Raw genomic sequence first — 57,671 nt, forward strand, 5'->3', positions numbered from 1 at the left:
CCCCTTTTAATGAAGGCTTTGAGTAGTTTCCCTCCCCTTTTAAGGAAGGCTTTGAGTAGTGTTACTGTGCTGCGAGCCATGCATCAAGCTGTGTCTGCTTCTCTGCAAGGATGTCATCGTAGCCTGCATCCTTAAGTGCCTGTCTGAACTCAGCAAGTGCTGACTCTGTATCCACAGAACCGCAGGCGATACCGGGCAGATACTGCTGTATCACGTTGCTGACAGCTGTGTACTGTGTCTGAACACCTGATGCATCAAAGGTAAATCCCATTGCAGGTGATGAAGGAGCGTTGTGGTTCTGCTCATCTTCCCACTTAAGTGATTCCTCTGAGCCGGAGCCTTCAAGAGGCCACTGAATAAAGAAGTTACCAAGGACACCACATGAGAGCTGTGCTGTGTAAGGAACTGTAGCAGCATCCTGTCCTTCGGGATAAGAAACTGTTCCGTCATCGTTCTTAACGTAATCTCTGCCCTCAATACCATAGAGCATTGTGTTGATAACATCAGCATCTGTATATGTAAGATTCAGGAACTTAAGTGCAGCATCAGGATTCTCGGAAGTTGAAGCTATAACCTGTGCTACTGCATTCATTGAAGATGTATCAAGATAAGCATCACCCAGAGCAATTGCACCAAGCTCATAACCTGAAGGAGCTGAAAGTGAAGCTGCTGTATCCTCAAGAGGATAGCTGTAAGATGCTGAGTAGCAGAAATAGTTACCCGAAGACATAAGCTCTGCTGCTGCAGAAGTTGTTGTAGCTGCATCCTTCATAATGTAATCACTGTTGTACCAGTCTCTCATGAGAGTTGCATACTTCGCAAAATCAGCAAGATCATAATAGCTTGTTACTGTCATATCATCGCCCTGAAGTACACCTGTAGGTGAAGCGAAGGAATCTCCGAGCCAGTCGATGTTTTTAATCCATCTTGTAAGACCGCTGTCACCCTGTGATACAGGAGCAAGAGGTGTCATCTCAGGATGGGCGCTCTTTACCTGTGCAAAGATATCTGTAAGGTCTTCAACAGATTTTACTGAATCCATATCAAGACCAAGTTCATCAGCGATATCCTTTCTGTAAAGGAGCATTGGCTGAAGTGCGAAGGGCTTAAGTGTGGGAATAGCATAAAGTCTTCCGTCTGACATTGTTGTCTTGAGCCACTCCTCTTCAAAAAGCTCTTTTGTTTCTTTTGCATCTGTATCCATCATGTCTGTGATGTCGTAGCACATATCACTTGCGATGTCGTTTCCAAGATCACCAAGTGTATGGAAAATATCAATCTCACCATTCTGTACTGCAAGACTTACCTGCTGTGTGTAATCAGCGATGGAAAGAGGCATCAGATGTACCTCAACACCAATCTTCTCTCTTGTTATCTCATTAAGCTTTTCTTCTACATCTGAAGTGTCATCCGGAACTGTATTGAAGGTTACGAACGCATATGTGATCTGTGCGTAATCTCCATCGGCTGCTACCTCTTTACCGGACTCTGTTGCAGTACCTGCATCGCCTGACTGAGTCTCTCCTGTAGAAGCGCCACCACATGCAACAAGTGAAACTGTCATTGCTGCGGCAAGAATTGTGCTAATTGCTTTCTTAAACATAATTACCTCCCTTTGTACATTGTGTTTAATGCTTCGTTTTGAAGTAAACTCATTATACAAAGGGAGGTAATATGGTTTCTTTTAAAAATAAGATATAAATTTTCAATTTTAAGATTTGTTAAGTTAATCAGTTCTGACCTGTGGTCTGAGTATGATATTCACCTGGAGTAAGACCCGTGGTCTTTTTAAATACAGTGGAAAAGTATGAAAAATTGTCAAAACCAACCTCTGCAGCCACATCACTAATCCTTACGTTAGGATTTGCAAGCTTCTCTTTTGCAATTGCAACTCTGTAATCACTTATGTACTGCTTAAGACTCACACCGGTCTCCTTTTTAAACATCTTAGCCATGTACTCCGGTGTGAGAAATACGCTCTCAGCTATCTCGTTTCGAGAGATGTCCTCTGCGTAGTGCTCATGAACATAGTTTTTTGCTCTCTGGACAATGGAATCCGACTGCTCAACCTCTGAAACATAATCTATTGTTCCTGAAATCAAGTGCACCTGAAAGCGCATCATATCCATGAGCGAATCTGTAGACTGACTCTCCAAAAGAACAAAAGCATCATTTGCAAAAAGCTGAGTAGCAAGAATTCCCTTACCATGAAGATATACAAAAACAATCTGAAGAAGATCCTGCTTTATAATTGTAAGCGTAGCCGCTGAAAGCTTTTTCTGATTGGCAAGGCTTTCCATACTGAATTTAAGGAGATTAAGAAGCTCTTTCTTCTTTTTTTCATTTAAAAGAAGTCTTATCTGCTCCTGATCAAGGATGTGCTCTTTTTCAGAGAGCATAACTATTTCATCATTTTCATGAAATACTCTGCCCTTCGATGCGACGTTGTTCCTGTCGAGTTCCTCAATATGAAGTCTGGTATCATACAGTTCTTCTATATTACAGGAATTGCCGATGTAAATCGTGATGACATTCCCAAGCCTCTCTCCCACCTCGTCAATAAACTGCTGATCCATTTCGGGCAGTTTATCCGAGTCTGTATCATCACAGATTATCGCAGTATAGAGAAGATTCTTTACGTGGTAATTCACTATTCTTCCCTGCTGAAGCTTTGAGCAAACCCTATCTGCTGCGAAATCTGCCAGTTCCTTTTCATATAGTCCTACGGATTCCTTTCCAAGCTTCTCAGCTCTCTGCTCCGGATTACCACTTGCTATTATGAAAAGTCTGTATGCTTTGTCTGCATCTATATCAAGCTTCCTGTTTGCTATTTCTTTTCTGATGATTTCCCTGTCCGCCACAATTCTCTGCTGAAGGACATCATCCCAAAAAGAACCCTCAACATACTCAATGCTTCCTGCGTATAACTCCTCGAATTTTGATGCCTTTTGAATTTCCTGCCTGTCATTTAATCTCTGAAGAGCTGTTGTAAGTTCTGCCTCCATTCTGTCCGCATTGAAGGGCTTAACAACATATCCTGAGGCATTATATTCAATGGCCTGCCTGGCATAATCAAACTTTTCATGGCTTGTAAGGAAAATAAATTCCGCATCAATTTTTTCTTCCCTCACCCACTTAATAAGATCAAGACCGCTTCCCATTGGCATTTCAATATCACAGACAGCTATGCTTATGTCATTTTCCTTGAAAATCTTTTTAGCACCGGTAATGTTATAAGCAGTGTGTACCTTATCTATATGAAATTTGTCCCAGTCCACATTTGCAACAATTACATCAACTGTGGAGATATCATCATCAATTACCACTACTTCCATAAGCTGCTCTGCCTCTTTACTCTCTTAGGAATCCACATATCCACACGGCTTCCGTGTGGATCTTTATTTGAAAAATCAATCAGATCATCCTGTCTGTACATAAGACTCAGGGTCTTTTTGAGGTTCCAGAGTCCGACACCGTGACCATTCTCCTTAACCTTAACATTTCCGTCTTTCACATCCTTAAGGAACTGCTCAGGATATCCCTCACCGTCATCCTCAACAATTATATGGCACATCTCCTCGCCATCGTGATCCTCATTTTTAGCTGAAATAAGAATTGAAGTAAGTCTGTCTACAGATACCGCATGCTTGTAGATATTTTCAAGGATTGTATGGACAAGAAGCTGCGGAACCGGATAATCATCAAGTCCTTCTCCAATATCAATAAAATCAAAAACGCATCCGGGATAGAGAATATCCTGCATTGCTATATAATCCCTTGCATGCTCTATCTCTTCAGAAAGCGGTACTGTATGAAGGCCTGACTTAAAAAGATATCTGACATTACGGGATAATCTCTCGATGTACTCTCGTATCTCCTCATTTTTATCCTGATAGGACATACTGTGGATGGTTGTCAGCGCATTTAAAAAGAAATGGGGCTTAATCTGCAGCTGCACATATTTTAAAGTAGCTTCATCAAACGCGATTCTCTCCTCGTAAGACTTCATTCGGAGATTCACGATTGTATCCATCATCTGGTTAAAACTGGTATTGATCTGTTGGAACTCCTCAGTATCAGCATTTTCGGAAAGCCTTATTGACTGATCTCCGTTCTCGATTCTTTTCATGGAAGTAAGTAAATTAAGAAGTGGCATGTACACCGCTTTTCTTGTATAGACGCTTACAAGCACCAACATAACAATAGCCGTAACTATAAGGAAAATTATTATAATTTGAAGAAGCTGAAAATCTCCATAAACCTTACTTTTTGTCATACTAAGATACAGAGAGAAGTCGCCCCTTTCAAAATCCGTGCCTGTCACAAAAAAATCCCCATTGTCAGACCAACCGCTTGTACCTATAAATCTGCCGCTTATATAGTCTCTCGGAAGAGCTTCTTCATTACCGTATTCCTGAATTATCTGCCCTACATCGGAGACAAGGGTATACTCAATCATTCCCTCAGGAGCGTAGACATCGGAAATATATGATACCTTAACAAGTACTCCCAACATCCTCTTTTTATTCTTATACATTCTAAGAAGATAGCTATCCTCACCTATCTTTTGGTAAAACCAAGAGGAAGGCATATTGCCAGGAGTATCCTCCACCAGCTGTCTTATAGTTTTCTCAATATTCTCGGTTTCTGTATATGAGATATTTGGCTCAGTCCTTGCTATGTATGTATCTCCGATAAGGTCATAAAAAACCAGTGTCTGCACATCCGTACTTGTCATGGCAGCCTTTTGCAGTATCTGCACCATGTTCTGAGCTGCTATGGCTTTCTGGTTTTCATTGCCATACTCAAAAACCTGTATATTATCATTATTCTGAAGTACTGATGCCAAAGCCTGTTCATTAGCCTTAAGGACTTCATCAATCTCAAAGGATGCTATCTCCCTTGCCTGAGAAAGAGCCGCAGAAGCGCTGTCCTCAAGCGTCCTTCTGGTATTCCACCAAACTGCTGAGAGAATAACAATCATAAGGCCTAAATATCCTACTGCTGCTATCGCTATGGTCCTTATAAAGGAATCTTTTTTTGATTTATCTGTTTTCATATAATCATATTATAGCAAAGTGTTAAAACTCTTGCTCAGAAGAAAGTTATACCAATTGGATCAAGTCAGTATAATAGTGTTAATCAATTAAATTCCGCATGAATCAATCTTTGCTGGCTTATATGCTTTTACTGCTCGCATAAAAGTATTGATCTGTTTTGTAATAGCTTCCTCTTCAGTGGATTCAGCACATACACTAATAGACATAAATGTCAGCATCACCAGTGATTTTATCAGACATAAAAAACGCTTCATCATTCCCCTCCTGAACTCATTTCTGATTGGTAATATATTTATCTTCTATTACATCAAGCTGAAGGAGGACTTAAAGTATAATAAAAAATTCTATGACATCTTCTAGTTTAAAGTTCTTTTAAAAATCATTGTTCTTATCCTTTAGTTTCTTAAGATTCATATTTTCACCCTTTTGTCACAGATTAAGATATTCTTAAGTTGTCATCTAACTTTTATCATGTTATTATAACTCTCGCATGATAAATGCATCTTGTTTATCTTTCGCAGATACTTCTTCTGCAGGATTTCAAAGCAAAAATTTTATTAAATAAAGTCGAAATCCGTGGTTTTATGCACTCTTTTCGGCTACAATGAAAGGAGAAAAACTTATTGAACAATGAACAACAAAATTATGAGGAGCTGACTATTACCAATAACTTTATTTTTTGTAAAGTTATGCAAAGTAATCCAAATCTATGCAAGCAGCTCGTAGAGCTTATCATCAATAGAAAAATAAGCCATATGGTGGCGGTAAACAGTGAACAAACTATAGAAATCACACCCGATGGTAAAGGCATCCGTCTAGATGTATATTTTGAAGATGACGGCTCTACAATGTATGATATTGAAATGCAGGTAGAATCTAATAAGAATCTTGCACGTAGATCTCGCTTCTATCAAAATATTATGGATTCTCAAGCACTTGGAAAGAACTCTGATTACATCGAGCTTATGGATAGTTATGTAATTTTCATATGCCCATTCAACATTCTGCCTGAATATGGATACCATCTGTATCACTTCAGACCAAGGGCTGACGAAGACTCTTCCATCATCCTGGATGATGGCACTTCAAGGATATTTGTCTGTGCTAAAGGAAATAGAGATGATGTTTCTGTTGAAATGAAGGATTTTTTAGATTACCTTAGTGGTAAGCTTGCAGGTAGTCAGTTAACCAGCCAGCTTGACGATGCAGTCAAACTCGCTCGTCTCAATCAGAAATGGAGGACTGAATATATGTTATCCAAAATTGATATTGATGTTATGAAAGGTGAATATGAACGCGAGCTTGCAAAGAAAGATGCTGCTTTGGCTGAAAAAGATAATGCTCTGGCAGAAATGGATAATGCCCTTGCTGAAAAAGATAATTCTTTGATTGAAAAAGATGCCAGAATAGCAGAACTCGAAGCACTATTGGCTAATCTGACTAATAAAGATAGTTAAAAATGAATTAAGTAACTTTAAAGGAGCTGTGCCTGATCAATGCACAGCTCCTAATAAATTAGTTACCACATTCAACACTTATCTCGTTAAACAGATGCATTATCTGTTCCGGATTCATATTCTTCTTCTCTTCTCCTGCCTTATCAAGGATCACTGAACCCTCATGCATCATGAGAAGTCTGTCACCATATTCCGTAGCGTAGCGGAGATTATGCGTAACCATTATGGTTGTAACCTTCTTCTCTCTGACTATTTTCTCGGTGAGTTCCATTATGATATCAGCAGTCTTGGGATCAAGTGCTGCGGTGTGCTCATCAAGAATCAGGAATTCAAGAGGCGTCATGGTGCTCATAAGAAGAGCAACTGCCTGACGCTGACCACCTGAAAGTGAACCTACCTTGGTATAAAGCTTATCCTCAAGTCCAAGCCCTAGCCCCTTAAGAAGTTCTCTGTAATAATCCTTCCTCTTGTGGTTAACTCCTGACTGAAGGCCGTATCTCTTGCCCTTATTATCAGCAATAGACATATTCTCAAGAATATTCATGGAAGGGCAGGTTCCCTTCGAAGGATCCTGATAAACTCTTCCGATGGTTCTGTGCCTTTGATAATCACGCTCATTGGAGATATTAACGCCATTAACAAGAACCTCTCCTCTGTCGGCCTGAATTGAACCACAGATTATGTTTAACATTGAAGTCTTACCCGAACCATTGCTTCCAACTACAGCCACAAACTGTCCGTCAGGAACTGTCAGATTGAAATCATCGAAGAGGCACATCTCATTGACACTGCCCGGATTGTAATTTTTATAAATTGATTTTAGTTCCAGCATATCAGGCCTCCACTTTCCGCTTTCTGTCTCTTGTAATAATGAGAATTACAAGGAACAATACCGCTGTTATAAGCTTAAGGTCTGTTGACTGAAGTCCGCATTTGATCGCAATCGCAACGCAGGCCTTATAAACAATAGCACCTATAACAACACTTGTTGTAACTTTGAAAAATGAAAGCTTTTTAAGAAGTGCAGTTCCGATTATAACGCTTGCAAGTCCTATTACCGCAGTTCCTGTACCCATGGATACATCAAAGTATCTCTGCTGCTGAGCATATATAGCACCCGAAAGTGCAACCAGGCCGTTAGCAATGGCAAGACCTGTAATGCGAACTTTTCCTCTGTCTACGCCCATGGAAGTAACAAGAACATCGTTATCACCTACAGCCTGAAGCATGAGTCCTGATCTGGTCTTAAGATACCAGTCAAGAATAAGCTTAACTACAGCTGTAATAACAACAAGTATTATTACTGACTGGAATTTCGCAAGTACCGGAATGGAACCAAAAATGCCGTTCATAAGCCTGTTATCAAATATTGTGTAGTAATCATACATGGGCAGATTAGCTCTGCCGGCAATTCGGAGGTTCACAGAGTACAGACCGGTCATCATGATAATTCCAGCAAGAAGATCTCTGACCTTGAAAACCACATGAATAATACCCGTACATACTCCTATAAGGCACCCTGCCGTAAAACATATCGGTAAAGTAAGTATAGGCTGGACTCCGGCTCTTATCATAACCACGGCAAGACAGATTCCGAAAGGAAAACCTCCATCCACTGTCATGTCAGGGAAGTCCAGTATTTTATATGTGATATACATTCCGAGAGCCATGATTGCGTAGCACAATCCCTGCTCCAGGACACTTACTATTAGTGCCATTTTTTCACCCTCATCCGTCAGCTTCGCTGACACCTTCCCCCTAAGAGGGGGAAGGCTTATTTTATTCTTTCATTTTTTATTGCATTATAATATTCTTTCATTTTTTTTACTGTATTATAATGCTTTTCTTATAAATATTAGTTTGCAGCGATGCTGTCGTAAACTTCAGCTGCGCCGGATACAAAGTCATCATCAAGAGTCAGGCCGATTTCCTCAGCTGCCTTTGTATTTACATAAAGGCTGGGCTCGTTGATTACTTCAAAAGGCATCTCGGAAGCTTCCTTCTCACCCTTAAGAACCTTTGCAGCCATCTCGCCTGTCTGGATACCAAGCTGAATATAATCAAGTCCCATTGCTGCAACGCATCCAACCTTAACCTGCTCAACCTCAGATCCGAATACAGGAATCTTCTGCTCCTTAGCATAGCTGAGAACTGTCTGAAGTCCTGAAACTACTGTGTTATCAGTTAAGTTGTTGATGCAGTCTACCTTAGTCACAAGGTCTGCTGCAGCCATATCGAGATCAGCAAGTGTATTGATACCGCTGTCTACAATCTCAAAGCCATACTCTGCTGCATGCTCTTTGTACTGAGCGATTGTGCTCTCTGAGTTTGTCTCACTTGTAGTATATAGAATACCGATTTTCTTAGCCTCGGGAAGCACTTTTCTGATCATCTCAAGCTGCTCTGTAACAGCAAGTGCATCAGATGTTCCCGTGATATTACCAACAGGAGTTCCATCTTCCTTAGCAAGCTCAGCTGCTACCGGATCAGAAACTGCTGAATAAATAACAGGTACTGTTGTTCCAAGTGCTGAATTATATGCGCTCATAGCACTGGGTGTTGCGATACCGCAGATAAGATCCACTCCATCAGCTACAAAAGCATCTGAAATCTGGCTGGCAGTACCTGTATCAGCCTGTGCATTCTGGAAGTGAACTGTGAGATTCTCTCCCTCTACGATGCCCTCGTTAGCAAGTCCCTGAAGGAATCCCTCACGGCAGTTATCAAGTGAGCCGTGCTCTGCGAACTGTGAAATACCAATAATGTATTCTTTCTCTTCTGTTTCTACTTCTGTAGCATCCTCTGAAGTTTCTTCAGAAGCTTCCTCAGCAGAATCTGCTGACTCTTCTGTTTCTGCCTCAGCAGCATCTTCTGTTGTCTCTTCAGAGCTCTCAGCCTCTGCCTCAGAGCTTTCTGTATCAGCACTGTCAGCTGTTTCTGCGCTCTGCGCTTCGTTTGCATCATCTGCTACCTTACGATTGTCTCCACATCCGGTTACAGTCATAACCATCATGGATGCAGCCAGTATAGCTGCCATCATCTTTCTTTTCATAATAATCCTCCTTTTTATGCGTCGAAAAGTCTGTCAGAAATACTTTTCAATACACTTCACTACTGTAAATTATTACAGCAAGTAACTTTTTTATAATACAACAAAATAGCGGTAAGTGCAATTCAAAGCCCCAGACTCGGAGATGCAAGCAAAGATACTAATCCAAAGCCCCAGACTCGGAAATGCAAGCAAAGATACTAATTCAAAGCCCCAGACTCGGAAATGCAAGCAAAGATACTAATTCAAAGCCCAGACTCGGAAATGCAAGCATTTCCTCGTTGGCGCTTCGCGCCAAATGAATAAATTAAAAGAGGCAGATTATCGAGCGAGCTCGAAATCTGCCTCTTGTTAATTTATTCGCTTGGCTTTGAATTAGTATCCAAACTCTTGTGCCCAATACCAGTTGCCGTTTTCTGCCTGATATACGGCGATGCCGACTGTATTGAAGCCTGCCTCCATAATGTTTGCTGCGTGAGTAGGTGAAGCCATCCAGGCATTTACTACAGAATCGCCTGAGTTGTAAAGCTTCGCAAGGTTCTCACCGAACATGATGTTACTGTTTACAGTATACCATGCAGTTCCATTGGGTCTGTTATGTGAGAATGTTCCAACAATCTCCTGTGCTCTTACAAGTGCAGCCTGTGTAAGTGCATCACTCCATGAGAGCTGTCCAAGACCTGCTGCAGCACGCTTCTGGTTAACAAGCGCGAATGCTGCCTGAGCTGCTGCCAAAGCAGCCTCACTTGATGCAGCCTCACCGGCAAGAGCAATTGCTTCATCATCAATGTAGATGTTCTCAGTATCTTCATTTATTCCTCTGAGAGCAGCTACGTCATCAATTTTTGCTACCTTCTCAGCACCACAAGCCATTACATTAAGAGATATAACGACTGCAACCATAGTAGCTATTACACGTCTAAACTTCTTCATGTGCGTTCCTCCAGTCACAGAAACAAAATCGTTTTTTGTAAATTACCTATAACAATGATATCATGTATATCATAATTGTCAATGAATTTTTCAAACAAAATTACATTTATGATTACATTTTTCATTATTTTCTTTCAATAGCGCTTATACTCTGTTTTTCTGAAAACTACACAAAAAAAGTTTCCTATTTTTGTGTATTATTCTTCATGAATCACTATCACGTATATTTTATCCCGAGTTCCTTTTTATACTTGTAATGTGCTTTCTTTGCTCCAGCCTTAGTTACCTTTGCAATCAGCTTTTTATAGGTCTTCCTGTTTTTTGAAAAAATAGTGATCCTGACATTTTTATTCAGCTTGTTAAAGGCTTTAGCGCCTATCTTCTTTATATGCTCTCCGTTCAGCTTTATCTTCTTTAGTTTTTTACAACCATTAAATGCCTTCTTGCCAATCTCATGTATGTCTGAATCAGATAAATCCACACTATTAAGATTTTTACAATTGCTGAAGGCTTCCCTGCCAATAGATGTAAGATTTACACCTCCATGAAGCTCCTGAAGGTTGTTGTTATCCTTAAAGGCACCGGGTTCAATCGAAGTAACTGAGTATTCCTTCCCTTCGATCAGTACTGTAGCAGGAATAGTTACCACAGACTCGGCTTTGTCTTTAACACCACTTACAGCTGCTGTCTGACTGCCACTGATAACACAGGTAACTGCCTGTGCTGACTCCGCATTTCCATTAGCATCAGGCGCATCATTTACTACAACATTTTCTGTGCTGCTTTCCTCGGTTGAATTGTTATCAGTAGGATCATTTGATGTATTACCTGTCTGAGCACTTTCCTGGTTACCTGACTGCGAATTATTCTGGTTGTTTCCTGTATTATCATTTGCCGTATTACTGTTTCCGCTATTACTATTATCGGTATTATTGTTACCGGAACCATCATTTCCGGAATCTGTATTACCTGTAGTTTGCCCACCTGTCAGTTCAAGCGATGCTTCGTAGGTATATTTTGTCCCATATGCTTTATCAGTAACTCTTCCAAGAAAAGGCGCTTCTCTCAGATGTTTATTATCTCCTATTCCTGCATAGTATTGCGCTGTTGTCTTATTGTAGTAAGCATGATTTATACTGTTGGCATCACCTGTCACTTTAGTATCTGCCCAGGTAGTATCTTCTTCATACCAATCGCCATCTATATTAACAATATTCCAGGCGTGTCCACCTCTATTGCCCGATTTAAGCTGCGCGACACCTGTTATCACTTTTGAATCTATTCCGAGCTCTTTCAAAATAAGTGCATAACCCTGAGAATAGCCATCGCAAACTGCATGCCCCTGACACAGCGAACCATATGCCGTATGTGAAAGATTGAAATAGGTACTGCCTGTTTTCTGCGATGAACCATACTCAACCTGCTTTGTATACCAGTCATGCACATTAAGAACCGTAGCTGCAACATCAGTAGAGCTTACAAGGCCAAGGGACTTTACTTTATTTGCATATTCTTTTGCCTTTGAAACTACCTTCTTATCAAGCTCGTCATAATTATCATCGGTATACTCCTGCATGATAATGTAGTCCTTATAGACATCATCTGTCTTGAATTCATATATGTTCCAGTTACACATATAGAATTCGACATTTGTCATGTGGTCATAACAAAGCGCCTCTATGGTTTCATTAACAACCGTATTACATTCAAGAGTATCTGCGTTGTAGTATCTTTCCCTGCTGGTACTTCCCGAATAAAAAAGGTAGCCACCTTTATTTACAACATCAGCTTCCGATTTACTATCCGGAAGCGCTGCACTCTTTTTCAGGCGCCTTGCGTTGTTACATGCAATGTAAATTGCATCATAAAGATCTTTCCTCTCAGCAGTGGAAAGTTTTCCATAATAATATCCATGTTCAATATTATTGGCTGTATTTGAACCTTTTTTTACAGCGTATCCGGATGAATTGTAATCAGAGTTTACTGTCTTGAAGACTTCTTTTGAAGGTACGCCTTCATGATCTCCGATTGGCAGATCATAGCCTGAAGCACTAACCTGGATAGACGCCTCAGGACTGATTGCAGATAAGGAAAAAGCAACTAATAATGACAATGCAAAAATCGCCATTAAAGATTCCTTCCCTTTAATGGATGTTCGTTTGTTCATAGACTCTCCCCCTCATTCAAGTCAATGACACAAAACTAATCTTTGAGTCAGTATTTATATACTAGATATTGTATACCCAAGTACTAGGTTTTTCTATTATATTTCCATAAATTTTGCATAAACGATATATTCGTTTGATTTTATTTAATTTATGATTGTCATTTTTTTGATAATAATTAACAAAAAAAGCCATGTAGTCACTTTTTTCATAAAAGTGCAACCACATGGCTTGATTTTTTTAGTTTTCGTAAGTCTCAACTTTCACAGTATGAACAACAAAGCGTCTTCCGCTCCCTGTCTTACCGGAGCAGGTGGAAAGTGTAAGCAGTGATGGATACTCGTCAAATTTGATATCCGAAGGAATGTCTATCATAGAATTTCTGCTTATATACTGAAGATACTCATCATACTTATCATGATCCTTTACCTCCATATAGCTATCGGAGCCTTTAACAGTTGTATAATATGCGAAAACTCTGTACTTATATGTCTTGTCTTTAGTGTAAACATAGACATATGGATCATCCTTCAAAATGTCTTCATCCGATTTATAAAGCGTCTTTAGTGATCCGAACATGGAGCCGTTTTTCATATTATGACCGAAAACCATATCACTGAGTCCGCAGAAGTTCTTATCACTTAGCACATCCATGAAAATGCAGCCTGCTTTGTTGGAGGTTCCGTCAAAGGTCTTGTAAAGATACTGGTCAACCTTCTGCTCCTTAACAACCGGGTAATTTATTTCGGAAAACGCCGGAAAATAAAGCCATCCAATGAAATCCGGGTTTTTCTCCTTTAAGGCTGCAAAGTCTATATCAAGCTTGGGATATGTGTTATCATCTGTCGTATTTTTTTGAGATTCATCAGCATCTTCCTCAATTTTCACATATGTCTGAGATAGCTCATCATATTCGTTAACAGCAACCGCATATTCCGTCTGATCACGATAGATCATCACTCCTTCATATGCTATTACTATGACCAACGCTAAAATAATTATTGCCCTGATTATCGTCCAGGGCGTTATCTTGTTCTTTTTGTTGTTCTCGTTCTTTTCCATACCTTGTATTATCTTGTCCCCATATCATAATAAAAGGAGCAAAAGTAACTATTGCCCCTTTCTTATCCTTCATTTTACTTTTCAATAATACAGAGTTCAAGACTTTATAATTTCACAGTATCTTTTCTCAGTTATTTTTTACTTAGCTTTTCATCAACAAGCCTTTCATACTCGTCAACCAGCTTCTTATAGTATTGGAGGGCATAATCATAAGTCTCTTTTGAAAGAGGATCAATTCCTGCTTCCTTGAGAAGCTCCACGGGAGATGCGCTTTCTCCGAGTTTCAGGAAAGCTTTATATTCTTCTGCTGCACCTTCTTCACCGGAGGTGATTCTTTCAGCTATTGAAGCTCCATAAGCAATAGCTGCCGCATACTGATACATATAATAGACAGCATATAAATGTTCCATACTTGCCCATTGGTATCTATTATCAGGAAAATTTGTTACACCATCGCCCCTATATTCGTCAAGAAGTTCAATCCATTTGTCCCCAAGTTTCTGGGCATCAAGTGCAAATCCCCCTTCGACCTGCTTGTAAAGGTAGTCCTCAAACTCAGACTGCATCATCTGACTAAAGAATGTTCCTGAAAATTTGGATAAAGTATTTTCAAGATAGTAAAGTTTTTCATCATCATCCCCGGCATTATTCATCTTATATGTATAATAAAGCAGTTCATTTGTAGTTGATGCCACTTCCTGTGTAAATATCGTAGGGCATGAATATTGAACAGGCTGATTTCGGGTTGCAAGCTCTGAATAAACTGCATGTCCCATCTCATGTGCAATCGTGCTCACATCGTTTGAATAACCGGTGTAGTTAAAAAGCACCCATGGCAGATATCCATTACTAAACTTCGTCTGAAAAGCACCTGTACTCTTAGTATCATTGGGATACACGTCAACCTGTCCGCTGGAAATAATCTCAGTAAACAAATCTGTATAGTCATCTCCCAATATTGAAAGAGCATCTATAACTTCGTCTACCCCTGCATCATACTCAATTTTCCCGGGATTAAAATCCGATACATAAGTTGCCAAATTAAATGGGAATTGCTTATCTAATCCCAGCCCCTTCTTATGGATATTAAGATATCTTTGGTAATCTTCTGTTCCATCGTGGGCAGCATCAATAAGCATATCAAATACTGCGGTGTCCAAATCGTACTGGGCCATTGCAGATTCCAATGTCGTATCATAGCCGTAAATCTGTGCCCCCGCATATGCCTGTTGACAATTTTCTTCAAGCAGGGCAGTCAAAGTATTTGTTAATCCTTTATACTTTGTAATAATTATCTTGTTGGCCTCTGCCTTAAAATCCTCGTCGTAATCACTGCTATAAATAATATCATTATATAATTCCGATGTAAGCTCTGTCTCCGTGCCATCAGGCATGATTATCTTAGGATCAGGCAGTTCAACGTAATTTAATATATTATAGATATTCGCTGCATACCCCTGACCTTTTGCCATTGTAGCAATGAGGTTATTCTCTTCTTCACTCAGAGGCTTATAATCAGGATCAATGTAATCCCTTATGAAGTATTGCATATCCTTGAAAATCGGATCTGAAAAAATCTTTTTTCTTTCCTCTAAGGATAATGAATAAATTTCCGGATTGGCAAATGCAGAAAGTTTCTTCTCCTCTGTAAACATGACATTAAGCTTTGAATTTAATTCATTAAAAACCGAGGACGTAGGATCTAAGCTTTCTCCAAGAAATACATAACCATTCAGCTTTTCCTGAAGCCTGGTAAGCTCAGATAAGTTGGAGAACACAATATAATCATATATGTTTTCCGCATTATTGAGCTTACCCCTGTAATCATTGTATTTAGTAAGAAGCTCCATGACCTTATCATAGTCAGCGTACCACTCATCTGTACCTGCATAGATAGTATCAAGCTCCCACTTTATAGGATATTTTCCTGCAGTATGCTGCTCCGTTGGAACCTCGGTGATATCAGATTCTTCAGGCGCTGTAGTAGTACTTGATTCTTCAGGAGCCCCGGTAGTATCTGATTCGTCCGAAGCTCCTGTAATATCTGTTTTTTCTGTAGTCTCGATAGTATCTGATTTTTCAGTAGTTTCGTTAGTTTCTGATTCTTCGGAAGCTTCCTGTGAGGTCTTGACTTCAGCAGGCTCACTCACATCTGGATTCGGTACATCGCTGCCGCTGTTGAAGGAATTTGCGCAGCCAGAAAAAAGCATACACGATACCAATCCAATCGCTACAATCTTAGAGTATCTTCTCTTCATGTACTTCCTCCTCACTTCCTCCGCATCTGTCTATCACATACAGAAACTATCTACTACTTCTTGCGCTTAAAGTTTGCATTCTTTGCGCCGGCCTTCTTTAATTTCTTTACAATCTTCTTATACTTTGACTTGCTTGAAGACTTAATGGTAATTTTGGCATCCTTAGCAATTCCGGACAAAGCACCGCTTTCTACTTTTTCAAGTGTATCTCCTTCAAATACTATTTTCTTGAGTTTGCCGCAATCCTTCATGGCTTTCTTTCTGATTACTGTAACCGTTGCAGGAATAGTAAGCTTTTTAAGCTTCTTACGTCCCTTGAGTGCGCCCTTACCTAATTCCTTAACTGTGTACTTAACACCGTTCTCATCAGTTATCTCAGAAGGAATAGTCAATGACTTTACTTTCTTATCTGCACAGCCTTCATAAGAAACATTGTTTCCTGCACCCTCTAAAACCCTGTAGGTATTGGCTGATTTGCCTGATCCTATGACAATGTCTGTTCCCTGTTTTTTGGAAACCGTAACCTTACAGGTTGCTGTAATTGTTCCATTTTCTGCAGAAGTGGCAGTTATCGTCGTTGTTCCGGAATTAAGAGCACTTACGATACCATTTTCTACACTTGCTACTCCAGGATTAGCTGAAGTCCATATGATGTCTTTATTATCAGCATCAGCAGGGGTAATAATCGGCGTAAGCGTAGAGCTATCGCCTACCTTCATTGAAAGGTCATTCTTATCAAGAGCTAATCCCGTTACCGGTACATGTACTGTAACCTTTATTGTAGCCTTTACATTCGTATTGGATCCCGCTACGGCAGTTATAGTCGCGGTTCCTGATGAGTTACCTGTTATAACTCCGCCGTCAACATCAGCAACTGATGCATCGGAAGTAAGCCATTTTACATATTTATTTGTAGCATTTGCAGGTACAATAGTTGCTGTTGCAGTAACTGTTTCACCCTTCTTTATATTTGCTGAGGACATATTTGTTGTAATAGAAGTCGCATGTGTATTTATTGTTGAATCATGATGATGCTGCTTCATATAGTCATATGTGTAGGTCGTTTTTGTTGCAGCAGGTTGATCCATGTATCTTCCCAAATAAGGGTCTACTCTTAGATGTTTCCATTGCGCTGTGATTGTATCAGTGGTTATATTAAATAATTCATGCCTTTTTTCTTCATTCTGAGGATCATCGTCATCATCCCAGGTAGTATCTACTTCATACCAATCTGACCTTATTTTCACCCTGTTCCAGGCATGACCGTTATTTTTCGCCGTTGCTTCACTATCACCAATACCACCGGTAACCACAATGGCATCAATATTCTTTGCCTGAAGCAAATATGCAAATGCCTGGGCATAACCATCACATACTGCGCTTCCATCCACCAATGCACCATAAGCTGTAAAACAAGTATGTTGCTGAGGCACGCTTAGGTATGGTTCAAAATATGTAACATTATCAATCAGCGCATCATGAATAATAAGCTCTATTTCTTCATCTGTCTTTCCATCAAGCGGCAAACTGCTAAGAAGCCTTGTTCTTGCATTTACCAGTTTCTGGTTCATAGCAGAATAATTATCAGCAGTCCCTGCTATCGCTGCCATTTTTGCATAATACTTTGCTCCACGATAATAAAGGCTAATAGTGGTCATCTTACACATCATAAACTGAACTTTATCTATATGATCATAAACAGTTGCCTCAGTCATATGATTATATAAAGTTGTAAAGTCAGCTGTATTTTGTATTAGACTAAAAGTAGATGCACTTATTTCCATCAAATAGCCATATTTATCAAAAGCTGTCTGTAGATCAGTACCATAAGGAGCATAATTCTCAATCGCACCTAAATACAGCTTATATATTTCCTTTTCATTATCCGATAAAAGATTAGCATATTCACCGAGCTTATATGCTGGACTTAGTAAAGCTGCACGATTAAACTCTCCGGCAGTCTCTTCATCAAGTTCTACAGGCTCAAGTACCTTTGGTACTTCTACAACTCTGTGTCCGCAGGCAGGATGCCTCGAAGCAGCCCTGGCGGTTACAGGACCGGTTCCTTCCACAAAAGGAATGCCCGATGCTACAAGTACGAAGACTATAAGCATACAAACAGCACTACGTATTCTGTTTTTTAAACTTCTCTTCATGAAAAACCCCCTTCAAAAGATTTTCTTATATTAACGACTTTTCGTTGATATAAGTCCGTGACAATAATAATTTTAACCTTACAATAAATAGCTGTATATGTGTGTAGCCAATTGTTTCTTAGTTTTTCATAAAGTTTAGAAAATGTTTATAAATATATTTTCAATGAAATAAACGGCCAAGAAAACTCTCAGCCGTCACTTAATCCTTTCTTTATTGCACCATCACCAAACTTCCATTTTATAAGGCGCTCCATCTCCCCCAGTTTTTCACGCTTCTCTTCCTTGAGTTTTTCCTCTTTAACCTCAGCCTGACCTGTGGTCATCCAGTCAAAAAGATTCCCCTGCCGGTACTCGCCGTTATCCAGATTATCAACTCCGACGCCCACAAGTCTGACACCAATACCTTCTTCGAAAATTCCGTTCTCACCTGTAAGGAGATTTCCTAAAAGAAGCATTGCATTTTCATATATCACATCAGCATCATCGGTTGATTCCGACAGCTTTAGCTGTCTTGAAAAACGCTTGAAATCAGAAGTCTTAACCTGCGCAGTGATTGTTCCGCCAAAGACACCATCTCTCTTTAGTCTTCCGGAAACCTTATCAGCAAGATATCGCACAACAGGTGGCATATCCGAATCATAATTATCGGAAGTGATATCATTCGACATTGTGGTCTCGTTGGAGTAGCTTTTTGCATCCTCGCGCTCAGGATGCACTGTAACGGAGCCTATTCCGTTGGCGCTTCTGTAAATATATTCACCACCCTTTTCCCCTAGCTGTGATTTCAAAAGGTCGAGGTCCATAACTGCAGCATCTCCGATTGTTCTTACCCCCACGCCTCTTAGCTTCTCAGCACTTTTCTTACCACATCCGTACAGATCTCCTATATCAAGCGGCCACATCTTGGCCTGAACCTCATCAGGAAAAAGTGAATGTGTCCTGTCAGGCTTAGTAAAATCACTTGCCATTTTTGCAAGGAGTTTATTGGTTGAAATTCCAACATTAACTGTAAATCCAAGCTTTGTCCTAATTTCATATCTTATGGCGGCAGCAATATTAAGAGGATAACTTTGGTCAAATTCAGGGTTAGCAATGATTTCATTCCGAATCCTGCTTTCAGAAGATTCGTTTCTGTCAGCATAGTTCGTTTCGATAACTCCAAATATATCCCCAACACTCTCAAGAAGATGCTTTCTCACATTCATTCCTGAAAGCTCTGTGACATCAAGATACGCTTCATCTATCGACACCTGCTCTAATATCTCGGAATAGCTTCGAAGTATTTCAATAAACGCATGGGAATATTCTTTATAAGTATGAAAATCAGAAGAAACCACCACCAGCTTAGGGCACTTCTGAAGTGCGCTTGCAATGGGTTCGGCAGTCTGGATACCATATTTCTTGGCAGGAATGGATTTTGCCGTAACTATTCCGTGCCTTGTCTTTATATCACCGCCGACTACTGAAGGAACTGTCCTAAGGTCCAGTGCGTTTGGGTTTTCTTTTAATCTTTTTACCGCGGACCATGAGAGGAAGGCGGAATTGACATCTATATGAAAAATAATTTGGGTCATGCATTCTCTGCTTTCTTAAACATCTTACTCCGAATATAAAAGTATGCGGAAAGTGTTACTACTCCGGTGAGTATCCAAGAATAAGGGTAAACTCTGAAAAGTGCATCAAAGGTATGCACCCTTGAAATGTATACAAAAACGTAAAAGAGTCTGAATACACAGGTTCCGAAAATCGATATCATGGCAGGCAATAGTGAATGATTCATACCTCTAAGGCAACCACCGCTTACTTCATAAGAACCAATAAGGAAATGCAGTATGAATGCTGTCATTATTCGTATCATGGCAAATTCTATAACCTTTGGCTCTGTGGTAAAAAGCTGTATCAGCTGATATCTGAAGGTCACAAATAAAAATACCACTACCGCTGAGGAAGCAATTCCACCTGTCAGGCATATTCTGAACACTTTTTTGCATCTGTCAAATTTTCCCGCACCGTAGTTCTGACTGGTGAAGGTTACTGCAGACTGGGCAAAAGCGCTCATAACACAGTAGGATACAAAATCAAAATTTGCCGCAGCGGTTGAGCCCGCAATGGCATCCGAGCCAAAGCTGTTGACTGATGACTGTATTACAACGTTTGACAGTGAAAAAACTGCTCCCTGAAGTCCTGCCGGCAGTCCTATCTGCATCATTTTTATAAGATATTCTTTTTTAATAGCAAGCTTTCGAAAGGATAATCTGAAGGTTTCCTCCTCAGTCATAAGAAACCAGAGAACCAGTCCGGCTCCAAACATATTGGAAAATACTGTGGCAAGCGCAACACCAATAACATGAAGATGAAAAAACACAACGAACAGGAGATTCAGTAATATGTTGATTATTCCCGCAAGAAACATTGCATACAAAGGTCTTTTGCTGTCACCCTTACTCCTTAATATAGCTGAGCCATAGTTATAGATCATAATGGCCGGCATTGCAAAAAAATAAATCCTCAGGTACAAAATTGCGAGGTCCATAACCTCCGACGGGGCGCCCATAAGCACGAGTATCGGCTTTGATATAACAACGCCTATAAAAATAAGAAGTACTCCAACAACCAAAGAAAGGGCTATAACTGTATGAACCGTTTCATTAATCTGATCCTTGCGGTTTTTACCAATCTGCATAGCGATGACCGCATTCGCACCAACGGAAAGTCCTACAAACAGACTGATTATAAGATTGATTACAGAAGAATTGCTTCCGACTGCCGCCATCGCTAAAGGAGAGGCAAAGCGCCCCACAACCGCAAGATCAGCAGCATTAAAAAGCTGCTGAAGTACACTGCTTATTGCAAGCGGAAGCGCAAAGAGGATTATCTTGTCAACAAGACTCCCCTCAAGCATATTTAAATTGTTTTTGGGATACTTATTTTTCGAAACGTTCATAAAACTCACTTTTTCTAAATCAAATTTATAATATAAAAATTTATTCTTACCTGTATATATTAGTCCTATCTCTTTTCATAGTCAAAAAAACCGACAGGATAAGACTCCTGCCGGTTAAAAAGGTTTATATGTGTAGTTCTAAAAAAATACTAGATTATTTATCAATCAAGCTTGTACTCAAGTACCATTGCTTTCTGGTTTCTGTGGATAATAAATCCGATTACACCGGCAAAGCATGCTATTGCAATAAGTCCAGGTACAAAGCCAAGTCCCAGGGAACCGGTTGTAACAAGGGTTCCAATCTGATATACAAGGAAGCCAACAGTGAAACCTGTAGCAAGCTGCAGACCGATTGCTCCCCAGAGCCACTTAGCTGACTTCATCTCAGAATTCATAGCACCAAGTGCTGCAAAGCACGGAGGTGTATAGAGGTTGAACATAAGGTAAGCGAGGGCTGCTACCTTTGTAATTCCGATAACAGCTGCAACCGCACTGCCTTCACCAACAAGCTCAAGCTCTTCTGTATCAATAAGATTAGAAAGAGCAAATACTGTTGCGATTGTTCCTACTACATTCTCCTTAGCGATGAAGCCTGTGATAGCTGCTGCTGCAAGCTGCCAGCTGACAACACCGACTACAGGAAGGAGCAGGTAAGCAAAAGGTCCTGCTATTCCTGCAAGAATTGATGTACTCTCCATACCCTCTTCTACAGGCTTGAAGCTGAAATCAAAGGTACTCATGATCTGTACTACTGTATTACATACAAGGATTACTGTTCCTGCTTTTACAATGTAAGCCTTACCTCTCTCAAGCATGGACTTAACTGCAAACATAAGGCTGGGCACCTTGTACTCAGGAAGCTCAATTATAAAGAAGCTCTTTCTGTACTTCATGCCTGTAACGGCCTTGATAAGAAGTGCACCGAGAAGAATAAGCAAAATACCAACCACATAGCAGGCAAAGCCAACCCATTTAGAATCAGGGAAGAATGCACCTGCAAAAAGTGCGATAACAGGAAGCTTGGCACCGCAGGGCATAAAGGTTGCAAGCATTGCTGTTGAACGTCTTTCTCTCTCATTTCTGATTGTACGGCAAGCCATAATTGCAGGTATTCCGCAACCTGTACCGATGATCATGGGGATAACGGATTTTCCTGAAAGACCAACTCTCTTGAAAATCGGATCAAGCACTACTGTTGCTCTGGACATATAACCGCAATCCTCAAGAAGTGCGATGAGGAAATACATAACCATTACAAGAGGAAGGAAACCAACAACCGCTCCGACACCGCCGATGATACCATCAACAAGCAGTGCATAGAGAAGCGGATTGGCATCAGCCATCTTATCTCCTACAAATCCCTGGAAGCTCTCGATCCAGCCGGCAAGAATGTCAGCCAGCCATGTTCCGACAGTAGTCTGTGAGATGTAGAAAACAAGCCACATAATTGCTGCAAATATTGCAATTCCGATAACCGGATGAGTAACAATATTATCGATTGTATCGCCGAAGTTCTTATCTTTGGTAAGAACCTTACGATTCTCGACATCCTTTACAATACTGTTTACAAAATCAAAACGCTTTCTGTCTGCCTCTTCTACAGCAGCCTTATTATGGACATCAACATTACCCTGAACGTAAGGCTCCTTCTGTCCTTTTCCTTCAAGCTCTGCAGCTGCCTTAACTACTTCCTTAAGACCTGTTTCAGATGTAGCCACTGTCTTAATTACAGGACAGCCAAGCTTTGCAGAAAGACGCTTTTCATCTATACTGTTTCCCTTCTTGTCATTGGCATCTGTCTTATTAAGTGCAACAACTACCGGAACTCCAAGTTCAAGAAGCTGAGTTGTAAAGAACAGGCTTCTGCTTAAGTTTGTGGCATCAACGATATTGATGATTGCATCCGGATGTTCATTCTTAACATATCCGCTTGTGATACTCTCCTCAGAAGTAAATGGAGACATTGAATATGCACCGGGAAGATCCACCGCGATAAGCTCCTTACCCCCGTCATAAAAGCTTTTCTTGATTGGACTTTCCTTCTTATCTACAGTAACTCCGGCCCAGTTACCAATCTTCTCACTTCTTCCTGTGAGAGCATTGTACATGGTCGTCTTACCGCTGTTCGGATTACCCGCCATTGCAATTCTCATTTTTTATTCCTCCTAAAAAACTTTACATGTTTATATATTGTATGGATTAAAAATCCTATACATCAGATTTTGATAGCATCAGCTAACTCAGGATCAATGTTATATCTTGCATCCTTGATTGCGACTACCAGATTGCGTTTCTTATCTACAACAGTTATGGTCTCACCGCTGTAGCATCCAAGCGAAAAAAGAAAACTCTTCATCTCTTCATCGCCCTCAGTCTCTATATCTGTGACAATATATTCTTTTCCAATCTCGGCTTCGTTTAAAGTCATATCCATCAACATCTCCTTAGTTTGTCATGAAATTATATTACATTTTCTAGCGTATAATTCGCATGTTTTACGCATATTCATGTTATCACATGCTAACTTTTGCAAACTAATTATGGACTTATTGATAATGATTGTCAAGTTCGTTTTCAATTTTTATAAAAATTTCTTTATTTAATAGGTAAAATGCACTTTTTTTAATTTGTCGCAATATAATTGCTATAGTATAATTAAGATGTAAACGAAATTTCATTTTCTTATGAGGAGGAATAAAACTATGGACACTTCTATTTCAGGAACACTTAACGATCAGGAGGCCGGTGCTCTTTTGGCGGTTATGGGGAGCTTCTTCCTGGTAATACTAATTATCGGATTCATTTTTTATCTGGTTGATGCAATTGCAAGATTTAAATATCTAAGAATTCGTAACTACAGCAAAGCATGGCTGGCATTTATCCCGATATTTGGTATTTATGCCACCGTCGAAGCTACCTATGGTAAGGTTGATAAAATCAGAGTTTTCGGTGTTGACTGCCCTGCCAATGTTATTAAGCTCTATCCTATTGCTATTAGTGCAATTACAGGTATTGCCAGCAGGATTCAATCAATAAGCGCCCCTGTTAGCACTATTTGCGGTATTATTTCAATTGCACTTGGAGTTGTTGTTTTAAGAGATACTCTTGCCAGATTAGATAAGAATGTTTCGGTTGGCTTTTGTGTTTTAGCCAATATCATCGGAATCATTGGCTCAATTACACTGCTTGGGGCCTGCAAGCCATTTGCACCGGGACAGCTTGACTACATGACAGACACAAGAGTTCTTCCATCCCAGGAAGGAACTGATAGTCAGGTACCGCCACAGTAAATAATATTTTTAAGAATAGAAATCCCGCCGGCAGTGATATGCACCGGCGGGATTTTTCACCCTCATCCGTCAGCTTCGCTGACACCTTCCCCCTTGAAGGGGGAAGGCTTATTTTTTCCATCATTTTCCCAAAAGGAACGCTTATGTTTACATGATTACTTTGTCTCGCATTCTTCCGATGGCATCCATGGCGAGCTTACTTCTCTCGCACTCCTCTGCTACAAGTGATATCTGCCAGCAGAGTTCTGAGCCTTTCATGTGCTCGGAGGCATAAGAGAGTCCGTTGGTTCTCTCATCCAGGAAGGGACGGTCAATCTGGTTGGGATCACCAAGAAGAATTATTTTGGTGTCCTTACCTGCTCTGGTAATGATTCCCTTAGCCTGAGCAGGGGTCATATTCTGTGCTTCATCGATTATCAGATAGGTCTTCAGAATGGAACGGCCTCTGATAAAGTTCAGCGCTTCAGCCTGGACAATTCCTCTCTCGAAAATTTCATCAGTCTTATCCTGAAGCTCCTTTTCATCTGCGTATCGCTCTTCCTCACTGGAATCAATGAGCTGCTCTAAGTTATCAATTATAGGTCTCATAAGAGGTCCTATCTTTTCCTGCTCATCTCCGGGGAGGAATCCTATATCATCGTCAAACTGGGAATTAGGCCTGCAGACAAGTATTCGTCTGTACTCACCGGTCGGGCGATTTATCATTTTCTCAAGTCCTACTGCAAGTGAATAAAAGGTTTTTGCAGTTCCGGCCATTCCCTTAACTATTACAAGCGGGGCCTTATCAGCAGGCTGCATCAGAGCTTCCTGAAGGAAATACTGTCCTGCATTTCTGGGAGTCACCCCATAAGGCTGAGCCTTTTCAAATTCAAGCTTCTTAATTATTCCGTGGTCAACCCTGCCCATCTGTGTCTTGTTCATGGACTGATCTCCCTGAAGTATTACAAACTGGTTCTCATAAAGCTCCGGCTTAATCTTCTCTCCGTTCTCATCGCAGATATACACTGCGTCTACCGGAACTCCCTTTCTTCTAAACTCCTTAAAAATCTCCTCCGGTGCATATACTCTGATACGTCCGGAATACTGTTCACCATGTGATACTACCTGTTCAGTTGTAAAATCCTGAGCCTTTATTCCAAGGAGCTGAGCCTTAATTCGCATCAGAATATCCTTTGTTACAAGGATTACCTGCTCCTTACTGGTATCTGCAAGCCCTTTACATACTCTCAGGATACGGTTGTCAGATTTATATTCCAACATATCCTGCGGCAGTTCGACGTCCTTAAAATTCTTCTCAACTCTTAAGGTAGCGCCGTCCTGTAATTCTACTCCCTTGGTCAGATCTCCCTTCTCCCGCAGCTCTTCAAGCAGGCGGATAACTTCTCGGACCTTGGCACCGCGTTCACCTTCGTCGCGCTTGTGCGAATCCAATTCTTCAAGTACCACCAGAGGCAGAACGACATCATTATCGTCGAAACACCTGAGCGCGTGTGGCGCCTGAATGAGGACATTAGTGTCTAGTACGTAGATTTTTTTCATGCACATCCCCCCGTGTATGTAGTTTAGACGAGTGCTGTATTGCCTTTTTGTCTATGTGTCAATTATACCATATTTTGTGTTTTTGAAACATCAAAATTACAAGTAATTGTGGTATGTACCCTTTGAAAAAATCATTATTTTTATGGTATAATTTTTATATCTATGAAGACATCTTTTCTTTATGGATTTACAAAATTCTTTTTGGGGGAGGCGCAAATATCTTGGCACTTTTTGGCAGGAATAATGAAGATGAATATCAGAATAATTACTTGCCATTGGAAGAGTTTGCACCTACCATCAGCAGGCAGGAGGTCGTTAAGCGCAAAAAGCTTTCCGAACTCATATCCCCCATTCGCGACATTCCCACAGCTTTAAAAGGGCGAAGAGATCAGATTGAAGGTGATCTTAATTCATTTTCTTCCGAACAGGACGAAAGCTTTTCAGAGCTCTCATCGGATATTACCGATATAACGAGCGCTTTTGAAGGGCATATTGATGATGTAAAAACCTTAAATGAGACCATGGAGAAAATTCGCGAAGCTCTCTCTTCCATTAAAGATACAACAGATAACCTCCCGGAGCTTCCGGACAAATCAGGCCTTGAGGATGGTCCTGAGATTCCTCAGATTAATCTGCCCAAACTCTCTGAAGAATATATGCCTGATCCGGGACTGGTTTCACAGATAAGAAGCTACTCTTCTTTTTCACATATTTTAAAAAAATCAGTTGAATACACACTTTCATCTCTTGAGCAATATCACAAACAGGTGCAGAGTCTTTCCGAAAAGAAGGATAAACTTGAAGCCCTGGCTTCAGAAGCTGATCTTCTGGCTATACATACTACTATAGAAGCCACACATATGAATGAAGAGAGCCGGGAGTTTTCCACTAAGGTAGCTGCTCAGGTCGGTGATCTTTCCCGTAAGATACATGATATATCTGCCGCACTGGATGCAGAACTTATTGCACTTGAGAATGGCTTTAAGACTGTGCGCTCTTCAGTGCATACCATTCAATCAGCCCACAGAGATACGACAAGATATGCTGATATGTACTCCGCAGCAAGTAATGAATATTACAGGCAGAGCACCAATTACGTAAACATTCTTATTCAGAGTCTGTCTACATTAAATCAGGATTTCAGGAAAACCATGGAAAAACGGAATGCCATACAGGAAGACTATCTGAAGGCTCTCGAGGTTTTTCGTTCAGATATTATGTCCTCTGCCCGTGAGATTATGTATAAGGGCCAAAGAATAGGAAGCGTATTGGACGGCTGCATACGCGGCTCTGCTTCTCTTTCCGAAGAAATGACCGAAACTCTCGAATGTATCAGTCAGCTTCAGGATTCTCTTGCTGCTGTACAAAAAACAGATGCCATAAGAAAATCGAAGTATTCTTCTGCTCTTCTTAAGGCATTTGATCAGGATATCGTATGGCTTAGAAAAAAAATTGAAGGCGTTATCGAGGCCGCTGAAGAAGAGGGGTAAAAATAGAAGAGCCGATGCTATGCTAAGCATTGCACCGGTCTCTTTCTCCCTCATAGAATATAAACCGCAGAACGATTTATAAAGTGTATACTCTTTTCGCCGAACTTTTATTATATATAGATTTTATCACACTTTCTGAGAAACTCAATAATAAAAGTGTGATTTTTCGTATTTTTTATATCTTTTTTATAATTAGAACCTTATATATCTTGGTCTTCCTGAGCTGACTACATAATCCTCAGCAAAAATATAGGCCACAAGTTTTCCCTTATAATAAAACTCACATCTGTTGCCCTTAAATTCATCCATTACAAGAGTAATGGAATCAATTCTGATGCACTCTTCCGTCTCTGCATACCAGAGGCCTTGTACATTCTGTGCATAAGTGATTACAAAATCCTTAAGTTCACAGTAGTGGAATCTGTCATAAGTAATCAGCATTCTTGACTGCCGGCATTCATCCTTTCCTGCCTTGGGAATCCTGGCTCCTACTATCTTTATCCTTCCGCTTTTCATATGTCTGAAGGAAATCATAAGGTCATGTCCCTCTTCAAGTGCCTGATAAAGCACAAAGGGATGCGTACTGCAATAGAGCTTCTCGCTGCCATAGCCGAGTTTTCTCCGTAGCTGTGTCAGGACAAGCCTTATTTTCGCAAGGAAAGCCTCGTCATCATTATTCCTCTTCACCTGGAGCCTTAACATGACTGCATATTCAGCCTGAAGATAATAAAAATAAGCCTGCGAAATATCAACAGGTCCGCCAATTCCCTTGCGGTACATATCACCCATATCATAGGCAAGCTCTGCAAACTTACATCTATAATGACCTTTTCCTTCACTTATGAATTTCTTAAGTTCATATCGGTACTGACTGCGCAGGGCGCGTCTCATACCGACTCTGCTTTCATCTCTTTCTTTCATATTCCATATAATACCATAGTTGTCTTTCCTTTACACGCACGACTTTATTTCGTATACTTCTATAATGGACAGTAAATTTTTCCATATATTTAGTGATTTCTATCTTTTTTCATAAAGGAGTAATTATTTAATGTCAATAAAAAAGAAATATTCACATCTTGGTCTTTCTATTGTTTTTTATCTTGTAGTTTCAAATATTCTTGCAGCTATAGCAATCGGAATTGCTTCATCAGTCTACACTTTTAAATATTTATTTGCACTTATGCAGTCAGGTGAGATTGCTGACGCGTCTACAATGGATCCCAGACTTGTATCCGAAATTGCCAGCAAGTTTAGCACGGAGAATGCAGCACTTGTCAATCTTCTCTCCATGGGAATCAGTTATTTCATTGTAATTCCGCTTACAATACTTATTCTGAATTCCAAAAAATATAAGGACATTCCTATAAAAGGAGCTTTCAAGTTCTCAACTCCTTATGAGGACTCCATGAAAAAAACACTTTCTCCCGGGGAATTTTTCAATTTCCTGATGTTCATGTTCCCCATGGGTATTATAGGATCTGCCATCGGTAGCACACTTGCTTATATCATTACTGCAATCACCGGAAACAACATGAGTGATCTGCTGACTTCAATGCTCTCCAATATGTCACTTCCTGCAGTACTTTTACTAAGCGTTATTCTGGCACCTATATTCGAGGAAATATTGTTCAGATATGCTGTTATAGGATATGCAAGAAGGTTTGGTGAATGGAATGCTATTATCATTTCAGCTCTAATATTTGGTCTCATTCACACAAATATATTCCAGTTCTTCTACGCTTTCCTGCTTGGAATAATTCTTGGCTATGTTTACGTATATACAAGGCGCCTTATTTATACGATTATCATGCATGTAACCTTCAACTTCTTTGGCGCATTTGTACCGATGCTTATTGATCCTACACTTTCAGGAAAAGCAACGCCTGTAATGATCGCCTATACAGCATTCCAGTATCTTTTAGCTGTTGTCGGACTGATTCTTCTTATTCTGTTTGTTAAAAAGGGAAATCTTCTTGAGACTACGCCAAATGCTCCTATTCCGGGAAAATTCAGCAAGGATTCGATTCTGAATTTTGGTATGATAGCACTTATTATTGTGTGCATCGGACTTACCGTATTTATCGCGATGTCTATGTAATTCAAAAGCCCGCCGGAATAATCCCGGCGGGCGTATTTTATGCATAACCTTACAGCATCTCTACAGGTTCTTGCGAAAAATCTGCAAAACCATTTTTATATAAGTCCTGAACAAATTCTACTGCTCTCTGTCCGGAGTCCTCGATCGAAACGTTCTGGCTGTAAATGTACTCTACCTTATTTCCATTTGCCATAATGAAGTTGACCTGCGTTCCGATAATCTGTCCGTCACCGACATCCATTCCTACAACCTCAACATCGGTAACCTCACGAACACGTCCAGCTGCAAATAATACTCTCATATTATAAACCTCCTTTTTTCACTCCATATTATAATCAGTCATCGGAATCATCCGAATCAAAATTGATTTCCTTAAGCCTCTGTGCCTGCTTGTAGATTCCATCAAGAGACGCTTTAAAACGTTCAAATTTATCAACGGCATCCTGAGCATTCTTAAGTCCGTCATTTGACAATGCTGCAACCTCTTCACTCGTAGCTGACAAATTGGAGATATTGTCGTTAATCTCATTAGTGGAGTTATTGATCATTTCCATACTGTTTCCAATCTCGTCAATTTTCTCCATGAGGTTCTCAACATTGCTGTTTATCGTCTCAAACGCAGTAGCTGTATCGCGAATAACCTGATTCTGGAGCTCAACGGATTCAACAGTATTATCGATACTCTCCATAGCCTTGTTGGCATCCTCTGTGAGTTCGCCGATAATCTTGGTAATCTCATTTGAAGCGTTGTTGGTCTGTTCAGACAGTTGTCTGATATCCTCAGCAACTACCGCAAAGCCTTTTCCTGCCTCACCGGCTCTTGCTGCCTCAATTGAAGCATTCAGAGCAAGAAGGTTTGTCTGCTTTGAAATCGCCATAATGGATCCCAAAATCTTCTGTACTTCTTCAACCTTGTTCAGAACTGCCTTGGTTGATTCAGCGGTTATCTGGCTGGCTGAACGTACACCTCTGGCTTTGTCTCTAAGAACCTCTATTGTCTTTGAAACCTCCTGAACGGTTTCCTTTGTACTCTCGGAAGCTTCTATCATGTGTTGACGCTGAGTATCCGCAACCTGTGTCTGCTCCTTGATTTCGGCAACCTTCTGTGCTTCATCGGTTACCGCATTGGCAGTACTTTCTGTTGATCCCGCTATATCCTTCATCCCGTTGCTTGTGTTTTCAATTATGCTTTCAAGTTCATCTATGCTGCCCTGTGCCTGATCGAAATGCTTGGAGATACTGCGGGCAATTTTACCCATATCATGACTTGCAGCCTCCTGCACCTGATTATGTTCCTCAATTGTAGCAAAATGCTCCTGATTAAAGGTATCCAGAAGGTTTTGTGCAAAATATGATGCCATAATAAGAAGTATTGTAGCGATTCCGGAAAGAATTATTTCAGTCGTGCTTCTTTCACCATTAGCCATTACACGTATAGCACATATTATATACATCAAGAGGATAACTGTACTTCCACCGAATATAATGCGCTTATTCATATAAATAATGGAACAAACAAGAATCGGAAGTCCGAACATAACATAGAATAACTGTTTTTCAACCAGCATTACGATTATGAATGTAACCGTCGCTCCAACCATTATCAGGACCGATCCGAGCTTTTCCTCCTTGAATCTTGTCACACCCGCGCTCATTACGGCCACACTGATAAGCACCGCTACAAGCTCAAGGATTCTGCCACCGGAAAAGCCGAGGGTAACTCCCTCAATAAGAAAGGCGAGCGCACAGGTTGCCACAATAATAAGGCATACTGCATACGCTCGCTGGTTAGCACGAGAGAATTGATATTTATCCATAATGTCCTCCTGAATAAGAAACGTGACAATAGTTTCAATACATTTTCACATATTCTATTTTATCAGAATGGACGAAATTCAGTTCTTAATTTTTACTAAATAAAGATTTCTGCTCTTTAGAATTAGTTAATAATTTATCGTTGTTTTTATAATTATTCAGTTCAATCATTGTCTGTCAAAATAATTCCTGCCACTGCATATAAAATAGGTTCGGATGTAGCCATCGGTTGAGACAAATGCTATTTCATTAGTTTTCTCAAGGTAGTAGACGTCATCACCGTCTTCTGCTTCATTTTTATGAAGTGCCTCAGGGTTATTTATCAATGCATTTGCAGCGTCAAGGTAATCCTGCTCCGAGGCAAAACCCATCTCATGGCCATGCTTCTCGAAGTGACTGCTAAGCTTTTGTTTGTTTCTAAAGCTATAAGTTTTAAGTGCTACAGTTTCCTCATTTTCAAGGGCGTCAGCATTTTCTTTTGTTTCCTCTTCAATGGAGTTAACATTTTCTTTTGTTTCCTCTTCCTGCGCAGCCTTCTCCTTTTCCTCAATTGCAGAAATGGCTGCTTCAGCAGCGGCAGTGGTATCATCATCAGAGTTTTTGATGATCTGAGCTGCATTCTGAACTGTTTCGTGGGATATCGCGCTGTCTGAAGATGAACTATTGTCCGAAGAGCTCGTCTCAAAGGCTCGGAACTGGGGATATGCTATAAGATATAGTGCACATAGGAAAATGAGTGTAAGCATTCCCATGTAGTAGGATTTGTTTTTCTTATGTCTTCTCATGTTAGCCCTCATCCGTCAGCTTCGCTGACACCTTCTCCGCTCCGCTTCGGTCCGCGCATAGCCATCGTCCCCCGGACGATGTGCGCCCCCAGAGGGGGAAGGCATATATCATTTTTCTCTACACAAATAAAAATCATTTGTAAACAAATTCTCTCTGAATCCAGAAGCTAAGCAGGAATAAAACGCAGTCAACGGGTATTTTTACAAAGAGCTCGGGTGAACTGCTGAAATAGCCATGAATATAGGTAACACCATAGCCACTAAGGAGCATAATAATCACAGCCAAAACAGCATATTTTACTGCGGAAAAAAGCCTGCTGCCACTTCCATTAAATACCACTTTATAGTTAATTGTAAAGTTGTAGGCAGCAGATATCACTCTCGCCAATATGGTTGAGAGCATAATATAGCCTACAGGAAGCCCCTGTGCATATTTGAAAATCCTGCAAAACAAAGCAAACATCAACATATCTACCAGACTTGATGAGAGCGATGATATTATAAATTTCCCAAACATTGCATAGATTCTGATAGAATCCTTTATTGGATGAAAATGGCTGGATTTATTCTCTTCAATATAGATTGTCTGAATATCAACCTCTCTTATGGAGATTCCCTGTGTCTTAGTGGCAAGAAGCATATTGGTTTCAAATTCAAACCTCTCGCCCTTTTCATTCAGAAGATATTTCATGAATTCCGCAGGTATTGCTCTTAATCCTGTCTGAGTATCTGTTACACTGACACCTGCCAGTGACCCCATTACTCTGCTGGTTGTCTTATTTCCAAAAACAGACCTGGCGGGTATTCCGCTCTCGTCAAAATTCCTGCACCCCATGATAAGTGAATCAGGATATTCCAGGAGATCCGCCTTTACGCGTTTTATATCGGTAGCGGTATGCTGTCCGTCTGAGTCGGCGGTTATGACGCCAACAAGCTCCGGATATTCTACCAGGCAGTAGTTAAAGGCATTCTTAAGTGCACGCCCTTTTCCCATATTCACGGCATGTCTTAAGACCACTGCGCCATAGTTCTCCCTGGCTGCCCTGAAAATGTCTCCAAAAGTATTCTCGTCCGAACCGTCGTCAACGATTATCACCGGGGACAGCTCAGCATTCTGAAGGTCATCAAGAAGATTTATTAATTTTTCGTCCGGCTCGTAGGCCGGGATTATTATAGGTACTTTATTTAGCATGTTAGTATAAATAAACCGGAGTGAGGGTTATTTTCTCTCCTGTATCATTGATTTTATATAATTTCCAAAATTCAAATTCTTCACCGTTTTCCATAAATCCGGAGAAGGCATTCTTATCCAAAAGCTCTGCTGATTCCGCAAAGAAATATTCAGCATGGCTTTTTCTTATCTTATCAGTGATGGATAGCGCATCATCAGCCTCAGTAAGTGTATCATAAACAGCAGGGATAGGGGATACTTCTTTACTTATGTAGGTATCGTGCACCCAATGTCCTATATTGCCGCTTCTTAAGTTCAACACCCTATGCCCCCAGAGCACTCTGTGGCCATATAGAGCCTCAACAAAACGCTGTCCGCCATCATCTACCATCTCTTCATTGTAGGCCGCTTTTTCATCCAGATTATCGTGATAGCCGATAAGAGCCTTATGGATGCCAACATAATCACTATTTGCCAGAACAAATAGGGTTATTCCAAGATAAACGATGTTCCTTTTATTCTTCCAGTAATTATCATTATCAGGGTCTCCTGCCTCCTCTATCGCTCTGTTGCTGCATGCATAGGCAAGGGCAATACCAATCAGCAGATACATTCCCCCCATGGTAAAGGGTGCACCGTATCTTGCAATTGAATTAGTCATTGCAAAGGCATCGAGGTACTGGTCCTCAGCCTGAAAAAGCGAGATGTGTGCTACAAAAATTATTCCATAAGAAACGATTCCCGAAATAATGAAAAACCAAAGAATGCTCCTACTTTCCTTATAATGAATAATATCCGTTTTTATCATCACAGCTATCGCCGCAAATATCAGGATTATCATGACTCCTATAGGAATATCAAGAGTAACATTGTGATCAGCATGCATGGGCATTGTCCACAGTCCAAGGAAAAAATACCAGGCCTTATCCCCTGCATTTGCGGGCACTACGTAGGAACCTGTTGCCATTTTTATACCAAGTCCCGTAGCCTTGGCTACTCTCCTGTTAACAAAGCAGAAAACAAGCCAGCTTCCATAGGCTGCCGCAGCAAATAGTACTGATAAGATGATTCCCTTATATGAAGCAATTTTACTCCGTCTACCTAAATTCAACATAAAATAAAAGATAAGAGCGAAAATTGCCCACTCGAATCCAACAGACTTTGTAAGCAGAAGAACCGCTGTATAAAGTGCAATCCTTCCATAGTAGAATAATTCGCGATGTCCGTCCCTGTCCCAGATTGCATACAAAAGAGCACCATAGACAATTCCCATTGTTATGTCAGCAGGTGTTCCATAGAATATTATTCCGTTTATTATCCCTGGAAGCATGAATGCCAAAACTGTGGCAGGAGCAGAAAACTTACTGCCAACATGCTTAATAAGCGGCATAAGAAAAACGCCGTTTAGCGCATAGTATCCGGCAAACTGTAGTCCCTCTATGTATTTTGAAGGGCTGAATATCAGAAATATCCATTTAAAAATTGACGTTCCCGGAGGATAATCTCCAAACTCAGGAGATACATTCCCATATTTCCCTGGGAAGCCATTCATATAATAGAGCTGTTTAGCATCAGATGACCAGAAATTTATATCATCCCACCAGGTAGCTATCTGATCCTTAGTTAGGAAGGTTACCATGGCAAGAATAAATATAAACGCGAAAACTTCGGGCTGTATAAATGCCCGAAGACTTCTTTTTAAAATATGTCTGTTGTGATTTATTCTTATTATCTTCTGCCTGCCGCTGATGGTTTTCTTTGCAATGACATCAGCAATCAGAAGTCCTGCAAAGGCACAGATTACCAGGATAGATCCGAGGTAAACAAGCTTCATACCTCTGAAAAATGCCAGTACATACAGAGCAAGAATCTGAATCGCGCCTGTTACGGCTATTGTGTCGCATATGCTTTCCCTGAATTTAACTGACAGCAGGGTTGCTGTTATAAAAAATGATATTGGTATTAAAAACCACATGTTGTTAGTGTTCTCCGGTAATTCTAATTGTCTTGTTCCCCTCATCCGGCGCTTCGCGCCACCTTCCCCCCAAGGGGAAGGCTTTTATTTTGACTTCAGCAGGGTTTTCACAGTTTAAATAGCGTCCCGATAAGGCCGCGACCGAGGCTGGCGCCAATGTTTCCGCCAAGTGTTTTTCCAAACTTGCCAAAGCCCTTGCCTGCTGCCTTGCCGACTTCTCGGCCAACTGTTCCGCTGACTGTGGACGCTACTGACTTGGCTGCACGTTTCTTGGCAGCTTCTTCCTGCTGTTTCTTACGTTCCTCAGCCCTTATCTTAGCGGCAGCTTCTCTCTCCTCTGCCTTTTTGGCAGCTGCTTCTTCCTTTATTCTGGCTTTCTCAGCTTCAGCTTCTGCCTTTGCCTTTGCAGCTTCCTCAGCATCAAGGACTCCCTTCCGCTGAAGCATCTCATAGGCAGAATCAGAATCCACTGAGTTAGCGTATTTACTGTAAAGGATACTACCCTTAATGGCATTATCTCTTGCTGCATCATCTACTCCGCCAATCTTACTCATAGGAGGAAGGATAAAAGCCCTGCGCACGATGCCGGGAGTTCCGTTTTCATCAAGGAAGGAAACAACAGCTTCTCCTGTTCCAAGCTCCATAATCGCATCATATGTCTTAAATTCCGGATTCTCCCTAAAGGAATCAGATGCTGCCTTAACTGCCTTCTGATCAGCAGGTGTGTAGGCATGAAGAGCATGCTGAATCTTATTTCCAAGCTGCGCAAGCACTCCGTCCGGAATGTCCCTTGGATTCTGAGTCACAAAGTAAACGCCCACGCCCTTGGAGCGAATAAGCTTAACCACCTGTTCAATTTTATCAAGAAGTGCCTTGGAAGTATCCTTGAAAAGAAGATGCGCCTCATCAAAGAAAAATACCATCTTAGGCTTTTCCATATCTCCCACTTCCGGTAATGTCTCGAATAGCTCCGAGAGCATCCACAACAGAAAGGTTGAGTACAAAACACCATTATTGATAAGGCTCTCAGAATCAAGAATATTGATCATGCCGCGCCCGTTTGTATCAGTAGTAAACCAGTCCGTGAGATTAAGCGCAGGCTCGCCAAAGAAAACCTCGCCTCCCTGTGTTTCAAGAGAAACCACACTTCTTAAAATAGCACTGATAGACTGGGGACTCATTTTGCCGTAATCAGCTGCATAGTCCTTGTTATTTTCAGAAAGCTCGTTCAAAAGGGCCTTTAAGTCCTTAGTATCGAACAGAAACCATCCATTGTCATCAGCTATCTTAAATGCAATTGTAAGGATATCACTTTGAAGATCGTTAAGTCCCAGAATGCGCGAAAGAAGAATGGGCCCCATCTCGGAGATAGTTGTTCTGAGCTGAATTCCCTTTTCTCCAAATAAATCCCAAAAAGTTACAGGATATTTTTTATATTCATAGCCTGTCCCGGATAATGAAAAGCGTTCTATCCTCTCCTCCATTCCTGAGCCTTCCTGTATCATGCCAGCAAGGTCACCCTTTACATCAGCAAGAAAAACCGGAACGCCCATATCTGAGAAGGATTCCGCAAGAACTTTTAATGTAACTGTTTTTCCTGAACCGGTAGCTCCGGCAATAAGTCCGTGTCTGTTTGCCATTTTAGGCAAAAGGCTTAGGGCCTCCCCATTATCAGCCGTAGCAACCCACACTTTTCCCTCTTTAACCATTTTTCATACCCTCCTAATTATATTTTCAGAATTCGTCTACAACACCTTCCATGAAAAAATCCTTGTAATAGGTCTTATAATCAGCATCTATCTTCCTGCACTCATCAATATATGCCTGTTTAACCTCATCTGCACTAAGCTCATAGCCATGGTTGGCCGCAAACTCAACCATTCCTTCAAGAATCAGAGCATTCCTCTTATCATTAAGCTCTTCGGTAAGACTTGCTACCTCTGTATCAATAGAATGAAGCTTCGCACCAAAATCTGCACGTAGATCAGGATCCTGTTTTAATTTCTTAAAAAAATTATCCATGAAAAAACCTCCGAAAAAATGATTTACGAAAACAGCATCTTCAAAGCACTCTCATACTCTCCAACCTGGCTTTTATGAACAGAATCACATATTTCTCTGCATTTCTTTCTGGATTCTTCGGAGTCAGATATCTCTATCCCATGTTCCTTTGCAAAGTCATTTATCGCCCCAATAACAAGCTTGTCACGACTATGGTTGTACTCATTTATAATTTCATTCATCTCATCAGTTTTACCGGCAAGATAATCTCTTAACTCGCTTCTGAACTCTGTATCGTCTTTCAGCTTTTCAAAGAATTTGTTCATTCAAATGCCCCTCCTGACACATGAAAATACAAAATAGAAAATCTACATCTATTTTAACTACAATTACAGCTCAAAACAACAAACATAAAAAGATATAATATTCTTTTTATATTTGAAATATCTGAGTCTTTTCAGAAGAGTCAAAGTTATTCCTCTGCACCGCCACCGGCAAGCGTAAGCTTACCATCCATGAAAACGCTGAGTGTATCCTGCTTCACATCATGTGCTTCATTATCCTCATCAACAAGCACTCGTATGCCATCCGTTCCTGTGGGGATGTAATAAGGAGCGTTATCTTCATCATCCGCAGCCTCATCCCAGGAATATTCCAACGCAGCAGGAGCCGTATCACCCTTTTTTATCTTGCCATTTTCAAGCAGGTAAGTATTCATTACTGCATTTTCATACTCATAATGTGCATCAAGGATTAGATTCTTATGATCCTTATGGATAAGGAAAAAGTAATAGTCACTTGCTTCATTCTCCTTGTACCTCTGATAGTCATCTTCATAACTGATCATAAATCCATCAAGATAATAGTTTTCAATTTCCGGATTATAATCATATATGGTCGCTGCTTTTATGGTATTCTCTTCTCCGTCATCGTCTTCGTCAAAGTAAGTATTATCTCCTTCCGGCATCTGCATTATCCATTCATCCGGAACGTCCTTTGCAAACTCCTCCTTAAAAATCTTACCTTCCGTATCCTCTGAAAAGAATACAGTATTTGAAATAACAAATGGAGAAAATACAGATGAATCAAGCCAGAAGGTTATTCCCTGGGGATCAAGTGTCCATGAGCATTCAACACATTCCATACAGGTTTTGATAATGTCTTTTACCTTTTCCTTATCAATATCTGAGGTCTCTCCCATATAGTCAGTCATCACTTCATCAACATTCTTCTTAACCTTTTCTGATAGAAGGTCATAAAAAGCATCCTCATCAGCAACAATATCGGTCAGCTTAATTTCTTTTCCGCTATCCACATAATATGAATGTGCTATATAAGACACTCCATTAAAATCAAAGGAACCTTCATTGGTACATTCGTTGACAAAACTGAGGTACTTGCTGTCAGCTCTTCTAAGGTAAGTATACCAACTGCTATCAAAGGTATACTCATCATTCTCCTGTGCCTCTTCTTTGGAAATTGTGTAAGAATCATATTCATGTGCCGCAATATCATCTCTTGCCTCATTCAGACTTTCTGCAAGAGCACTATGAGATGCTGCATACTCTTTTTCAAGGGAAAGATAGCTGTAATAATGTTTTATGTATGGTATGTTTTTCGCATTCCATTCATTTTTATTTACCCTGTGGAGAAGTAATATTGGTGCTCCAGCATCAGCCTCTGATAGTGCTGTACTATCCTCGACAATTTCTAAAGAACCCTCAGCGTTTTCAGACACTTCCTCTGCCACTTCTGAACTTTCGGATGAAGATTCAGATATTTTATAATCATCCGCCTCATCCTCAGAAAGATTTTCAGAAGAATTAGCGGCACTATTTTTCTCAGTATCAGCTGTGCTGTTTTCCACAGATTCAGTCCCAGTACTTTTCGCCGGTTCTTCCGATGCTTCTTCCGCTACTTCGTCAAGCGTGCTACTTTGCACAGATACTTCCTTTTCTTTACCTTCCGCAACCTGACCACAGCCGGAAAGTGAACAGCCTATCATTGCAGATACAAGAATTAAAGACAATGTTTTAGATTTCATTTGATTCCCCTCTTTAACCTAAATGATTTCATCATTTTCCATATAATTATAATCGTTTTCACGATTGATTTTAACCCTGTCTTCGGTACCCTAATATAAAATAATTATTAAATTGTCATGGTTGCATGCTTGCTCGCAGCCATCCTTTCTCTATTCTTATAATTATCTTCTAATCTCAATCAATATTGCATATTTCTTTTGCAGTGACGTACTCAATATTTATGGGTTAGACCAACAAATCCTTTATTGAGCTTTTAGACTGATACACTTTAGCTTGCTGAAATTATGCCTCTGCATGAGTTCAGTCATCTCGCGAACAATTCTTTATTTTGACGTAAGCAAAAATTTTGCTGTTATTCCAGCATATAAATTTTGCTAATTATTGACGTAAATGTGCAGTGTTGAAAAAAAACTATTCTATGCATTTTACGTCTATTCCCCATGATATTATCTCATTGGTATAATCCTCTAATTTGATGGTATTCCATTATTCATTATTCCTCATCCATTGACCGAATTATCTTGGATTGCACGAACACATCACCTGAATAAGTTACGTCTATTTGCGAACAAATCAGCCTCCTGGCATAACAGACATTTTTGCGTTAGCCCAATTCTCTCTCAAAAACTTTTGCTGACGTACCCACCTTCAAAAAAGCAGGCTTCTTGCACAGACCTCTTGCGCAAAAATGCATAAATACCCACAAAAAAGTCATAATATTCAAGAAAAAGCAAAGCTCCTCAGAATAAACCGAGGAGCTTTGCTTTTTCTCTACTTTGCAGTGCAATATTTTCTTTCAAAAACCTATGATCAATTTACATTTGTGCCATGAAGCATCTTACAGTGAGCTGATTATATAGTTCCATATAGCAGTAGTGGGCTTGGGATTATAATGGATTCCATCAGGTGATATCTCTATATTGTTCTGAACAAAGGAATACAGATCTATTACCCTGACACCATGAGCGCCTGCCCATGCAGTAATGTTCCGGTTAAAAGCTATCATCTTCTCATTGGGGTAGTTTGCGGTGTCAAAATCGCCACTTAGGAATTCATCCCTTGTGGGACCAACAGTGCAGACAATTACTGTCTTCCCCTGGCTGATAAGATTCTCATAAACCTGCTCATATAATGCAGCATCATTGTTATCATTGCAGCCAAGCCATGAAACCAGCGTATCAAATTCGTCCATACTATGGCTTCCAAGTACATCCGTCAGGTATGCACAATGACAGCCATCTCTTGCAAAAACTCTTATTCCGCCGGCATTATAATCATATATTTCCGAAGTATTTCCATCAAACATATCAACGGTTCGTGAATCACCTACAAAGAAGATTTTTCCCAAACCTGCGTTGCCTGACTGATTTTCATCCTGCTGATTGTTTGTCTGGTCATCATTTGTCTGTTGATCGTTTGTCTGGCTATCATTCGACTGCTGCTCATTTGCTTGCTGATCATTCGTCTGCTGGTCATTTGCTTGCTGATCATTCGTCTGCTGCTCATTTGCCTGTTGATTGTCGGATTCGGTTGAAGTGCTATCTTTTGTATCTGCCGTATCGGACTCAGAATCCTGTACATCAGTATCTGAATCAGAACCATCAGCATTATCTGTATCAGTTAAACCATCCTCTGATGAACTATCCGGCTGCGAGTCACCTGCAGTATTCGAAATTGAAGGGCTGCTGTCGAAGTCAAAATCAGATGAATCATCATTTGATGTATCATGCGAATAACTCGGCGTAGAAGGCATTCCCGGGTCAGGATCATAATCATAAGCATCACTTGAACTATCTCCCGATGGTCCATCATAGCTTAAGCCTGAATCATCCGCCATGCTGTCATTATCATAAGGCTCTGCACCGGAGCCGGTATCTACTGATTCATTTGCCGACTCCCCCGGAGCAGCATCCATAGTCTCATATGAAGCCGGTGTAGTATTGGTAGTAGCAGTGTTATTACCATCACTGCATCCCGCCATTATGAGACAAGCTACAGTGATAGCCGTAAGTAGTCTTTTTTTCATAGTATTTTTTCTCCCAAATGTTTTTTTCATACATTCATATATAATAACACTACTATCCATCTAAAAATGTGAATTTTTATTGTCCCCTTACCTTCTGATCACATTAAGCAGAATCCTTTTCTGTGAAAGTTTAAACTGAGTACGCTTTTCCACCACATCTCTGCAGTAATCGAGTTTTTCCTGCATATCGGTTACCATCTTCTCAAGCTCAGTTATAATCGATTCATCCTTTTCTTCTGCAAGAAGGAGGAAGGTGTCCTCTGTCATCTTCATGGATTTAACAGCAAATAGCTTTTTGTTTTCTTCAATCTCAATTTCATCGGTAAGAATACTGATATCATAAAGTATCATCGGATTGCGGCTTGCAACTACGTCTATCTCATCAGCTATACGAATTACAGCTGCAAGGTAGGGAAGACACACAGTATTTCCGTTAGGAAGTTTATAATCGGCCGGATATTCCCTCTCATCAAAGAGATCTGTCTTCCTGTGGCCTCGCGCTATCTGCTTAATGGCATGCACATGTTCAGGAGATGGAATATCATACAAATCAGCATATTTTTCTATATAAAGCGCACTAAATTCATGATGATACTTTCTCACAAAATCAGCCTTCGTATCATTTGGATGCTCCTCAAAATAATAATCTGCACCCATTTTTTTACTGAATTCTTCATAGTCCTTATCACTTATTCCCATTCCAACATCATGAAGATAGCATGCTGCCAAAAGAATATAGATTTCATCAGCATTAAGCTTCTCTATCTGCTTTTCACCAATAATGCGGTTGCAGGCATCTATCACCGTAAGACTATGCAGCTCAGTATGATCTGTGTACTCCGGAAAAATGGCTTTGTACCTTGACAGAACATTTTGCATAACTAATACCAAATCCTTAAATCTGCTATGCAAATCCTTATCCATCTTTAGCAATGTCTTTTCAAGAAGAAAATCGTTTGACTCCAGAGAAGCAAGATTGTCTTCTTTAATCTCGATAGTAAGGACATTTAACCCCAATAGATTCTGATAGTTGACATCGCTTGCAATTTTCTGAACCATCCTGATTCCGATATTATTAGTCTCTTCATTTGCCGTTAAAAGCTCTGCCATCTCTACGGGGTCAAAAGGCATACAATCATCCTTAATCCTAAGAAGAATATCTCCCCTCTTGTAAATAGTCTTGATATTCAAGGCATGCTTTTTATTATCGGCAGAAAAGCCATGCCTTACAACATTTCCTGCCATCTCCTCAAGACTAAGCGCAGAGTACATCGCTGCCTTTTTTCCTATGCCATGTTTCTCGCAGAACTGCTGAACCTTCTCTGAAGAATCAGCAACGTCGTTCATATCACGTATCGGAAGATCAAGTGAATCCTCAGGAGCCGCACCAAAGTCAGGCTTTATGAACAGCACCTCATCCATGTTTCGCGGTAAGCGCTTCCAATATATTATGGAATATAGAGGAACTGTAAGAAGCGTCAATATAATTCCTATGGGATTGGCAAGCCACACACCTAAAGCTCCCATAACCGGGGCAAGAATAACTGCAGGAATAAGCATGGAGAAAAATCCGTCAAATACCGACTGGATATTCACGAAAAGGAAATGCCCTGTTGCCTGCAGGTAATTGGTCGCAACCTGACACATAAGAATAAGAGGTATACAAAAAGCATAAATGACAAATAGCTGATAGGTAAGATGATATACATTTGAATTCTTATCACTGAAAAAAATACTTGTAATAAATGGCGAAGCAAGAACGATAATAGCTGCAACAATGACCGAAAGACCCAGTCCCTTTGTCATAGCAATTTTAATTATCTTCTTCATTGAGTCCTTGTCCTCTTCACCTACGAAGACACTTACAAGCATTCGAACAATGGAACCGTTCCCCAGACAAAAGGCAAGAAAAATACCCGATACCATACTAAATGAAGCCTGTGCAGAAAGTCCGTCATTTCCTGCATATGTAAGCAAAATTCTGTTCAAAATAACATTACGTACAGAAAGGCAGAAAACAAGAAGTGCCCCGGGAACACCAATACCAATCAGCTTTATCAGATCGCTCCATAAGACATTTTTAATGTTGTAAGTTAGCTGTGCCTTGGAAGTAAAATAATACGGCACAAGAATAATGAAATAGACAAAGTTACTTATGGTTGTAGCAAGGGCAAGTCCCCAGACTCCAAGCTTAAAAACTGCAACTAGAAGAACATCCAGCACTACATTAGAGATTATCATTCCGGCTATACCTACATATCCCCTGCTATTTTGCCTCTCCATCTGCAGAAATGATGCCAACTGCTGTGAAAGAAGCATGGGAATTATTCCAAAGGAATAACCGACTATATATGTAGAGAGGCTTTGTTTAAGTGAATCATTGGCACCGAGGAAAGTCGCTAACTGCGAAGGAATTAAAAGACATAACCCGGAAAAAGCAACACCAATTATAATGCAAACGGTAATATTAAGTGAAAAGATTCCTTTGGTATCTTCCAGATTACCCTTGCCCATATATATGCCGCAAAGCACTGTAGAACCACCTAAAATGACAGAGGATAACGCCAGAATTATCTGAATTACAGGAAAGAATAATCCTATAACTCCAACCGTCGATGCATCTATGAATCTTCCTGCCATAGCACCATCAACTATGGAATTTATAGATCCCATGGCGAAAATAAGAATTTGAACCGGAAGCATACTGAAGAACAGTCTTGATAAAAGATCACCCGGTGTTTTAGATTTGCCACTCATAGAATCCCCCTCATCCGGCGCCTCGCTCAACCTTCCACAAAAAAGGGAAGGCTTTATTTCAACACACTAAAAAGAGCCTAATACTCATAAAAATCCATTTACAATTTATCATATTAGAAATGATGGATTTTCTAAATTTCGTATAAAAAAACTATGAGCAACTATTTTATAATTAATTGAAAAACCGGTAGCCATATGACTACCGGTCTCTTATTTCGTGAAAAATTATTTCTTATTAACAAGATCCTTAAGTGCCTTACCAGCCTTGAACTTAGGAGCTACAGAAGCGGGAATCTTGATGCTCTCGCCTGTCTGAGGGTTCTTACCTGTTCTTGCTGCTCTCTTTGTGGTCTCGAATGTACCAAAGCCAACAAGCTGAACCTTATCCTTTTTCTTAAGCTGCTTTGAAACAACATCAACAAAAGCCTTTACAGCCTTCTCAGAATCCTTCTTGGAAAGACCTGTCTCCTTTGCGATTGCTTCTACTAATTCTGTCTTGTTCATATTATTTTTCCTCCAATAATAAGAAAATTTAACTACATTGACTATACTAGCACCCGAAATGCCGAAAAACAAGCCTTTTTTGTCAAATAATGTCGAAATTTTCCGTATTTAAGCCTTTTTTGGTGATATGTATCAAAAAAATCTGATTATTCTTGTGAAAATCAGATATTGAAAGTTACAAATCAAGGTGATAGGCGGTTATTCACGACCACTCCAGCAATAAGTACAGAGTTTGCAAGGTTCCATAGGAATCGCCTCAACCATATCGTCCAGTCTGTGGTAATGAAGCGAAGTAAAGTTAAGCTCCTTCCTTATTTCTTCAAGCATAGCTTCATACTGCGGTGAGTCAGGATCTGTGTATTTTTTTACAGTCTCCTCTCCCGGCTTCGGATAGCCCTCAAGCTTTTCTATTACACGTCTTGTAATAAGCTCCATCTCCGAATTGGATCTGGAGAAATTGAGGTATTTACATCCATAGATAAGCGGCGGACATGCAGGTCTTATATGTACCTCTTTTGCTCCGCTCTTATATAAAAATTCTGTGGTCTCACGAAGCTGTGTTCCGCGTACGATTGAGTCATCAATAAGAAGAAGGCTCTGATTATTGATAAGCTGATTAACCGGAATAAGCTTCATCTTGGCTATCAGATCACGCCTTGACTGAACTGTTGGCATAAATGATCTGGGCCAGGTTGGTGTATATTTTACAAAGGGTCTTGAATATGGAATTCCCGATGCGTTGGAATAGCCGATGGCATGAGCAACACCGGAATCCGGAACTCCCGCTACAAGATCGGGATGGAGGCCTCTTTGCATGTCACGCTGGGCAAGCTTCCTGCCACAGCCATATCTCATATTTTCAACATTAAGTCCTTCGTAACAGGATGCTGGGAATCCATAATAAATCCACAGGAATGTACAGATTCGCATGTCATCAAAGGCAGGAGCAACTATCTCAACGCTCTCAGGCGTTATGAATGCTATCTCCCCCGGTCCCAGTTCCTTGTAGGGATCATAGCCAAGGTTCAGATAAGAAAAGCTCTCAAAGCATACGCAGTATCCCTCATCCTTATGGCCTATCTGAACAGGAGTCCTTCCGTATCGGTCTCTTGCTGCATAAATCCCCTCAGGTGTCATGAGAAGCAGGGTCATGGAACCCTTTATTATTTCCTGAGCGTAGCGTATTCCTTCCACAATAGTAACCTTCTGGTTAATAATGGAAGCCACCAGCTCTGTAGGGTTAATATCTCCTCCGCTCATCTCAAGGAAATGAGATCTGTTGTCAGCAAAGAGCTTATTTGTAATCTCTTCAATATTGTTGATCTTACCTACTGTTGTAATAGCGTAGGTGCCGTGATGAGAACGAACGATTAGCGGCTGTGGCTCAAAATCAGAAATACAGCCAATACCAAGATGTCCTTCCATCCTTAGCATGTCCTCTTCAAATTTAGGTCTGAAATATGACCTCTCTATGTTGTGTATGGAACGATCAAAGCCTTTTTTTCTGTCATAGACTGCAAGGCCCGCACGGCGAGTGCCGAGATGAGAATGGTAGTCTGTTCCGTAAAACAGATCGAAAACTGCGCTGTCACGCGATGCTACGCCAAAAAAACCACCCATGGAAACCTCCCTGAAAAATGATTATCATATGAACTATACGTTCTACATGATAACATATTGGAGGCACCATGTGTGGTAATTTTTTGGGAAGGCATCATTAAAGTATATCGTTACGCTTTACATAAGCAGGTGTGACGGAATCAGATACAATTTTCTTCACATGTCTGATATCAGCCCACTTATCGATTACCGCATTCTCGATATAAACGCCATCTCCGATGTTGTTGTAGGCAAGGACAATGGAGTTTTTAACCACTGCGCCTTTTCCTATGTGAACATTTCGTCCGATGATGGAATTTTCTACTGTACCCTCGATGAGGCCTGCGTTACATATCATTGAGTTAGTGACCTTGGAGCCACGGAAATACTGTGTCGGGCAGGCATCGGTAGTCTTGGTGTAAATAGGCCACTCAGGTCTGAAGAACTCCATAGCTGTGGCATAATTAAGAAGTTCCATATTTGCTCTGTAATAATCATCAAGACTTGTTATCGCTGCAAAGAAGCCTTTGTGCTGAAATCCTCTTACATCAAGATCCTTACAGGATATTGCAATCATATCAGCAAGTGAATATGCTGAGGATTCTTTTCTGGACTTCTTGATGAGATCAATAAATATCTCCTTCTTCATAACATAGGTATCCATGCTTATATTCTTTTCTTTGGCAGTACCCATGTTTCTCTCAAGAGATTCAACGCCCTTCTGTTTGTTAAGCGTTACCACATTACATGCTCTGTAGTATTCCTTTGCCTGATCAACCTTGTGATAAAGCAGTGTTATATCTGTTCCGGATTCTACATGAGCATCAAGAAGTGCCTGATAGTCCTGTTTGTAAATCATATAGCTCGGTGCGATCACAACATATTCCTGTGACATACGCTCAATCTGCTCAATATTTTCAATATAAGCATTGATATCAGTATTGTAAATTGAGCTGGCACCATTGTTCTGTGTAAAGAACATCTGAATAGCGCCGCGTTTGGAGTTGATGTTGTAATGGCGTCCGGATCCGATATGCTCCACTATAGATCTGGGTCTGCTGTTTAAGCATACCTGAATCTTGTCAAAACCACTGTTGCTCATATTGGAGATAGGGAAATCAATAACCCTGAATCTTCCAAGAAATGAAAAAGCTCCGATAGGTCTGTAATCATGAAGACCTTCAACACGAATATAATTTGCGGCGGAATTGATCACGCCAAATGCTTTATTTGCCATTATTTATCATCCCCCTTTACATTTTTTGCAACAAGGAGGATTTCTTCACTGTCCTGGCTTCCGACAACAGCATTTTTACCTATGCGTACCCCCTCTGCCACAAGGGCTCTGGTAACTTTGGCGCCTTCAAGTACCGCTACTCCGGGCATAAGAACAGAGTCAACAACCTTCGCTCCGGGACCAACCTTGGCACCTGCAAAGATAACCGAGTTTTTAACCTCTCCTCCGATAGCTGAACCCTGATTAATATAGGCTCTGTCAATCTTTGCACAATCTGCAATATACGCAGGTGTCATACCGACATCCTCTGTATAAATCTTCCAGGAGGTATCGTTAAGATTAAGCTCATTCTCACTATCAAGAAGATCCATATTGGCTTCCCAAAGAGAATCGATTGTTCCCACATCCTTCCAGTAGCCGGAGAATTCATAGGCATAAAGTCCCTTCCCCTCATTAAGCATTACCGGAATAAAATCCTTACCAAAATCATGGCTGGAATCAGGATTCTTCATATCCTCTATGAGCATCTTGCGCATAGTCTTCCAGTTAAATATATAGATACCCATTGAAGCAAGATTACTCTTAGGCTTTGCAGGTTTTTCCTCAAATTCTATAATACGTCCGCTCTTATCTGTATTCATAATACCAAAGCGGCTTGCTTCCTTCTTAGGAACACCTCTTACAGCTATAGTAGCATCTGCCTTATGCTCTTTATGGAATCTGAGCATCTTATCATAATTCATTTTGTAAATGTGATCTCCGGAAAGAACAAGCAAATACTCCGGATCGTAAGCATCGATAAAATCGATGTTCTGAGAAATGGCATCAGCTGTTCCACGATAAACATCAAGACCGGAATCAGCTTTTTCTCTGGGCGTTAATACGAAGACACCACTGTCCTTTGTATCAAGTCCCCAGCGTCCGCCGGCAGCCACATAGCTGTTCAGAAGAACAGATTCATATTGTGTAAGTACTCCTACGATATCTATTCCACTGTTTGCACAGTTACTCAGCGGAAAATCTATAATTCTATACTTACCGCCATAAGCGACAGCCGGTTTAGCAACCTTATTTGTAAGCTCGTGTAATCTACTGCCTCTACCGCCGGCAAGAATCATAGCTAGCATGTTTGTTTGAGCCATATTTAACCCCCTCTTTTTTCATATTTTATAGATATTATAATATTAAGCGTTATGCACAATATTTTCAAGAAAAAATACAGCATTTAGGGGAATTTTCACCGAAAGCCATCTGCTTTTTTTGTAAAAAACCCGTTATTATTTATAGAGTGCATCTATCTGCTCTTGAATTGCCGCCGTAACATCATCAATACCCTCCAGCGCCAGCTCTTTCTGCATCTCCTCAATAACGCTCTCTGCTGTTCCGTTATATTTTCCAAACGAAATCTGTTTCATATAGTTTCCGTATATGTCATTGCACTTCTGAATCTTTGTTTCCAGTTCAGTCTCATCAGGTACAAATTGCCCGTACGGATAATCATACTTTTTCTTTTCATAGAGTGTGTATAGTTCATCGACAGTATCCCAATTGGTTTCTGCATCGCGTATCTCAAGGTCATCATTTCTGCCCCACCAGAAATTAGTCATATCATATATGCTATCTGTTTCAGGGTTAAAGCCTTCAGGTTTTACTCTTAAACCTTCCTCATTGATGATGTATGAGATTCCCTCTATTCCATAACAAATAAGTCTGTAGCATTCCTCATCATTTCTCAGCATGTCATAAACCATAAGTGCTCTTTCAGGATTTTTTGACCCTGCTGATATTGCCATTGCACCATGAGTAATCGTTGCTGAAACAATATTCCCGTTTTCCTGTCCAAAATAGAAGAAACCGGACTCAGCATCAGGGTTGTCCTTATATATCAGATTTTCCTCATTATCTGAGCAAAGATTTGCAAAAGTCTGAGAGTGATGCTGTTCTACTGCCACAAGACCCTTGCGGTATTCCTGTCTGTTATCGGTATCAGTATTTGTCATGACATTCGAAGGCCATACCCCCATGCTGTCCCATTTTTTCATTAAAGTGGCATATTCTACGAACATGTCAGTATCTTCCATAACGGGAACACGTATTGTATATGGGTCATCCATAGTGCCACACCAGAGCTTTTCACTGCCCAGTCCATCAATTGCAACATAGTCAGAATGCGAGGTTATCCACCCCTGGGTAAGATCATTATAGCGTGAGCCATCAGCATCCCAGATGTATTTTAATTCAGGATGATTAGCCTTTACATATGAAAAGTATTCAGTCAGATCCTCCCAACTGGTCACACCCTCATCGAGTCCTGCTTCCCTTGCAAAGTCAAGGCGATAAATAAAGCCATGGTTAGTCCACTGGGTATAGTTATCTTCAGGGATAAAATAAATCTTGTCATTATACTTACACATATCCCAGTGTTCCTGAGGAACCGTTTCATAGGTTTTGGGAGCATATTTTTTCAGCATACCTTCCGAAAGCGGAAGAAATGCACCTTTTTTAACACAGCTCCAGCCATCAAGCCAGTCAGTGGAAGCGCCTACAAGATCAACACTGCCATCCGCAAGTAAAACCTTCTCATTATAGTTCACGAGGAAATTATCCCACGGAACAAAGTCAATGCTTAGCTCCGCATTCAGTTTATCTCCCAATATCTCATTTAGGGATGTAATAGTTTCACGAAGTCTCTCTGCAGCTTTTCCCTCAGGTCTGTCCCCAATTGTAAGATAGGTAATGACAACATGCTCTGAAATATCTGCCTGTGAAGTATCAAATTTTTCCTCTTCTTCAGGCGCTATTGCAATCTCGGAAGCATTAAGAACTTCCTCCGAAGCAACGAAGCCTTCCTCACCCCGGGGATTTTGATTCGCTTCATTTGAATGGGCAGGTCCGCCACAGCCTGCTCCTTGCGCTATCATAATAAAAGTTAGTATTGTTGCCAGTACCTTTTTTCTCATAGGCACGCCCCTTGACCTTTTATCAGCCAATCCTGTAAACCTTAACTCCATGTGGAGGTATCATCGCCTTCAGCGTCTTGTTATCTTCGAAAGAAAAATCAGAGGTGCTTGCTTCCCATACATCTGTAATACTTGTTGATTTTCGAAGAATTCTGATTTCAGAAATATCTTCAACAGCTATGCTGATTTCTCTTTCTTCTTCACCGGTATTGAACATGGCAATATAGCATTCCGTCTTTTTCTCATCACTGTTTTTCCATATTGCCTCATCATCTGTTCTACGAAGCTGCTCACCGTAATGCTGACCATCCATAAGACGCAGCAGCTCTTTATTTATAAGGAATTGCAAATCCTCTGAAGTCATTTTGGTAAGCTCTCCGCCTATCATAAGCGGTGATCCAAACATACACCAAAGGCTCATCATTGTGCGAAGTTCATCGGGTGTAAAGTTTGATCTTCTCTCATTTCCAAAGCCATAGCCTACCCATCCTATGGGAAGCATATCGCAATCAGGATAATTGCCTTTAGAGGTTCTCTTATTCCAGGATTCACATCTGTAGAACATCTCCTTAAGGAGTCTCCAATCATCCCAGAAATCATCGGTAATACGCCACATATTTGCATTTTCCTCATAGAAAAATGCTCTGTCCACGTGAGCAGGTCCGGGAGAAAGTGAAAGCACAATACTTCTTCCGCATTTCTCTATAGCCCTGTGGATCATCTGCGTTTCCTCGTAACCGCTAAATCTGATTCTTCCTCCATCCGGATATAGGAAGCTATCACAGATATCATCACATTTAATAAAGTCAACGCCCCAATCCGCATACATCTGAATGAGATCATCGTAATATGCCTGTCCTGCTTCGTTATTGCGAACACCGTACATATCAGGGTTCCATCCGCAAATTGACCATGCATCTGCCGCCATGTCAGCAGTATACTCGCTTCCATGTATCTTGCACCTGTCATGTGCAGCCTGTCTGGGAATCCCCCTCATAATATGTATTCCGAATTTCAGTCCTTTCGAGTGTACATAATCGGCAAGTTTCTTAAAACCGCTGCCATTAGCTGATGAAGGAAATCTGCCGGGCGAAGGCTGAAGTCTTCCGAATTCATCCATCTCATCATCCCCGAATGGAATGTACTGATAATCCTGTCGGCGGCTTCCTGCATCATTTGAATACCACTCAATATCCACTACTATGTATTCGTAGCCGAATTCCTTAAGGTAATTGGACATAAAATCAGTGTTGGACTTAATCTGAGCCTCCGTAACCTTAGTATCATAGTAGTCATAACTGTTCCACCCCATTGGGGCTCTTTTCACAAAATCGTTCTTTCTCATACCTTTTCTCCCTTTAACTAAAAGTGTCAACCTGTTCTTCAATCGGCCGAAAGTATAATAATATATAGATTAATTATGTCACATAATCACGTGAACAGTTATTATATTTTCATAAATAAACGGCTAAAGCAAGTCAAATCTTGCTCCAGCCATTAAAAATGTTATCTTCTACATCTTTTGTATAAAAACTGTTGTTTCAGTTAAATTCGCAGGCTATGTATGCAATTCCGTTCTCATCTTCGTAGCTTGAAATTCCGATCTGAGTCGAACCGCTAAGAAGATTCGCTTTATGACCGGGACTTAAATACCAGGCTGCAATGATGTTTATAGCCTCTTTTTCTCCATCCCTGTCTGCTCTTGCAAGATTCTCGCCATTTACACCGCCGCCTACTGTATACCATGCAGTTCCGTCAGGACGTGTATGTGCAAATCTGGTCTTTAATTCTTTTGCTCTTATAGCGGCTGATTGATTCAGAGAATCAGAGACAGTGAAGGCAGGAAGCCCAAGCTCCTTTCTGAGCTCGTTCATATAAGATACCACCTCTGTTGTATTAACTGTTTTTGCCTGGACCGTTATGCTGGTTGTAATAAAAACCATGAATGCAAAGCATGAACATAGATATGATAGAACCAGTCTGCTAATCTTCTTACTCATATTCATTTCCCCCTCAACAAAAATGCTTTCGCAATTTACTATAGACTATATCAGTCATAGTCCAACAGATGTCCAACAAAGATGTATAAATATATTATCGAACATAATTCTCAAAACTTTATAAAATCCATGTAAATATTCTCCAAAAAATGAACTGTAATTTTCTTGAAGGGTATGTAGTTTTGTGGTATCGTATATGTAGTTTTAAATACTACATGCAAGAGTGTTTTGTATCACTTGTATATTAGTAATTGATTGGAGGCAGGTATGACAGCAAAAGAACTAAAACATTTTTTAAAAGAGCATCTTGTTCCATCCAAGCTCTACAAAATCGGAAAAAGACGTGATGGCAGAGTATGCCTGACAAAGAAAGATGGCATCTGGGAAGTATACTTTTTTGATCATAAAGAAAAAATCGGACTTATGAGATTTACAGACGAAAACAGCGCCTGTCAGTCCATGATGAACGAACTTCGCAAGATTATGGAAAGTGTTTATGAAATCACCTTTCTACCCACAATGAAATCAGCATCTATTCACTAATCATCTTCTTGAATAACAAAAGTGCTTCTCACTTCGTATAGTTATAAGTGGAAGCACTTTTATTTCGCTCATAATACAAACAGCCCGCCGGTATATGTATATTTGATTTCAAGCGATTATAGCACTGCTAACGAGCGCGAAATCGAATATACATATACCGGCGGGCGTCCGCTTATCAAGACCTAAAATATAACACAGCACACACCAGCGACATCGCCCAGAATGCAAAGCCTATGAAGGTTGTTGTTCGTGCACTATCATAGGCTTCCTGAATGACATAGTTCTCTTTTATGAGTTCGATTCTCTCTTCTTCATGTCCGTCATAGATAGGTACCTCCGGTTCCTCTTCTTCCTCAGGCTCTCCGTTTTCAGCACCTTCCTCTCCTTCCGCGCCGCCTTCATTTTCATTTTCAAAGGCAATGTTCTCTATGGAAGGTTCCTCCGGCTCGGGAACAGGCATCTGAATATCCTCTCCGGAAATCTCAGCAACCCCCGGTTCTGTACCCTCTCCTTCTCCTGCGCCGTCATTTTCATGTCCTATCATGTTTGGATCCTTCAGTTCAGGCTTTGGTGGTCTGTTAAACTCTCCTACAATGAAAAAGCCCATCCCTACAAGAAATATCATAAGTGAATAAACCAAATAAATCTTGTCATGTCCCATATAAGCCCCGCCTCATAAAAACAAAACTCATTTAATACCAACAAAGATAATCAATACTTCTCAACCGATATGTCAGAAGGTGCTACCTTTTTAAGCTTGGCAGTATAGTCCTTTTTTACCGTTCCTTTTACATAGAATACAGCATCTTCCTTTATTTTCTTAAAGCATCCTTTTTTGAAATTCTTTATCTTTTTGGATTTAATAGTTACCTCACTGAGATTGCTGCATCCATAAAAAGCACTTTTTCCAATACTTACTACATTTGCTCCGATTGTAACCGATTCCAGCTTATCATTACTTTTGCAAGCTCTTACTGCTATGGCTGTTACTTTAGCTGTAACATCTCCAATCTCTATTTTATTCGGAATATTGAGCGATGTAGCTTCAGGATTTACCATTGCCTTAAAAGCAACCTCATAGTCCCCTGTTGCCTTAAAAATTCCGGCATCCGTAACGTAGGTCTTTCCCTTTTTAAGCTTGTTCGATGCCTCCTTATATTTAGGCCAGTACTTGTCTCTGGCAAGTTCGCCTCTCTCAACCGATTTTGTTTCCCTGTCGGAAGGAATCTCAAAATGATAACACCAGTTGTAACCGGCATTATAGGCACCTTTTTTTGAGTTCTTTACACCCTTTACCATGGAAAGTGTATTGGGATAATAAGTATTGAGCTCATATTCAAGATAATTGAGCTGTCCTTCAAGGTCAGACCAGTCATATCCATGATCATCGCACCAGGCTCTAAGTCTTGACATTCTCGATGCATGCCACTGACATATGCCATAGCTTGTACCGCCATCACTTATTGCCCCGGTATTGAAAGATGACTCCTTCTCTATATTAGCCAGAACTCCTGCACTGGCAGCATTGTTAAAATGCATCTCCTGCTGGAGGAAATTGAATATCTTTTCCTCATTATTTTTCCCATTCAAAGAAGCAGCCTTAACGCCACATTGTGGCGTTAAAAGACTGCATCCGATTATAAACACTATTCCAAGTATTATTCGTCCCCAAATATTTTCCCCTTTTTTCATACTTCCTCTCCTTTTTACATTGGTTTCTCGTAATAGAACGAGCTCTTTCTTATGAAGCCGATCTCCTTATAATTTATGATCTGCTCTGTACTTCCGATGAAAAGCACACCACCGGGAGCAAGTGAATCATAATATTTTCTGAAAATCTCATCCTTTGCTTCCTCAGTGAAATATATAAGCACATTTCTGCAAACGATAAGATGATAATCCTTCGGATAAGGTTCTCTTAAAAGATCTGCCTGTTTAAAGTTTACACGTTTCTTGACGTCATCACTTACACGCCACTTGTCGCCTTCCTGGGTAAGAAACTTCTTCTTAAGGTCAGCAGGAACACCTGACACTTCCTTTGCATCATAAACACCGGCTCTTGCCTTTGCAAGGGCGACAGTATCGATATCCCAAGCCATAATATTTATCTGGTTAAGCGGCACATGATTTGAAAGAAGCATAACTATGGTGTACGGCTCATCACCTGTAGAGCATGCTGCACTCCATATCTTCAGGTTCTTTCCGAACTTTTTGATAAGCTCGGGAACCATATTTTTATCCATAAGATTCCACTGATCAATATTTCTAAAAAATTCAGACACATTGATTGTAAGATATGTAATAAAGGTTTCGCGAGCAGTCTGATCCTTCTTTATAAGATCCATATACTGATCATAACCCTTACATTCTGTCTTACCTATCAGCGTATCAATCCTGCGCTTCATCTGTTTTTCCTTGTAAGCGTTCAGATCAATCTTTGTTAGCTTGTAGACTTCGCCCTTAAACCATTCATAATCAACTGCCATTTCCAAGACCCCCTCTTAAAGTAATCTCGTAGAATAACACACAGTAACTGCTATGATTTAAGTATAACGAACCGTCTAGTGTATGTAAAATAAAATAAACATAAACTTAATTAAGTTTATGTAATAGTACGGTGTAAAGCGAGCAAAAATAATTATGTAGCTGCATGACTCTGCTTTACACATAAATAAAGACTGCCGCAGAATAAACATGCGGCAGTCTGGATTATTTAGTAAAAGATTACTCAGCGTCCTGCTCAGCGATAGCTTTCTCGATATCTACTGATACAACGTCACCGCTCTCCTCGTTCTCATCCTTCTCGGGAGCTGTAAGAGCCTTAATGCTAAGGCTGATCTTACGATCTGCTTCGTTGAAGTCAACGATTCTTGCTGTAACTTCCTGACCAATGCTAAGTACATCTGAAGGCTTCTCAATGTGCTCTCTTGCGATCTGAGAAACATGAAGAAGTGCATCAATGCCGGGCTCAAGTTCAATGAATGCACCAAAGTCAGTCATTCTTGCAACCTTACCGGTTACTTCATTACCAACAGCATACTTTGAATCTGCATCCTTCCAAGGATTCTCATCATCAAACTTTCTTGAAAGAGCAATCTTGCTGCCGTCGATGCCCTTGATCTGAACCTTAACAGTATCGCCAACCTTGAAGGTCTTCTTAGGATTCTCAACACGTCCCCATGACATCTCTGAGATGTGAAGGAGTCCGTCTGCTCCGCCGAGGTCAATGAACGCACCAAAATCTGTAACGTTCTTAACTGTACCTTCAACGATATCGCCTACACCGATTGTCTCAAAGAGCTTCTTAGCCTGCTCAGCCTTCTCAGCAGTGATAAGCATCTTGCGGTTACCGATGTATCTTCTTCTCTTAGGATTATACTCAGTTACTACGAACTGGATCTCCTGTCCTTCGTACTTGGAAAGATCCTTCTCATAAGTATCTGATACAAGACTTGCAGGGATGAAGATACGAACTTCATCAACAACTACTGTAAGTCCACCATCAAGTACCTGTACAACCTTAGCTGTAAGTACTTCCTGATTGTTATAAGCTTCTTCAATGCGCTTATTACCTCTGTCGAGGGCAAGGCGCTTATATGACAGGATAACCTGACCGTCTGCGTCGTTGGTCTTAAGGACTTTGACATCCATTGTGTCACCTTCCTTAACTACCTGAGTCAGATCGATACTGTTATCATTGCTGTACTCGTTCTTTGTAAGTACACCATCTGACTTGTAGCCAATGTTAAGAATAATCTCATCAGGCTTGACAGATATAACAGTGCCTTCAACGACCTCCCCCGTATGAATTGTTTTGAACGACTCATTGAGCATTTGTTCAAAAGATTGTTCTGACATGATTCTGAACCTCCTCGATAATGTTCTTTGGGGTGGACGCCCCGGCGGTTATTCCCACTAGTTTAACCGCTTTAGGAAGTTCTAAATGCAAGTCATCCAGTGTCTGAATAAAATATGTATTTGCACATTTCTTACTGCATATCTCATACAGTTTCCGTGAATTAGAACTGTGCGCTCCGCCTATCACTATCATAGCATCAACCTGACCGGCAATACGTTCTGCTTCCGTCTGCCTTTCTTCAGTTGCACTACAAATAGTGTTCACAACAGTAACATTGTAGCGCGAATCAGAAAATTTATCAACGGTTTCTTGAAATTTATTTGTGTTAAATGTTGTTTGGGAAACTATACATATGTCAGTTCCCTCCGGAATGCCCAATTTTGTGGCTTCTTCAGGCGTTTCCACAACATAAACAGGTCCCGAGGCATAGCTCACAATTCCGTCAACTTCAGGATGCTTTGCGCTGCCGACAACAACTATTGTCTTACCTTCGGCGCTCTCCTTTTCAACTATGTTGTGAATTCGCTTTACAAAAGGACAGGTAGCATCGATATATTCGATTCCTCTCTCCTTCATAATTTCATAAATTTCTTTTCTGATTCCGTGAGATCTTATGATGAGAATTCCTTCGGTAAGATTTTTGAGTTCATCCTCACCTTCAATCACACTAACGCCCTGTTTTTCCAAATCCGCAACCACGGTCTCATTATGAATGATTGGTCCGTAGGTATAGATTTTCTTATCTGTATTCTTTTTTATCTGATCGTAAACAACATCCACTGCCCTGGTTACACCAAAGCAGAAGCCTGCGTGTTCAGCAAGTATAACTTCCATGTGTCCGAGTCCTTTCCCCTCATCCGCCCTTCGGGCATCTGTCTACGCTCCGCTTC

46 protein-coding genes are annotated in these 57,671 nt (G+C 40.5%); 5 read left to right on the top strand and 41 right to left on the bottom strand.

Features of this window, described 5'->3' with window-relative positions:
• Positions 1–61: 61 nt before the first annotated feature.
• The 4 genes from G602_RS0122605 to G602_RS30730 all read right to left on the bottom strand — a co-directional run bounded on the left by G602_RS0122605 (position 62) and on the right by G602_RS30730 (position 5,314).
• A complete protein-coding gene (locus G602_RS0122605; protein WP_044933359.1) occupies positions 62–1,603 on the bottom strand; it encodes an ABC transporter substrate-binding protein in 1,542 nt (513 codons plus the stop codon).
• 127 nt (positions 1,604–1,730) lie between these two features.
• Positions 1,731–3,335: a response regulator transcription factor gene (locus G602_RS0122610; RefSeq protein WP_026661071.1), complete on the bottom strand. Its 1,605-nt coding sequence runs from the start codon at positions 3,333–3,335 to the stop codon at positions 1,731–1,733.
• Entirely contained in the window at positions 3,326–5,059 is a 1,734-nt protein-coding gene (locus G602_RS0122615; protein WP_026661072.1) for a sensor histidine kinase, read from the bottom strand. Before G602_RS0122615 ends, G602_RS0122610 begins: the two co-directional genes overlap by 10 nt.
• Before the next feature lie 87 nt (positions 5,060–5,146).
• Positions 5,147–5,314, bottom strand: coding sequence for a hypothetical protein (locus G602_RS30730; RefSeq protein WP_155830051.1), 168 nt, complete (start codon positions 5,312–5,314; stop codon positions 5,147–5,149).
• A gap of 369 nt (positions 5,315–5,683) precedes the next feature.
• On the opposite strand from G602_RS30730, the gene G602_RS28120 reads away from it, so the two are divergent.
• The gene (locus G602_RS28120; RefSeq protein ID WP_049945429.1) at positions 5,684–6,517 is read left to right on the top strand and encodes an Rpn family recombination-promoting nuclease/putative transposase; all 834 of its coding nucleotides are present in this window, start codon (positions 5,684–5,686) and stop codon (positions 6,515–6,517) included.
• A 58-nt stretch (positions 6,518–6,575) separates the two neighbouring features.
• Here the strand turns inward: G602_RS28120 and G602_RS0122630 are convergent, their stop codons facing one another.
• The 12 genes from G602_RS0122630 to G602_RS0122690 form a co-directional block, all read right to left on the bottom strand.
• The gene (locus G602_RS0122630) at positions 6,576–7,349 is read right to left on the bottom strand and encodes an ABC transporter ATP-binding protein (protein WP_026661073.1); all 774 of its coding nucleotides are present in this window, start codon (positions 7,347–7,349) and stop codon (positions 6,576–6,578) included.
• Between the two features lies 1 nt (position 7,350).
• Positions 7,351–8,235 carry an ABC transporter permease gene (locus G602_RS0122635; RefSeq protein WP_026661074.1) on the bottom strand — a complete coding sequence of 295 codons (885 nt, stop codon included), beginning with the start codon at positions 8,233–8,235 and terminating at the stop codon, positions 7,351–7,353.
• A gap of 137 nt (positions 8,236–8,372) precedes the next feature.
• Positions 8,373–9,569 carry an ABC transporter substrate-binding protein gene (locus tag G602_RS0122640; protein ID WP_026661075.1) on the bottom strand — a complete coding sequence of 399 codons (1,197 nt, stop codon included), beginning with the start codon at positions 9,567–9,569 and terminating at the stop codon, positions 8,373–8,375.
• 372 nt (positions 9,570–9,941) lie between these two features.
• Entirely contained in the window at positions 9,942–10,499 is a 558-nt protein-coding gene (locus G602_RS0122645; RefSeq protein ID WP_049945430.1) for a CAP domain-containing protein, read from the bottom strand.
• A 217-nt stretch (positions 10,500–10,716) separates the two neighbouring features.
• Positions 10,717–12,666 carry a leucine-rich repeat domain-containing protein gene (locus tag G602_RS0122650; RefSeq protein ID WP_026661077.1) on the bottom strand — a complete coding sequence of 650 codons (1,950 nt, stop codon included), beginning with the start codon at positions 12,664–12,666 and terminating at the stop codon, positions 10,717–10,719.
• 238 nt (positions 12,667–12,904) lie between these two features.
• A complete protein-coding gene (locus G602_RS28125; protein ID WP_081676135.1) occupies positions 12,905–13,726 on the bottom strand; it encodes a class B sortase in 822 nt (273 codons plus the stop codon).
• A gap of 131 nt (positions 13,727–13,857) precedes the next feature.
• Positions 13,858–15,984, bottom strand: a complete 2,127-nt coding sequence (locus G602_RS0122665) for a M3 family metallopeptidase (protein WP_026661078.1) — start codon at positions 15,982–15,984, stop codon at positions 13,858–13,860.
• 53 nt (positions 15,985–16,037) lie between these two features.
• Positions 16,038–18,140 carry an Ig-like domain-containing protein gene (locus tag G602_RS29565; RefSeq protein WP_049945432.1) on the bottom strand — a complete coding sequence of 701 codons (2,103 nt, stop codon included), beginning with the start codon at positions 18,138–18,140 and terminating at the stop codon, positions 16,038–16,040.
• 188 nt (positions 18,141–18,328) lie between these two features.
• Positions 18,329–19,714: a DNA polymerase Y family protein gene (locus G602_RS28135; protein ID WP_044933362.1), complete on the bottom strand. Its 1,386-nt coding sequence runs from the start codon at positions 19,712–19,714 to the stop codon at positions 18,329–18,331.
• Complete coding sequence (locus G602_RS0122680; protein ID WP_049945433.1) at positions 19,711–21,084, bottom strand: MATE family efflux transporter; 1,374 nt, start codon at positions 21,082–21,084, stop codon at positions 19,711–19,713. The genes G602_RS28135 and G602_RS0122680 overlap by 4 nt, the downstream gene beginning before the upstream one ends.
• A 161-nt stretch (positions 21,085–21,245) precedes the next feature.
• Positions 21,246–23,237, bottom strand: coding sequence for a ferrous iron transport protein B (gene feoB / locus G602_RS0122685; protein ID WP_026661081.1), 1,992 nt, complete (start codon positions 23,235–23,237; stop codon positions 21,246–21,248).
• Between the two features lie 62 nt (positions 23,238–23,299).
• Complete coding sequence (locus tag G602_RS0122690; protein ID WP_330369247.1) at positions 23,300–23,518, bottom strand: FeoA family protein; 219 nt, start codon at positions 23,516–23,518, stop codon at positions 23,300–23,302.
• 268 nt (positions 23,519–23,786) lie between these two features.
• Between G602_RS0122690 and G602_RS0122695 the strand changes: the two genes are divergently transcribed.
• The gene (locus tag G602_RS0122695; RefSeq protein ID WP_026661083.1) at positions 23,787–24,374 is read left to right on the top strand and encodes a hypothetical protein; all 588 of its coding nucleotides are present in this window, start codon (positions 23,787–23,789) and stop codon (positions 24,372–24,374) included.
• 147 nt (positions 24,375–24,521) lie between these two features.
• On the opposite strand, the gene G602_RS0122700 is transcribed toward G602_RS0122695, so the two are convergent.
• Positions 24,522–25,913 carry a PhoH family protein gene (locus G602_RS0122700; protein WP_026661084.1) on the bottom strand — a complete coding sequence of 464 codons (1,392 nt, stop codon included), beginning with the start codon at positions 25,911–25,913 and terminating at the stop codon, positions 24,522–24,524.
• A 221-nt stretch (positions 25,914–26,134) separates the two neighbouring features.
• Between G602_RS0122700 and G602_RS0122705 the strand changes: the two genes are divergently transcribed.
• Positions 26,135–27,403 (top strand): hypothetical protein, encoded by a 1,269-nt coding sequence (locus tag G602_RS0122705; RefSeq protein WP_026661085.1) that lies wholly within the window; start codon positions 26,135–26,137, stop codon positions 27,401–27,403.
• 192 nt (positions 27,404–27,595) lie between these two features.
• Here G602_RS0122705 and G602_RS0122710 read toward each other — a convergent pair whose 3' ends face one another.
• The gene (locus tag G602_RS0122710; RefSeq protein WP_026661086.1) at positions 27,596–28,324 is read right to left on the bottom strand and encodes an SEL1-like repeat protein; all 729 of its coding nucleotides are present in this window, start codon (positions 28,322–28,324) and stop codon (positions 27,596–27,598) included.
• Positions 28,325–28,454: 130 nt separating this feature from the next.
• On the opposite strand from G602_RS0122710, the gene G602_RS0122715 reads away from it, so the two are divergent.
• Positions 28,455–29,504: a CPBP family intramembrane glutamic endopeptidase gene (locus G602_RS0122715; RefSeq protein WP_026661087.1), complete on the top strand. Its 1,050-nt coding sequence runs from the start codon at positions 28,455–28,457 to the stop codon at positions 29,502–29,504.
• A gap of 49 nt (positions 29,505–29,553) precedes the next feature.
• Here the strand turns inward: G602_RS0122715 and G602_RS0122720 are convergent, their stop codons facing one another.
• The 18 genes from G602_RS0122720 to G602_RS28145 all read right to left on the bottom strand — a co-directional run bounded on the left by G602_RS0122720 (position 29,554) and on the right by G602_RS28145 (position 52,379).
• Positions 29,554–29,805: a hypothetical protein gene (locus G602_RS0122720; protein WP_026661088.1), complete on the bottom strand. Its 252-nt coding sequence runs from the start codon at positions 29,803–29,805 to the stop codon at positions 29,554–29,556.
• 34 nt (positions 29,806–29,839) lie between these two features.
• On the bottom strand, positions 29,840–31,321 hold the full coding sequence (locus G602_RS0122725) for a methyl-accepting chemotaxis protein (protein WP_026661089.1): 1,482 nt from the start codon (positions 31,319–31,321) through the stop codon (positions 29,840–29,842).
• A 165-nt stretch (positions 31,322–31,486) separates the two neighbouring features.
• Positions 31,487–32,104: a hypothetical protein gene (locus G602_RS29570; protein WP_049945434.1), complete on the bottom strand. Its 618-nt coding sequence runs from the start codon at positions 32,102–32,104 to the stop codon at positions 31,487–31,489.
• A 133-nt stretch (positions 32,105–32,237) separates the two neighbouring features.
• Entirely contained in the window at positions 32,238–33,296 is a 1,059-nt protein-coding gene (locus G602_RS0122740) for a glycosyltransferase (protein WP_026661090.1), read from the bottom strand.
• 1 nt (position 33,297) lies between these two features.
• Positions 33,298–35,295 carry a hypothetical protein gene (locus tag G602_RS0122745; protein ID WP_155830053.1) on the bottom strand — a complete coding sequence of 666 codons (1,998 nt, stop codon included), beginning with the start codon at positions 35,293–35,295 and terminating at the stop codon, positions 33,298–33,300.
• Positions 35,296–35,357: 62 nt separating this feature from the next.
• Positions 35,358–36,959, bottom strand: a complete 1,602-nt coding sequence (locus tag G602_RS0122750; RefSeq protein ID WP_026661092.1) for a helicase HerA-like domain-containing protein — start codon at positions 36,957–36,959, stop codon at positions 35,358–35,360.
• A 25-nt stretch (positions 36,960–36,984) separates the two neighbouring features.
• A complete protein-coding gene (locus G602_RS0122755; protein WP_026661094.1) occupies positions 36,985–37,272 on the bottom strand; it encodes a hypothetical protein in 288 nt (95 codons plus the stop codon).
• Between the two features lie 23 nt (positions 37,273–37,295).
• Positions 37,296–37,577 (bottom strand): hypothetical protein, encoded by a 282-nt coding sequence (locus tag G602_RS0122760; RefSeq protein WP_026661095.1) that lies wholly within the window; start codon positions 37,575–37,577, stop codon positions 37,296–37,298.
• Positions 37,578–37,723: 146 nt separating this feature from the next.
• Entirely contained in the window at positions 37,724–39,295 is a 1,572-nt protein-coding gene (locus G602_RS0122765; RefSeq protein WP_026661096.1) for a hypothetical protein, read from the bottom strand.
• A gap of 839 nt (positions 39,296–40,134) precedes the next feature.
• Positions 40,135–41,322, bottom strand: a complete 1,188-nt coding sequence (locus G602_RS0122770) for an SGNH/GDSL hydrolase family protein (RefSeq protein ID WP_026661097.1) — start codon at positions 41,320–41,322, stop codon at positions 40,135–40,137.
• Positions 41,323–41,409: 87 nt separating this feature from the next.
• Complete coding sequence (locus G602_RS0122775) at positions 41,410–44,079, bottom strand: HD domain-containing protein (protein WP_026661098.1); 2,670 nt, start codon at positions 44,077–44,079, stop codon at positions 41,410–41,412.
• Between the two features lie 225 nt (positions 44,080–44,304).
• Positions 44,305–44,583, bottom strand: a complete 279-nt coding sequence (locus G602_RS0122780) for an HU family DNA-binding protein (protein ID WP_022761419.1) — start codon at positions 44,581–44,583, stop codon at positions 44,305–44,307.
• A 198-nt stretch (positions 44,584–44,781) separates the two neighbouring features.
• Positions 44,782–46,203, bottom strand: a complete 1,422-nt coding sequence (locus G602_RS0122785; protein WP_026661099.1) for an amidophosphoribosyltransferase — start codon at positions 46,201–46,203, stop codon at positions 44,782–44,784.
• A 97-nt stretch (positions 46,204–46,300) separates the two neighbouring features.
• Positions 46,301–47,419: a glucose-1-phosphate adenylyltransferase subunit GlgD gene (glgD, locus tag G602_RS0122790; protein WP_026661100.1), complete on the bottom strand. Its 1,119-nt coding sequence runs from the start codon at positions 47,417–47,419 to the stop codon at positions 46,301–46,303.
• A complete protein-coding gene (locus G602_RS0122795; protein ID WP_026661101.1) occupies positions 47,419–48,561 on the bottom strand; it encodes a glucose-1-phosphate adenylyltransferase in 1,143 nt (380 codons plus the stop codon). The genes glgD and G602_RS0122795 overlap by 1 nt, the downstream gene beginning before the upstream one ends.
• A gap of 135 nt (positions 48,562–48,696) precedes the next feature.
• Positions 48,697–50,379, bottom strand: coding sequence for a DUF3502 domain-containing protein (locus G602_RS0122800; RefSeq protein WP_026661102.1), 1,683 nt, complete (start codon positions 50,377–50,379; stop codon positions 48,697–48,699).
• A 22-nt stretch (positions 50,380–50,401) separates the two neighbouring features.
• A complete protein-coding gene (locus G602_RS0122805; RefSeq protein WP_026661104.1) occupies positions 50,402–51,724 on the bottom strand; it encodes a glycoside hydrolase family 27 protein in 1,323 nt (440 codons plus the stop codon).
• A 196-nt stretch (positions 51,725–51,920) separates the two neighbouring features.
• The gene (locus tag G602_RS28145; protein ID WP_049945435.1) at positions 51,921–52,379 is read right to left on the bottom strand and encodes a CAP domain-containing protein; all 459 of its coding nucleotides are present in this window, start codon (positions 52,377–52,379) and stop codon (positions 51,921–51,923) included.
• A gap of 267 nt (positions 52,380–52,646) precedes the next feature.
• Here G602_RS28145 and G602_RS0122815 point away from each other — a divergent pair, with 267 nt between their 5' ends.
• Positions 52,647–52,922: a hypothetical protein gene (locus tag G602_RS0122815; RefSeq protein ID WP_026661105.1), complete on the top strand. Its 276-nt coding sequence runs from the start codon at positions 52,647–52,649 to the stop codon at positions 52,920–52,922.
• Positions 52,923–53,097: 175 nt separating this feature from the next.
• On the opposite strand, the gene G602_RS0122820 is transcribed toward G602_RS0122815, so the two are convergent.
• The 5 genes from G602_RS0122820 to ispH form a co-directional block, all read right to left on the bottom strand.
• Positions 53,098–53,583 carry a hypothetical protein gene (locus G602_RS0122820; protein ID WP_026661106.1) on the bottom strand — a complete coding sequence of 162 codons (486 nt, stop codon included), beginning with the start codon at positions 53,581–53,583 and terminating at the stop codon, positions 53,098–53,100.
• Between the two features lie 50 nt (positions 53,584–53,633).
• The gene (locus G602_RS29575) at positions 53,634–54,614 is read right to left on the bottom strand and encodes a phage tail tip lysozyme (protein WP_026661107.1); all 981 of its coding nucleotides are present in this window, start codon (positions 54,612–54,614) and stop codon (positions 53,634–53,636) included.
• A 14-nt stretch (positions 54,615–54,628) separates the two neighbouring features.
• Positions 54,629–55,408, bottom strand: coding sequence for a CheR family methyltransferase (locus G602_RS0122830; RefSeq protein ID WP_026661108.1), 780 nt, complete (start codon positions 55,406–55,408; stop codon positions 54,629–54,631).
• A 238-nt stretch (positions 55,409–55,646) separates the two neighbouring features.
• Positions 55,647–56,780 carry a 30S ribosomal protein S1 gene (rpsA, locus tag G602_RS0122835; protein WP_026661109.1) on the bottom strand — a complete coding sequence of 378 codons (1,134 nt, stop codon included), beginning with the start codon at positions 56,778–56,780 and terminating at the stop codon, positions 55,647–55,649.
• Positions 56,761–57,615 (bottom strand): 4-hydroxy-3-methylbut-2-enyl diphosphate reductase, encoded by an 855-nt coding sequence (ispH, locus tag G602_RS0122840; protein ID WP_026661110.1) that lies wholly within the window; start codon positions 57,613–57,615, stop codon positions 56,761–56,763. The genes rpsA and ispH overlap by 20 nt, the downstream gene beginning before the upstream one ends.
• Positions 57,616–57,671: the final 56 nt, after the last annotated feature.

The sequence above is a fragment of the Butyrivibrio sp. AC2005 genome (assembly GCF_000424145.1).
Classification (GTDB): Bacteria; Bacillota; Clostridia; order Lachnospirales; family Lachnospiraceae; genus Butyrivibrio.

Coding starts and splice junctions, on each gene's coding strand:
- G602_RS0122605 (WP_044933359.1), bottom strand. CDS start 1,603: ATGTTTAAGAAAGCAATTAGCACAATTCTTGCCGCAGCAATGACAGTT.
- G602_RS28135 (WP_044933362.1), bottom strand. CDS start 19,714: ATGACCCAAATTATTTTTCATATAGATGTCAATTCCGCCTTCCTCTCA.
- G602_RS0122635 (WP_026661074.1), bottom strand. CDS start 8,235: ATGGCACTAATAGTAAGTGTCCTGGAGCAGGGATTGTGCTACGCAATC.
- G602_RS0122630 (WP_026661073.1), bottom strand. CDS start 7,349: ATGCTGGAACTAAAATCAATTTATAAAAATTACAATCCGGGCAGTGTC.
- G602_RS0122700 (WP_026661084.1), bottom strand. CDS start 25,913: ATGAAAAAAATCTACGTACTAGACACTAATGTCCTCATTCAGGCGCCA.
- G602_RS0122830 (WP_026661108.1), bottom strand. CDS start 55,408: ATGGCAGTTGATTATGAATGGTTTAAGGGCGAAGTCTACAAGCTAACA.
- G602_RS0122695 (WP_026661083.1), top strand. CDS start 23,787: ATGGACACTTCTATTTCAGGAACACTTAACGATCAGGAGGCCGGTGCT.
- G602_RS0122690 (WP_330369247.1), bottom strand. CDS start 23,518: ATGGATATGACTTTAAACGAAGCCGAGATTGGAAAAGAATATATTGTC.
- G602_RS0122820 (WP_026661106.1), bottom strand. CDS start 53,583: ATGGGACATGACAAGATTTATTTGGTTTATTCACTTATGATATTTCTT.
- G602_RS0122760 (WP_026661095.1), bottom strand. CDS start 37,577: ATGAACAAATTCTTTGAAAAGCTGAAAGACGATACAGAGTTCAGAAGC.
- rpsA (WP_026661109.1), bottom strand. CDS start 56,780: ATGTCAGAACAATCTTTTGAACAAATGCTCAATGAGTCGTTCAAAACA.
- G602_RS0122800 (WP_026661102.1), bottom strand. CDS start 50,379: ATGAGAAAAAAGGTACTGGCAACAATACTAACTTTTATTATGATAGCG.
- G602_RS0122615 (WP_026661072.1), bottom strand. CDS start 5,059: ATGAAAACAGATAAATCAAAAAAAGATTCCTTTATAAGGACCATAGCG.
- G602_RS28125 (WP_081676135.1), bottom strand. CDS start 13,726: ATGGAAAAGAACGAGAACAACAAAAAGAACAAGATAACGCCCTGGACG.
- G602_RS0122640 (WP_026661075.1), bottom strand. CDS start 9,569: ATGAAAAGAAAGATGATGGCAGCTATACTGGCTGCATCCATGATGGTT.
- ispH (WP_026661110.1), bottom strand. CDS start 57,615: ATGGAAGTTATACTTGCTGAACACGCAGGCTTCTGCTTTGGTGTAACC.
- G602_RS29570 (WP_049945434.1), bottom strand. CDS start 32,104: ATGAGAAGACATAAGAAAAACAAATCCTACTACATGGGAATGCTTACA.
- feoB (WP_026661081.1), bottom strand. CDS start 23,237: ATGAGAATTGCAATGGCGGGTAATCCGAACAGCGGTAAGACGACCATG.
- G602_RS0122715 (WP_026661087.1), top strand. CDS start 28,455: ATGTCAATAAAAAAGAAATATTCACATCTTGGTCTTTCTATTGTTTTT.
- G602_RS29575 (WP_026661107.1), bottom strand. CDS start 54,614: ATGAAAAAAGGGGAAAATATTTGGGGACGAATAATACTTGGAATAGTG.
- G602_RS0122650 (WP_026661077.1), bottom strand. CDS start 12,666: ATGAACAAACGAACATCCATTAAAGGGAAGGAATCTTTAATGGCGATT.
- G602_RS0122725 (WP_026661089.1), bottom strand. CDS start 31,321: ATGGATAAATATCAATTCTCTCGTGCTAACCAGCGAGCGTATGCAGTA.
- G602_RS0122750 (WP_026661092.1), bottom strand. CDS start 36,959: ATGGTTAAAGAGGGAAAAGTGTGGGTTGCTACGGCTGATAATGGGGAG.
- G602_RS0122780 (WP_022761419.1), bottom strand. CDS start 44,583: ATGAACAAGACAGAATTAGTAGAAGCAATCGCAAAGGAGACAGGTCTT.
- G602_RS0122745 (WP_155830053.1), bottom strand. CDS start 35,295: ATGAGGGGAACAAGACAATTAGAATTACCGGAGAACACTAACAACATG.
- G602_RS0122775 (WP_026661098.1), bottom strand. CDS start 44,079: ATGAGTGGCAAATCTAAAACACCGGGTGATCTTTTATCAAGACTGTTC.
- G602_RS0122755 (WP_026661094.1), bottom strand. CDS start 37,272: ATGGATAATTTTTTTAAGAAATTAAAACAGGATCCTGATCTACGTGCA.
- G602_RS0122645 (WP_049945430.1), bottom strand. CDS start 10,499: ATGAAGAAGTTTAGACGTGTAATAGCTACTATGGTTGCAGTCGTTATA.
- G602_RS0122765 (WP_026661096.1), bottom strand. CDS start 39,295: ATGAAATCTAAAACATTGTCTTTAATTCTTGTATCTGCAATGATAGGC.
- G602_RS0122720 (WP_026661088.1), bottom strand. CDS start 29,805: ATGAGAGTATTATTTGCAGCTGGACGTGTTCGTGAGGTTACCGATGTT.
- G602_RS0122740 (WP_026661090.1), bottom strand. CDS start 33,296: ATGCTAAATAAAGTACCTATAATAATCCCGGCCTACGAGCCGGACGAA.
- G602_RS0122610 (WP_026661071.1), bottom strand. CDS start 3,335: ATGGAAGTAGTGGTAATTGATGATGATATCTCCACAGTTGATGTAATT.
- G602_RS28145 (WP_049945435.1), bottom strand. CDS start 52,379: ATGAGTAAGAAGATTAGCAGACTGGTTCTATCATATCTATGTTCATGC.
- G602_RS0122680 (WP_049945433.1), bottom strand. CDS start 21,084: ATGAACGTTTCGAAAAATAAGTATCCCAAAAACAATTTAAATATGCTT.
- G602_RS30730 (WP_155830051.1), bottom strand. CDS start 5,314: ATGAAGCGTTTTTTATGTCTGATAAAATCACTGGTGATGCTGACATTT.
- G602_RS0122795 (WP_026661101.1), bottom strand. CDS start 48,561: ATGGCTCAAACAAACATGCTAGCTATGATTCTTGCCGGCGGTAGAGGC.
- G602_RS0122815 (WP_026661105.1), top strand. CDS start 52,647: ATGACAGCAAAAGAACTAAAACATTTTTTAAAAGAGCATCTTGTTCCA.
- G602_RS0122770 (WP_026661097.1), bottom strand. CDS start 41,322: ATGAAAAAAAGACTACTTACGGCTATCACTGTAGCTTGTCTCATAATG.
- G602_RS0122805 (WP_026661104.1), bottom strand. CDS start 51,724: ATGAGAAAGAACGATTTTGTGAAAAGAGCCCCAATGGGGTGGAACAGT.
- G602_RS0122710 (WP_026661086.1), bottom strand. CDS start 28,324: ATGAAAGAAAGAGATGAAAGCAGAGTCGGTATGAGACGCGCCCTGCGC.
- G602_RS0122785 (WP_026661099.1), bottom strand. CDS start 46,203: ATGGGTGGTTTTTTTGGCGTAGCATCGCGTGACAGCGCAGTTTTCGAT.
- glgD (WP_026661100.1), bottom strand. CDS start 47,419: ATGGCAAATAAAGCATTTGGCGTGATCAATTCCGCCGCAAATTATATT.
- G602_RS0122665 (WP_026661078.1), bottom strand. CDS start 15,984: ATGAAGAGAAGATACTCTAAGATTGTAGCGATTGGATTGGTATCGTGT.
- G602_RS29565 (WP_049945432.1), bottom strand. CDS start 18,140: ATGAAGAGAAGTTTAAAAAACAGAATACGTAGTGCTGTTTGTATGCTT.